Consider the following 57,671-nt stretch of genomic DNA (forward strand, 5'->3'; position numbering starts at 1 on the left):
AAACGATCGTTCCACGAATCACTTCAGGATGCGTCGCTAAGTATTTGGCAAACCCTAGCATCGTTGCCATATGGCCATCATGACCGCAGGCGTGCATTTTTCCTTCATGTTTGGAAGCAAAAGAAACACCGGTCTCTTCTTTGATCGGTAGTGCATCGATATCCGTTCGAAAGGCCAGTGTCTTTCCTGGACGCTCACTGCGAAAGACAGCAATCAAGCCGGTTTCAATCACTGGATAGATTTCTTTGATCCCAAAGGATTGCAACTGACGCAGCAAGTATTCCTTTGTTTTGAACTCAGTTAACCCTAATTCAGGGATTGTATGTAATTCACGACGAAAACGAACCACGTCTTCGGTTAATTCTGTGACTGTTTGCGATACTTGCATGTTAAAACACCTTTCTATACATTCCTTTTAAAAATATCCATAAAAACCAGCGAATATTCAGTTTTTCATTGATATTGTTTAATATTATAGTATATAATTCGAATAATCTATAGTATAAATTGTCGAAATGTTTCGATTTTTATTGAAAATTTTACCCCTCGTTTTGGTACACTTATACGTAGAGTAACGAAAAATAAATTGGTTGAAAGGATGTGTCGTAGTTTGACAATATTCAAAGGTTCTGGCGTTGCGTTGATTACCCCTATGCTTCAAGATGGTTCGGTGGATTTCGATAAGCTGAAGGAGTTAGCGGAGTGGCATGTGCAGCAAGGAACGAATGCAATCATTGCATGCGGTACGACCGGTGAAGCATCCACGTTAGACGATGAAGAACATATCGCGGTGATCGAAGCGGTGGTAAAACAAGTTGCTGGTCGAATCCCCGTCATCGGAGGAACAGGCTCCAACAATACCCAACATGGGATCCATCTTTCAAAAGAAGCACAGCGCGTTGGTGCTGACGCATTATTGGTTGTAACACCTTACTACAACAAAGCGACCAAGAAAAGTTTAGTCGCTCACTATGAAGCAATCTGTCAAAGCGTTGAGCTGCCAGTGATCTTATACTCCGTCAGCTCAAGAACCGGCTTAAATTTAACACCTGAAGCCGTGGCAGAACTGAAGAAAATCCCTAATATCAAAGGCATCAAAGAAGCCAGCGGCGACATTTCGCAAATCGCAGAAATCGCTCGTCTTGCGGATGATGACTTTGCGATCTACTCAGGAAATGACGATCAAGTAACCCCAATTCTAGCTTTAGGTGGCTCTGGCGTGATTTCAACGATCGGCAATATTGCACCGAAACAAACGGCACAACTCGTTGCTGATTTCTTAAATGGTGATGTAAAAGCAGCTATCAAAGAGCAGTTGCGACAAAAACCGTTGATCGATGCGATTTTCAGTGAAGTAAATCCTGTGCCGATCAAAGCAGCGGTCTCCTTGCTAGGCAAATGCGAATTGCATTATCGTTTGCCGTTGGGTGTCCCAGAAGATGCGACTCTCGTTCATTTAGAAGAAGAAATGACCAATTACGGATTGCTGTAAGGAGGAGTTTTTGGTGAAACAAATTTTATTAAGCGGTGCAAACGGTCGCATGGGCAAAGTGTTGCAAAGCCTGATCGCAAAGCACCCTCAGTTAGAAGTGGCCGCCGGCTTGGATCGTACCGAGCAGTTAGATGGTCCGTTTCCAATCTATGATCGTCCAGAAAAAATCACGCAGCCGATCGATTTGGTGATTGATTTTTCTCATTATAGCAATGTCCCTGCCTTGTTGAACTATTGTGTCGAACAGCAGCTGCCAATCGTGGTTGCTACAACTGGTTTGACGGAAGACACGCAGATGATGCTGCCGTTGGCTGCTAAAGTGATTCCGGTTTTCTATTCTGCCAATATGTCGTTGGGGATCAATGTACTGATCAAAGCACTACAAAGTATCACCCCCGCATTAGAAGCTGACTTTGACATTGAGCTCATCGAAAAGCATCATAATCAAAAACTTGATGCACCAAGCGGTACAGCTTTGCTGTTGGCAGATAGTATCAATGACAGTTGCGAAACGAAAAAAGAGTATCTCTACGGGCGTGAAGGCAGTGATCTAGTAAATGACCGCAAGCAGATGGGCATCCATGCCGTTCGCGGCGGAACGATCCCTGGAGAACACATTGTCATCTACGCTGGGCAGGATGAAATCATTGAATTAAAACACACAGCGCTCTCCCGCGAAATCTTCGCCAATGGCGCGCTAAAAGCAGCGGAATTTTTAGCCGATCAACCAGCTGGTTTTTATTCCATGCAAAATCTAATCGACAAGTAAAGGTGGTCTCTCATGACAGAATTACAATTTTCCGATCCTTATCAATTAGCAAAATACATCAAAGAAGCAAATAAACAAACACCTGTAAAAGTCTATATCAATGGAGATCTTGGCGACGCCCAAGCAGATGGCATCCAATTGTTTGGTAACGGCACCTTCTATTTCGTGGTTGGTGACAGTCAAAAAGTAGCTGAGTTTTTAACCGCGCACCAAGACAAAATCACCGATCACTATCTGGAAAATGATCGCCGCAACTCAGCGATTCCTTTGTTGGACTTGACGAAAGTCGATGCCCGTATCGAACCAGGTGCCTTTATCCGTGACCAAGCCATCATTGAAAAAAATGCCGTTATCATGATGGGGGCAGTGATCAACATTGGTGCTGTGGTTGGTGAAGAAACCATGATCGATATGGGTGCGATTTTAGGTGCCCGGGCAACCGTTGGGAAAAAAGCCCATATTGGCGCTGGTGCTGTCTTGGCTGGCGTTCTTGAGCCACCTTCAGCAAGCCCAGTCATCATTGAAGACAATGTTTTGATCGGCGCAAATGCCGTCGTCCTTGAAGGCGTCCGTGTCGGCGAAGGTGCAGTCGTTGCTGCCGGTTCTGTGGTGACGGAAGATGTCCCTGCTGGAGCAGTCGTTGCTGGCTCACCAGCTAAAGTCATCAAAATGAAAGACGAGAAAACGAAAAGCAAAACCGAATTTTTAGACGATCTACGGGGGTAAACTTCTTATTTTCTCGTAAATACGCAACAAAAAAACGCAGTACCGGTTCAGTGATGAGCCTGCGCTGCGTTTTGTCTAAAAAAGGGCGTGCCGAAAGCTTTTGGCACGCCCTTTTTCTATTGGCAAATGTGCTTGTAAAAGTGTTTATTCTGCTTGAAATTCTTTGATCGCTGCTTGGATCTCTTGATAGATCACTGCAACTTCTTCAAGGTCTTTTGCATTTGCTCCACTGGCAAGCGGATGTCCACCACCATGATGGCGTTTGGCGATCTCATTGATCACTGGACCTTTCGAACGCATCCGCACCCGGTAATAGCCTTCTGGTTGTTCGACAAAGATCGCCCAAGCCATCACTTCGTCGATTTTCCCTGGTAAGGAAACGACTGCTGAGGTTTCCGAATCTACTACGCCAAAACGCTGCTGCAATTCTTGTGATAGGATCACTTTGCCAGCACCAATCTCATCAATCTCGATGTTTTCGTAGACATACCCTGAAAGGCGAGCAACACTGCGAGAGACTTGATCCAATTGACGATTGATCTTCGGAGCATCGAAGCCGTAATCCAATAGTTCAGCCGCTAAGCGCAGGGTTGTCGCTGTCGTTGCCGGATATAAAAACCGTCCAGTATCACCAACAATGCCCGCATATAACAGACGAGCCGCTTCTTGCGTCATCGTCAGCTCGTTTTGAAACATTTGCCAAAACGAAACGATCATCTCACTACAGCTGCTGGCTTTCGTATTGACCCAAACCAGCTCTCCGTATGGTTCATCATTAGGGTGATGATCGATTTTGATCAATTTCGCCCCTTGATCATAGCGTTGGTCACTGATCCGTGGTGCATTGGCCGTATCTGTAACGATCACCAGCGCCCCTTTATACAAATCATCAGGGATCGTCTGCATCAGCGCCAAGTAATCCAATCCTTCAACGGGTCCACCAACTTGATAGATTTCTTTTTTGGGAAAACTAGCTCGTAAAATTTCTGCCAACCCCACTTGTGATCCTAATGCATCTGGATCAGGGCGCTGGTGCCGATGGATAATGATCCGGTCGAATGCTTTGATTGTTGCAAGTATTTCTTCTTGTACCTTCATGAATGGTCTCAACTTTCTCTCTAAAATTTTTCCATAAGTGCCGTTTTCGATGATTTATGGGCGTTCCATTACTTGGCATACCACGATCGCTTTTGCCACTAAGGAATTTTCGATCGATACTTCGATATCGATTTTCGCCGAACGTCGCCCCAGTTCTAGAATCTTCGGTTGAATGATGATCTCGCTTTCTAATTGGATCAAACGGAAGTAATGCAGATTGACTTGCTCGATCCAGCTATTGCGTCGTTGATTCAACTGCATCGTACGTTTCGCCGTATTAGCGATCACTTCACTCAAGACACCAAAAGAGATCGTTCCGACTTCATTAACCATTTGGGGCGTCACCGCAAAGCTGAAATACGGCTGCGGCAATTTGTTCCCTTCAAAATCTTGTTCGATAACTTGCATCTGTCCCGAGATTTGGTCAGAAATCGTATCTGAAATTTGCGTTTGTCGTTGGACCATCTGCATCGCTTTCATAATGTCTTGGCGTGTGACAATCCCAATCAAAGAAAGGTCATCAGCTACGACGGGCATCACTTCTAAGCCATCCCAAATCATCTGATGACTGGCAGAGGCCACACTCATCTCTTTTTTTACGACCCGTGGTTCCCGGGTCATGATTCGTTCGATGATCTGCGTATCAGGCTTTTCTAAGACATCTTTGGCTGTGATGATCCCAACGACCCGCATATTCTTGTTGACGACTGGATAGCGGGAGTGATTGGTAGACTCCGAGAGCAGTTTGTAATCCTTGACCGTATCAAAGGTGTGCAGATACTTGGTTTTTTCCAATGGCATATAAATGTCACTCACCAGCATAATGTCCTTTTTGATCAGCTGGTCGCTTAAGGCACGGTTGATCATCGTTGCCACGGTAAAGGTGTCATAGGTCGTTTGTAAAATCGGCAACTCCAATTCGTCTGCTAAACGACAGATTTCCTCTGTTGTTTCAAAGCCTCCCGTGATCAAGACGGCTGCGCCATCCTCCAGTGCCAACTTGTGGACTTCGTTGCGGTTTCCGACGATCACTAAGGAGCCAGGCGTGATGTAGCGTTCCATTGCTGATTCTTTCATGGCGCCGATAACAAATTTGTTCAAGTCTTTGTCCAAACCGGCAGCGCCGCCCAAAACATCACCTTCAATGATTTGGACGACTTCGCCGAAAGTTAGTTTTTCAATGTGTTTTTTTAGTTTTCGTTCGATACGGATGGTTCCGACACGCTGGATCGTTGAAACCAAGCCGATATTTTCCGCATCTTTGATCGCCCGATAGGCTGTTCCTTCACTGACATTCAAGTCTTTTGCGATTCCCCGCACCGAGATGCGATCGCCTACAGGCAGATTCTCGATATGCGCTAAAATCAAGTCGTGTTTTGTCGCCATAATTATCCCCTATTCCTACTACGAATCTTCCTGTTGCTTAAACTTCTAATGTCTCACCGACTGCAAGGATCTGGCCCACACCTGCCGGCAATAAATTCACGAAGGTTTGCGGATCTTGCTTGATCATTGGAAACGTATTGTAATGGATCGGTACTACTTTGCTCGCGTTTAAAAGGGCCGCTGCTGTTGCGGCATCTTGAACGCCCATCGTAAAATTATCCCCGATCGGTAAAAATGCCACATCGATGTCGAAACGTTCACCGATCATCGCCATATCGCTAAAGAGTGCAGTATCTCCAGCGTGGTAAATGGTTTTGCCTTCTGCTTCTAAAATGATTCCAACAGGATTCCCCATATAGATCATCGTTCCGTCTTCTTCAAGGCCAGAGCTGTGTTTCGCTTCCACCATTGAGATTTTGCCAAACGGAAACTCAAAAGAACCTCCCATATTCATGCCATGCGTCTCAGCAACGCCTTTGCGGGCTGCATAGCGGCAAATTTCAACGACACTGATCACTGGCGCTTCATTTCTTTTGGCGATCGGCACCATATCCCCAATATGATCACTATGACCATGCGTGATCAAAAGCCAATCGGTTTCCACTGTCTCTGCATCTAAATCAGTCAGAGCATTTCCAGTAATAAAAGGGTCAAACAACAATTTTTGGCCATCCGCTAATTGGATAGCAAGCACCGAGTGTCCGTGATACGTAAGTTTCATACAACATTCCCCTTTCCATCTAAGTAATACAGTCTAATATTTTTCATTATAACAGATAACGCCAGAAATCCAAAAGCACAAATTCTGGCAGCTTTATTACATCCGTCCTTTTTTTGGTTCTTGTCAAGAAAAATAAAAAAACTGTTCTACCCTTTCTGAATAAGGAATAGAACAGTTCGACCTGATGACTTCAAGCGATCATAGCGTTTTCTTACGTCCGCCTTGTTTATAGATGCGCCAGACTGTTAAGAATAACGCCGTGATACAAAGAAGGAACGCCCCAAAGAAGGTGATTTTCATGCCATAGGCAAAAATATCTGCCCGACCTGCGATATAGGTCGTCACATGCTTTCCATACGCTTGACTCATTGCTGCATAGAGAATCGTCGTTGCTAAGGATATCCCTAACACCATGCCCAAATTGCGGGCAAAGGAATTTAGACTACCTGCCACCCCAAGATTTTCTTTAGTGACACTGCTCATTACCATCGTATTGTTTGGGGATTGGAACAACGAATTGCCAAGTCCCATGATGGCAGTGGCAACGATATAATACCAAATCGGCGTATCCTGATTCATAAACATATACATCAGCTGAGTGATCGACAGCAATGCTAAGCCAGCTAAGACCAAAATCTCCGGTCCTACACGGTCCGTCAAATACCCGCTAAGTGGTGAACCAATGACCATCATCAAAGGAAAGACCATCATCAGCATTCCTGCCACGCTCGGCGTTAAGCCTCGGGCACTTTGCAAGTAAAAGGGAATCACGACATTGACAAAAAAGTTTGCAGAAAAGATCAGCAACGCCGTGATCAGGCTCATGGTGAAAATTTTATTACGAAAGATCCCAAAGGTAATCAGCGGTTTGCTCACACGCGCTTCTACTCGCAAAAAGACGATGAATGCCACTAAAGCGATCCCACCCAACAGCAGCGGCAGCCACGTTAGAAAGCCACGCTCTTGTCCAAGAAAAATGCCGCCGAAGAAGCTGATAATTGCAATTGAAAACAGCACAAATCCGGTTTTATCGATGGAATCATGACTCATGGTAATATCTTTTGGTAACACCTTTTCTCCAGCAATCATCGTCAGAATACCGACAGGAACATTGATCCAAAAAATAAACGGCCAAGAAAAATGCGCCAAAATCACTCCGCCTAATCCAGGACCGGCGATGGAGCCTAACGAAACAAAGGCACCAATCATCCCTAAGGCGCGTCCTCGTTCACTCATAGGAAAAACTTCAGTAATGATTCCGGTATTCGTCGCCATCGTCATGCTAGCACCGATCGCTTGCACCACTCGGGCAAATAAAAGAAATGCTAAGGAGTGATTAAACCCGCATAACAGCGAACCGATAATAAAAATTAGCATTCCCAAGCGGAAAACTTTGATTTTGCCCCAACTGTCCCCTACCTTACCGAATAATAAAAGGCAGGCACAAACGATCATCAAGTAAACGGACACGACCCATTCCGCTTGATTCATAGGTACACCCATATCTGCCGAGATCGTCGGCAATGCGATATTTACGATACTCCCATCCAGCGTTGACATAAAGGTAAACATCGAAACAGCAATGAGAATCCACCACTTTCTCTGTTGTACTACGGGGTTTTCTTGATAACTATTCACAAATCGACCATCCTCTCTTTGCTTATTTTGTTCCTCTAGTCTTAGGGGGACAACTTTGTATTATTGATCGAAATCCATTCGCCGTCAATCCTTATCTGCCATTCACGATCAAAATAAGGGGCATTTATTGAAAAAAACGCCGCTTGTTTTCTTCACAAAAAAAGACAAAAGCTTCGGTGAAAAGAAATCGGCCGTCAAACGGCTATTCTTTCACCTGCTTTTGTCAGTAGGTCAAAACAAATTATTTACGGTTGCGATTTCTTTGGCTTGATTCCATGATGACCGGCAAGATGACTGGACGGCGTTTGGTTTGTTCAAACAAGAAACGACTCAAACGATCACGGATATCTTGTTTCAATTTGCTCCATTCAAACTCTTCATCATGAAGGTGTTTTTCTACGATTTCTTCTACGATCTCGCCACTTTCACGAATCAGGTCACGGCTGGCTTTCACGTAGACAAACCCGCGAGAAGTGATTTGAGGGGCAGAAATAATTTTCTTTTCGCGACGATTGATCGTCACTACTGCAACGAAAATTCCATCTTCAGATAAGACTTTGCGGTCTCGCAGGACGATATTCCCAATATCACCGACACCGATCCCATCGATCATGACGTTTTCAGCTGGGACCGCACCTGCGGCGATCATTTCGCCTTTTTTGTATTCTAAAACATCCCCACGCGCAGTAATGAAGATATTTTTCATCGGAATCCCGACTTCTTGCGCCAAGTCCACATGGGCGGCTAATTGGCGGTACTCGCCTTGAATAGGGATAAAGTACTTCGGTTTCATCATATTCAACATCAGCTGCAGATCATTCGGGTTGGCATGACCAGAAACACGGAAATTATCCGAGATCTGTTTCACGGTACCGCCAGCGCGATAGATGATATCTTCCGTTTTCGCAACCACCGTTTCCATTGCCGTTGTCGGCGTCGTTGTGATGTAAACAAGATCTCCTTCTTTGATGCGCAGCGTCCGGTGAGAGCCGTTGGCCATTTTTTGCAACGCTTTGATTGGTTCGCCCATACGACCTGTTTCTAAAATCAACAACTGTTCGTCTGAGTATTTTTTCATTTCTTTTTGGGTGATCAGCAAGTCTTCAGCTGGTAATTTTAATTTCCCTAACTTCATAGCCGTTTTAATGATCCGACCAAAATCTTGCCCGGTCAAAACGACTTTGCGATCAGAACGAAACGCCGCATCTAGTACTTGTTGCACCCGTTGCAAATTGCTAGCAACACTAGCGACGATGATCCGACCTTCCCAGTAACGGATATTGTCATAAACTTCATCTTGGATCGTCAATTCAGAAGCAATCGGCGTTGGATTTTCGGCATTTGAGGACGTACTTAGCAATGCTAAGACTCCTTCTTTTCCAATTTCCGCTAAGCGGCCAAAATCGGTTTGATACATAGGGATCGCTGTTTGGTCAAACTTGAAATCTCCTGTATAAACGATATTGCCAGCTTCTGTTTTTACGCTGATTCCAACAGAATCAGGGATAGAGTGGGTCGTACGGAAAAAGCTGATGGTCGCATGGCCAAAGTCGATCTCCGAATGTTCATCGATCACATGAAAATCTTTGAAGCGCTTGGTAGCTTCATTTTTATTCACGGTCAATTTTGCTAGTTCGATCGTTAACTCGGTCCCAAAGACCGGTACTTGGATATTCTCCAAGAAATAAGGCAATGCACCAATCGCATCTGCATGCCCGTGGGTCAAGAAGACACCAGCCACACGGTCGGCATTTTCTTCTAAATATGTGAAGTCTGGAATCACTGTATCGATCCCTAATAATTCATTTTCTGGATAACGGACACCGCAATCCAGCACAAATATATCCTCGCCAACTTCAGCAATGTACATGTTCTTTCCGTTTTCGCGTACACCGCCAAGAGGAATGATTTTTATCGTTTCCACTTTTATTCACCTCTTAATTTTTTTCTACTGTATTATTTCCCAAGCATAAGCCGTCCCTATTATTATACAACAAAAAAAAGAAAAGCGTGGCATTCACCACACTTTTCTGAAAAACTTATGGTTTACACATGAACTAATCCTTGCTGATGCAGGCTTTCGGCGATTTGAACAGAGTTCCATGCCGCACCTTTCAGCAAATTATCAGAAACGACCCATAAATGCAAGCCGTTTTCGACATCCAAATCTTTTCGAATCCGACCAACAAAGGTTTCCGTTTTGTCCACACTGGTCAAAGCTTGCGGGTACACTTGTTGACTCGGATCATCTTGCAAGACAGCTCCTGGGGCTTCGCTGATCCACTGCCTAACTTCCTCAACACTGGCATGGTCTTTGGTCTCGATATAAATCGACTCCGAATGACCGCTAAACACAGGGATTCGCACACACGTAGCTGTTACTTTGATCTGCGCATCTTCCATGATCTTCTTCGTTTCATTGATCATTTTCCACTCTTCGTAAGTATAATCGTCTTCAGCAAAGACATCGATTTGTGGCAAGGCGTTAAACGCGATTGGGTAGTGCTTTTTATCGCTGCCTGCTGGTAAAATCTCAGGGTTTAGTTCATCAGCGGCTTTTCCGGCTAATAGTTCTTGAGATTCACGAGTCAATTCAGCCAAGGCTTGTGCGCCAGCACCTGAAACTGCTTGATACGTTGAAACCAAGACCCTCGATAAACCGACTTTTTGACGAATCGGTTCTAATGCCACCATCATTTGAATCGTTGAACAATTCGGATTGGCAATGATTCCTTTATGTTGCGCTAATGCATGAGGATTCACCTCAGGAACGACTAGAGGAACATTCGGATCCATCCGAAAATGACTGGTATTGTCGATTACGACTGCACCGTGTTTGACTGCTTCTGGAGCAAATTGTTTTGAAATGCCACCACCGGCACTGAACAATGCAATATCGACTCCCGCAAAGGAATCTGCGGTCAGCTCTTGAATAACGAGCGGTTCATTTTTGAACACAAGGGTCTTCCCAGCAGAACGTTTGGATGCCAACAACGTTATTTTTTTGATCGGCAACGTGGTCTTCTCCAACATCTCAATCATTTTTGTTCCTACTGCGCCGGTAGCTCCGACAACTGCTATGTGATACCCTGTACTCATCAAATCACTCCTCGAATAAAAATACATTTTTACTAGTTTATCATATCTTGTAAAAAAGAAAAGGCCTTTCGTGGAAAGAAGCGCAAAAAGAAGGCAGAACTATCTAAATTTTCAATCGTTTTCCCCGTTTCAGGAAAAAACTACCTATATTTAAGGGTTATCATTTGTCACATTTAGGTGTTATAGGATATAATACCGACAGAAGGAATTTTGGGGAAGATTCTTTCCAACGTGCATGGGGAAATTAAAAATACCCAAAACATTGAATGAGGCAAGAATTGCATATGCAATTCTTGCCTCATTTTTATGCTTCATTCGATTCTTCGTTATTTACTTTCACGATAGCAAAGCCTTTGTTATCGATGATCATCGTCTCATCTTCCAGTTGGACAAACTGTTCCATCAAAATTGAATCAGGACGAGAGAGTGTAAGTTGGTCCTCGCCAGTGTTGAAAATACCGATGATCCGCTGTGCCCCCAACTCTCGTTCGAAAATGATCAGGCCATCTTCTTCCGAAACCCAGTTCCAACTCAAGGAACCTTCAGATAAGACTTTTTGGTTGTCTTTGCGTAGTTTGATCAATGACTGGGTGAAATGCAGCAAATCACGATCTTGCTTTTCCTCATCCCAAATCATACATTTACGACAATCCGGATCCATATCACCGGTCAAACCAATCTCATCGCCGTAATACAGGCAAGGAACGCCTTGTTGCAGATACGTAAAGGCCATCACTTGGCGCATCAAGTCTTTGTCTCCCCGAGCCAAAGTTAACAAACGCGGGGTATCATGAGAATCCAAAATATTGAACTGCACTTGGTTGGTTTGCTCCCGATACAACATCAGCTGGTTATTTAATTCCGAGACCATTTTCGTCATGGAGATCTCGTCTTTGACAAAATATTCAATAATTGCATCTGTAAAGGCGTAGTTCATCACTGCATGAAACTCGTCGCCTTGTAACCAGCGTTGAGAAGAATGCCAAATTTCCCCAAGGATATAAAAATCATCTTTGGCCTCATCACACACTTGGCGGAATTTTTTCCAGAAGAAGTGACTAACTTCATTAGCCACGTCCAAGCGCCAAGCATCGATATCAAATTCTTCGATCCAATAACGAGCGATCTTCAACAAATAATCTTGCACATCGGGATTTTCCGTATTGAGTTTCGGCATATGCGGCGTAAAGGCAAAAACATCATAGGTAATGTCATAAGCATCTTCAAAGTTTTCCCCTTCTTTGTAGTTGACAGGAAACTCATTGATATGGAACCAATCAGCAAACGGCGAATCTTTGCCGTTTTTGATGACATCTAGCCATTGATGCGAAGTATCCCCCATATGGTTGAAAACAGCATCTAGCATGACTTTGATGCCGCGTTTGTGGCATTCCTCCACTAATCGTTTAAAGGTATCGTTATCACCAAAAGCAGGATCGATGGCCAAATAATCGATGGTATCATACTTGTGATTCGAATATGCCTCAAAAATCGGACAGAAATAGATCCCATTGATTCCTAGATCGACAAGGTAATCCAAATGATCGATGACTCCTTGTAGATCCCCACCGAAAAAGTCTTGGCGATCGGGATTTTTTGAGCCCCATGGCAACACACCTTCAGGATCATTTGATGGGTCCCCATTTGCAAAGCGCTCAGGGAAAATTTGATACCAAACCGTTTCTTTCGCCCACTCGGGAATTTTGAAACGATCGGCTTCTTGGAAGTAAGGCATCCGAAAATAATTGTTGTTCATTTCTAAATATTGCTGTTCAAAGGGGTAGACCCCGTGATCCCCATAGAAGACATGCAACCCATCGTAACTTTCGATGGAAAAGCCGTAAGACAAACGGCGGAATTCTGCTCCGACCGATACTTGCCAATAATCATGCAAGTCCGTGGAAAGAATTTTTTGCATTTCAATTCTTTGTTGGTACCACGCTTCTTTATACAGTGTGTAAGGATCACCGCAAAGCAGCTGGACATGGCGGACGTCTTGACGGGCGGTACGCAAACGGATATGCATTTTATCCTTCTCGTACAAATACGCAAATTCACTTTCGGGACGATGATAGATGGCAGTAGTATTCATAGCAGACTCCTTTGACTTGTTTGATATACCCATTGTCGCACAAATCAGAAGTCAAAACAAGAGAAAAACGCAATCGGTTGCTTTATCTGATAAATCGATAATACAGGTCAATATGAAATTAATTCAGCAATTAAAAAGCAAACGATTGCTTCACCCTTTTTTAATCAAACGGTGTCTTCTTCTCACATTGATTGCCAGTCCGTAAAATGTCATATTTCCGCAAGATCCCCACTGCCTCCGTCAACGACTGACTCAACTGCTGGATATCTTCCACAGCCATTTGAGCGGTTTTGGCATTCAAGCGGTCTTCCACTTGTTTTTTCTTTTGGACAAACAACTGCTTCCCAGCTTCTTCCAAATAAACATTGACGTTGCGACGATTGACGCCGTTGGTTTTGCGTACCACAAAGCCAGCCTTTTCCAACCCCGAGATCGAACGACTGATTTGGACTTTTGATGTACCGATTTGCTGGGCCAACTCGGACATCATAATTCCTTCATTACTAGAGATCACCACGAGTTCCAAGATTTCCATTTTGGTCAATTTTAAATCTTCCAGACCGATTTCTTCAAACAATATGTTTCCCATCAGCGAAAATATCTCCGCAAACACTGCCATATTGAATGTTCCTAACGCTTTTTCCATACTCTCCCTCTTTTCTGTCTTTAGTTTAGTATAAATTATTTGTTTAAACAATGATAATCGTTGATTTTTGTTAACCATTATGATAGCGTGGTTACATAATGAAAATAATCGTGAAAACGGCAAGAAAAGAGTGACCCCATGTTAGAATTAAAAGATATCAAGAAGTATTATACAGTTGGCTCCAGTACTACGAAAGCCCTCGACGGCGTCACCGTCGCCTTTCGTAAACAAGAGTTTGTTGCCATTTTAGGGCCAAGCGGCTCTGGGAAAACAACCATGTTGAACGTGATCGGCGGCTTAGATAATTACGACTCTGGTGATATGATCATCAATGGAAAATCAACCAAATCCTTTAAAGACCGCGACTGGGATGCCTATCGGAACAATTCGATTGGCTTTGTCTTCCAAAGCTACAATTTGATCAGTCATTTAGGCATCATCGACAACGTCGAGCTTGGGATGACCTTGAGCGGTGTGTCAAAAGAAGAAAAACGAGCCAAAGCAACCGATGCTTTGACGCGTGTGGGCTTGGCTGAACATATGCACAAAAAACCAAATCAGCTTTCTGGTGGTCAAATGCAGCGGGTAGCGATCGCCCGTGCCTTAGCAAATGATCCTGATATCCTCCTTTGTGATGAACCTACAGGTGCCTTAGATTCAGAGACAAGTGTCCAAATCATGGAACTGATCCAAGAACTATCAAAAGAAAAATTGGTCATCATGGTTACTCATAATCCTGAATTGGCCCACAAATACGCTGGACGGATCATTGAATTCAAAGACGGACGAATTATTAAAGATTCGAACCCCCATGTTGAAGGACAAAAGAAAGACCAATTCGAATTAAAGCACACAAAAATGAGTTTTATGACGGCCTTACGTTTGTCGTTTAACAATATCCGAACCAAAAAAGGGCGCACCTTCTTGACAGCCTTTGCTTCTAGTATCGGAATCATCGGAATCGCCATTGTTTTGTCACTATCAACGGGATTCCAAAAACAAATCGACAATACCCAGTCAGAAACATTAGCTCGTTTTCCGATTACGATCTCACAAGTGGCCACTGAACAAGATCCATCAGCGATGGGTACGCGGGATAAATCTGAAGATTTCCCTTCAGATAAAGAGGTCACTGCCAAATTAAGTGATACGGATCGTGCAACTCATATTAACAAAATCGATCAAGAGTTTCTCGATTACATCAACGACATTGATCCTGAGTTAAGTAACAATATCGGCTACACTCGTTCAACTTCATTGAATCTTTTCCGCAAGATCGATGACAATGTGGAACAAGTCAGCTTCTCCAACGCGTCGCCTGACAATGAACAGACCAATGCCATGATGTCTGCCATGAGTGCCTCAACCGGTATTGGGGTTTCGACTTTCCCTGAGCAGTTATCAGAAGATAACGGCAATTTCTTAAAAGACAACTATGACCTTTTAGAAGGCAGCTACCCAAGTGCCAGCACAGATGTCGTTTTGATCGTCGATGAAAATAACGTAACGAATGTCAATGCATTGATCAATCTCGGTTTTGATATTGAAGATGGTGACACGGTTTCCTTCGACGATATCGTGGGAACAAAAATCACATTGGCGTCTAATGATGCCTTTTACACCGAATTGCCGACTGGAAACTTCATTCCAAACCAAGATTTAAATGAAGTTTTCGATAACAGCAACAACAAAGAATTAACGATCAGCGGAATCTTACGTATCAAGCAAAACTCTACGATGAACTTGCTGTCAACCGGCATTGCCTACAGTGATGCCCTCGCGCAAGAAGTGATCAAAGAAAACCAAGACTCAGCGATCGTCCAAGCACAAAAAGATAGCGACACCAACGTGATGACGAATGAACCCGTTGACGAAAGTGCCAAAGATTCATTGATCGCTTATCTCGGCGACAGTGATTTACCAAACAGCATTATGATCTATCCAAATGATTTCAGTGCCAAAGAAAAAATCCTTGATTACTTGGATGACTTCAACAAAGGCAAAGACAAAGAAGACCAAATCGTTTATTCCGATTTAGCCGGTACGATGACTCAATTGACTGGTGGCTTGATGGATGCGATCACCTATGTCTTGATCGCTTTTGCAGGAATCTCTTTGGTAACCAGCATGATCATGATCGGTATCATCACTTATACCTCTGTACTAGAACGCACGAAAGAAATTGGGGTCTTAAAAGCATTAGGTGCTCGTAAAAAAGACATCACCCGCGTCTTCGATGCCGAAACCTGTATTTTAGGGATCGCTTCAGGGGCTTTAGGTGTCCTAATTGCTTGGTTAGCTACATTCCCGATCAACGCGATCTTATATAGTATGACTGATCTCGAAAATGTTGCTCAATTAAATCCGGTCCACGGCCTGATCTTGATTGCCGTCAGCACCGTTCTAACCATGATTGGCGGCCACATTCCAGCTCGAATGGCAGCGAAAAAAGATGCAGCGATCGCTTTACGCGCCGACTAATTTTTTAAGAAAACCTAACAGGCAGCAGCCATCCCCTTGGCTGCTGTTTTTTTGTCCTTCCTTCTGACTTCCAAAAGGTTTCTCTTGAAAAATCCATAAATGAGGAATACAATAGATTTGTTTTTAGGTATACCTAAAAAGATAGGGTGTGAAACGATGAATGAAGAAAAAAAATTGATCCAAGCGGCCAACGGTCCTAGCTTGGAAGAAATAAATAATACAGTTGCCATCCCAAAAAACGGCAGCTTTTGGCGCAATCTCTTAGCGTTCTCTGGTCCTGGGGCATTGGTAGCCGTGGGCTATATGGACCCAGGAAACTGGATCACCTCGATCGGAGGCGGTGCTGAATATGGCTATCTCTTACTTTCTGTGATCTTGATTTCCAGTTTGATCGCTATGCTACTGCAATACATGGCAGCCAAGCTAGGGATCGTGACCCAGATGGACCTTGCGCAAGCAACTCGTAAACACACCAGCAAAGGTTTAGGCTTTGTCTTGTGGATCGTCACCGAATTGGCTATCATGGCAACGGATATCGCGGAAGTGATCGGAGGAGCGATCGCTCTCAATCTACTATTCGGCTTACCGTTATTAGTTGGGGTCATCTTAACGATTTTCGATGTATTGCTTCTGCTCTTTTTAATGAAACTAGGTTTCCGTAAAATCGAAGCGATCGTCATGACACTGATTTTGGTCATTATGCTGGTCTTTTGTTACGAAGTCATTATTGCTCAACCGGATCTACCGGCTGTCTTGCAAGGCTTTATTCCGCAAAAACAAGTCTTGAACCATGGGCAGCTGACAATGGCATTGGGGATCGTTGGTGCGACTGTGATGCCCCATAATCTCTATCTGCATTCTTCGATCTCCCAGTCACGAAAAATCGATCGCAGCGATACTCAAGAAGTGGCAACGGCCGTGCGGTTCGCTACTTGGGATTCCAATATCCAATTATCCGCTGCGTTTTTGGTCAATTGCCTGCTTTTGATCTTAGGAAGCGCCTTGTTCTTTGGTCATAGCGAAGAAGTCGGCACCTTCTCCGCGCTGTTCAATGCATTGCAAGATTCCTCCATTGCTGGTGCTGTCGCCAGTCCAGTCTTGAGCGTTCTGTTTGCCGTAGCGCTCTTGGCATCCGGTCAAAATTCAACGATCACTGGGACACTGACAGGCCAAGTCGTGATGGAAGGATTTATCCATATGAAGATCCCTACTTGGGCGCGACGTCTGATCACCCGTGGCTTATCGGTGATCCCCGTCTTGCTTTGTACAATTTACTTTGGCGGCAACGAACAAGCTCTGGACGATCTGCTGATCTATTCGCAAGTCTTTTTAAGCATCGCCTTACCCGTTTCGATGATTCCGCTGGTTCTTTTTACCAGCTCAAAAAAAATCATGGGGGAACGCTTCAAGAATCCGCTATGGGTCTCTACCTTAGGCTGGATTTGTGCCATTGCACTGACGGTCTTAAATGTCCGCTTGATCATCGAAACACTCGGCAACTTCTAATATCGAAAAAAGCTTACGAGGTAGCCTCGTAAGCTTTTTTGGTTAATTCGTTTCTAAATCATGTAAAAACAGACCGCTTAACAGTTTTGGTTCAAACCAAGTTGATTTTGGCGGCATGATTTCTCCCGCATCGGCGACTGCCAAAAGATCGGCCATTTGCGTTGGATACATGGAAAAAGCCAATGTCCATTCTCCGCTATCCACCAAACGTTCCAATTCTTCTGGACCACGAATCCCGCCGACAAAATCAATGCGTTTGTCTGTCCGCACATCTTGGATCGCGAAAATATCAGCCAGCACGTATTGTTGTAAAAGCGACACATCCAGCTGTCCTACCGCATCTTGCGGCACAGATTCCGGTTTGATGGTCAACTCCCACCACGCATGGTTTAGGTACAGATGAATCGAACCACGTTGCGCTGGTTTCTTCGTTGTAGTTTCTTGAATCGTAAAATGCTGGGCTGCCTGCTCAAAAAAGGTTTCTGGCACCGGTACCCGCAAGACCCGATTGTATTCCCAAATCGCTAATTCATTTTCTGGGAATAAGATTGCTAAAAAGCGGTCGCTTTCTTGGCTGCTTTGGCCATCGGCTCGCTTTTGCAAGCCAACTTTAACTGCTGACTCTGTACGGTGATGTCCATCCGCAATATAGAGGGCATTTACAGCCTGAAACTGCTGGGCAAAAGAGGCGACTAGCGCTGGATCATCGATCAGCCAAACACGATGCTGCACCTCATGATAGCTGACAAAATCATAGATCGGCGCATGCTCTGCTTGCCACGCATCGATCGCTTCTTTGACTGCTGCTGGTTGGCGATAGCTCAAGAAAATCGGACTTGTATTGGCATCACATGCCAGAATATGATTGATCCGATCGATTTCTTTTTCTGGACGGGTAAACTCGTGTTTCTTGATTTTCCCAGCGACATAATCATCGATCGAGGTACAGGCGACAAGCCCAGTTTGACTTCTGCCAGCCATCGTCAATTCATACAAATAATATGCGGGCGCCGTTTCTTGAATCAACCAGCCTTCTTCTTGAAAAGATGCAAGATTTTCAGCCGCTTTTTGATACACCTGTGTATCATAAGGATCGATTCCTGGCAAGTCGATCTCCGAACGGTCGATGTGGAAATAGCTGTAAGGATTGCCTTGCGCAAACGCTGCGGCTTCTTGTGAATTGACCACGTCATAAGGCAGCTCGGCCACTTTTTCTGCCAATGAGGCTTCTGGACGAATGGCTTTAAACGGAAATACTTGAACCATTAATACCCAACCTCCTGATTTTTGATGACCCGTACACGAACGATATTTTCGTTCTCCCGCAGTTTATCGGCTAATTGATTCAACAATGCCTCATCTTCAGAAGCGACATCTGCTAGGGTGTAAGCAAAGTCTTCCCGTCCACGATTCAGCATATTGTCGATATTAATCCCAGATTCCGCAATGATCGACGAAATCTGACCTAACATATTCGGTACATTGCGATTGATGATCGTCAGACGATAAGGCGAATGAAAAGCCATCTCAACGGTTGGAAAATTCACCGAGCGCTTGATGGTCCCGAATTCCAAGAATTTTTTCAATGTTCGGGCTGCCATCTTGGCACAGTTGACTTCAGCTTCTTCTGTTGAGGCACCTAAATGCGGCAAGACGAGTACTTTTTCATTGTGCAGCAATTGTTCATCCGCAAAATCAGTCGTATAGCCCGCTAAACGGTCGGCTTTTAACGCACGTAAAACGGCATCTGTATCGACGATTTCTTTACGAGAAAAGTTGAATAGCTTCGTTGTTGGTTTCATTTTCGCAAGTTCGGCTTCCCCGACGAGATGATGCGTGTTTTCCATTAGCGGCACATGAACCGTAATAAAATCACAGGTTGAAAAGACTTCCGCAATATCATTGGCACGCTTGACCCGACGAGAGATCGTCCAAGCAGTATCCACTGACACGTAAGGATCATAACCGACTACTTCCATCCCTAGACGATAAGCATCGTTGGCAACCATCGCTCCAATAGAACCAAGGCCGATGATTCCTAACTTTTTACCTTCTAACTCTGTTCCAGCAAATTGACTTTTTTGTGCTTCTGCTTGTTCTTCCACATTATCACCGTTCAAGGTTTGGACCCATTGGGCACCTCGTAAAATCGGGCGGACACTTAAGAGCAGACTAGCAATCACTAATTCTTTGACCGCATTGGCATTGGCACCGGGTGTATTAAAGACGACGATCCCTTTTTCAGTACATGCTTTGACGGGAATGTTGTTGGTCCCAGCCCCTGCACGAGCAATACCTAAGACACTTTCAGGAAAAGCGTAATCGTGCAATTTCTGGCTGCGCAGCAAAATCCCTTGCGGTTGGTCGCTCTCGTTGATGGCATACTTTTCTTTTTCTAAACGCTGTAATCCTTCTGGTGCGATCGCATTGAATGTTTTGATTTGGAACATTTATTTGACCTCCGCTTCAAATGATTTCATAAAGTCGACTAACGCTTGAACGCCAGCTAATGGAAAGGCATTGTACAAGCTTGCTCGCATTCCTCCAACGGAACGATGCCCTTTCAAGTTCTCAAAACCAGCTTTGACAGCTTCTTCATTGAAGCGCTGATCTAATGCTTTATCCCCTGTTACAAAAGGAATATTCGTTAGTGAACGGCTATCAACAGCCACAGGACTACTGTAAAGAGCAGAGGCTTCGATCGTTTCGTATAAAAGCGCCGCTTTTTGGCGGTCTTGTTCTAAAATTGCAGGAATGCCGCCTAATTCTTCCAACCATTCAAACACCAATTTAGCAATATAGATAGCATACGTTGGTGGTGTATTGTACAATGAGTCATTTTTAGCCTGTAGACGATAATCCAGCATTGGAGCGAAAACAGCATCATCATTGAGTAAATCTTCTCGGATGATCACTACCGTCAACCCTGCAGGACCAATATTCTTTTGGGCCCCAGCATAAATCACACCGAAGTCTTCTACGCGATAGTCATTGGCTAAAATATTTGAGGACATGTCTGCTACGATCGGCACATTGCCAGCCTGCGGAATCGTTTGAAAGGCCGTCCCTTCAATGGTATTGTTCGTGGTGATATGCAAATAAGCCGCTTCTTGATCGATCGCATCTTCTGAAATTTCTGGAATATAAGTAAAGTTTTGATCCTCACTAGAGGCAATGACTTCCACCGTCACGTTTCCAAGCGCTTTTGCTGCTTCAATAGCTTTCTTCGACCAAGAACCGGTATTTACGTATAAGGCTTTTTTGTTTTGTGCAAGATTCAAAGGGATCATACTGAATTGGAGACTCGCGCCGCCTTGTAAAAACAGTACCTGATAGTTTTCAGGAATCCCCATTAATTTTCGTAAAAGTGCTTCTGCATCTTTAATGATTGCTTCAAACAAGGAGGACCGATGACTCAGCTCCATAACGGACATCCCACTTCCGCGGTAATTCAAAAGTTCGGATTGTGCTTTCTCCAATACGGGACGGGGCAATACGGCAGGACCAGCTGAAAAGTTATAAACTGTCATACAAAAAATCTCTCCTTTATGTTAGATGTGAAAATCATTATAACAGATAGCCGAAAATGAAAAAAGCCTTAAAAGAGAAAATAATTTTGAATTTTCAGAAAAGACTACCAATTTCTTAACGTTCGTCATTTCGGCATTTTTTCAAATAGCCAGCGAGAAATTTCATTGTAAACGATCTCGCGGTTGCGCTCATTCAAAATCTCATGACGGCCATGTTCGAGCAAATACATCGTCACGTCAGCATTTTGCTTCAGTTGCTGAGCCAATTGGCGGACGCTTTTGCCATAGTGCCCAACAGGATCGTCTCCACCTGAAATCAGCAGCAGCGGCAATTCTGAATCAATCTTGCGCAGTTGATCCGGATCACTGGCAGCTTGTGTCAATGTAAAGAGATCCTTGTAAGCTGCTAAAGAAAAATGAAATTGGGTGTAAGGGTCCTTCAAATAGCGATCCACTTGCTGCGGATCACTGGTCAACCAATCTTTGGCGGTCCGATTGGGACGAAAACGCCGGTTGTGCTGGCCAAAAACTAGCTGTTCCATTACGTGATAAGGCCATTGCTGAGCGGCAAACGGCCGCAACAAGTTCGTGACGAGTTTGCCTCCTTGCATCAGCACGGCTTTTTCCATCGTGGTGCCCATGATGATCGCTCCTGTCAATGGATGTGGCTGACTAAACAAATAATTCCGCAAAACCAGCGATCCCATACTGTGACCTAAGATAAAGTATGGCCTGTCTGGATAGCAAGCAGCGGCGTACTGATGGACTATTGCCACATCTGCCACTAAATGTTTGGCGCCCTCTTTTTCACCAAAATGCCCATAAGCCTGTGTGTCCTTCACGGATTGCCCATGCCCTAAGTGATCATGACCGACCACCGCATAGCCTTGTGCAGTTAAACATTCCGCAAACTCATGGTAACGTTCAATGTGCTCAATCATTCCGTGGACGATTTGCACGACTGCTTTTGGCTGTTCTTCTGGCAGCCACGTTTTGACAAAAAGCTGATCCTTCCCATTTGATGAAGTCAGCTTTTCTTGATTCATCCTCATAGTTTGCACCTCTTTTGCTTTTTCTTTTCCCTCCGCCAAATAAAACGGTCGTTTTCTTTATTATACATGGAATTTTAGGCTATGGCGGTAGGAGTTGGGAATTTGCGAGGATAAAAAAACTCCTGCCACATTGTCTAGAGACAAAGTAGCAGGAGTCAAACGATCATTACCCATCGCTTGGATTGGAAAACTTCCTCACTATTTTTTATTTGAATTTGACGATTTCTAAACGATCAATACTTAGCGTATCCACCCCAATCTCAGACGAAAGGGTGATTTCCTGCGCCCCTTTCGGTAACTTCATGCGGACTTGTAGCGGTTGATAATATTCGGAAGGATAGACATCCACCACGTGGTTTGCTTGTTTCGTTTCAATCCTGACCTGAATTGGGTCATTCAAGGAGAGATAATCAGTGGTTTTGACATAGGCAATCACCAGAAATTCGTCTGCTTCTTCAATCTGCGGGGCAAAGATAATTTTGTCAGTCGTTGATTCAAAGCCTTGGACGACTTTCTTAGAGAGTGCTGCCTCATCTTCGACAAGCACTAAATCGCCCTCCAGCAAAGCACGGCTAGCAGTTAATCGCAGTCGATTGGGCTCAGCTTTTGGCAACGCTTGAACATGCCATTCATCCAAAGGAGCTTCCATTAGAATTTTATCCTCTTGATCCCAACCAAACTTTTGTAAGCGGATCGAACGGTTCCAGCCCGAATGATCCCACCGAGCAGCATGATAAATCAGCCAGTCTTCAGAACCATCTTTTGATTTGGCAAATCCATTATGACCAGGTCCATAGACAGTGTTTGTCTGTTGGAAAATCGGCGCTGGTTCCTTTTGCCAGTTCGCTCTTTCTAGCGGATCATCAGCCACATCTAGGGTCATAAGACCAAGAGCGTAATCATTGTCCCAGCTTCCACTGGCAGAGTATACCAAATTGACTGTTTCGTCTTTGATCATCACTTGAGGGGCTTCATTGATCAATGGTGTTTGCCGCATTTCCCATTCATATTCTGGTTCTGAGATAAGTCGTTTCTCCCCAATCACTTCCGTAGGGGAGGCCATTTCCGCTAAATAAAGATTTTGCGCGACATTTTCATACCCTTCCCAGCCCGACCAAAGGAAATAGCGTTTGTCATTGATCTCTAAGACTGTTCCATCAATCGCAAATTTATCATCCATCCCTTTGATCTCTTCCAATTGCCACTCACCCATGTAAGGATCTTTTTGATGATTGACTAATGCGTACATACGATGCGTTTCTGAAGGACGATTAGCCGCGAAATACATCACCCAGCGATCATCTAAGTAATGAAGCTCAGGTGCCCAGATACTTTCAAATTCTGCTGGCATTTCCCAGATGATCTTTTTTTCACCAGCAGCAACGTGAGAGAGGTTATCAGCACGCCAAAGCGTTAAATTATTCCCAGTCGTTTTGGTATAATAAAAGAACGCTTCCGTTTGCAAGATCCAAGGATCTGCCCCATCATTATCGATAATTGATGTAAAATCGGACACTTCTTCCCCTGGATCAGTTCCAGCGCTACAACCGGTTATCATAAGCGCAGCAATCAAGATACTTACTCCACTGAGCCAAGCTGCTGATTTCCCCATCGGACATCGCTCCTTTCCTTACCAATCATTTTATTCTATCTGTGGTGGATGAAACTGCTCATTGATCTCTTTAATCGCTGCCAAATCAACTTTTGGTTGGCGGTCATAGGTCAGTAATCCATTGATTTCTTGTTCAACATCTGTCAACTGAGTGTAGCAATAGCCCCAGAGTCCGACAGAATCATAAACAGCTGTCATGATTCGCTGATAATCCTTCAAGAAATCTTGTTGATTTTCCACTGAGGTATAGCCCCAACCGGGTTGCCCCGAAACATCGAAGCCAATACCGCCAAACTCAGTCAATAAAATAGGCTGATCCTGATAAGAAAATCCTCCAGCGAAAATCGGCCAGGGGGTCGATACTCGATTCACCAATTTTTCTCTCGTGCTGAGACTGTCTTTGAAGTATAGATATTTTTGCCGCTCAGATTCTTGCCCATGCGCATAATTATGAATCGCACAAATATCTGTCTCCGTCATCGCCCAACCATCATTTGAAATAACCAACCGTTGCTGGTCTAGCGAATGGATAAAGTGATACATTGCTTGAGAAAAATGCTGTTGCTGACGATCAAATGATATTTTTGGTACACCCCAGCTCTCATTGATTGGTACCCAAGTAACGATCGAAGGGTGACTATAGTCCCGAGTGATGATCTCTGCCCACTCTTGCATCAAACGCATCACAGAACGATCGGTATAGATTGCCGGCGCCGCACACTCTCCCCAAACAAGAAATCCTAATTTATCTGCCCAGTATAAAAAGCGTGGGTCTTCTGTTTTTTGATGTTTTCGGCAACCATTAAATCCCATTTCTTTGGCCAATAAGATGTCTTGTTTAAAGTCCTCATCTGTTGGTGCAGTTAACAAACCGCTCGGCCAATATCCTTGATCGAGCACCAGCTTCTGGTAGTAAGGCTTGTTATTTAAGTAAATCATACCGTTTTCTGTATGTATTTTACGCATACCAAAATAACTTTTTAGCTGATCGATGGCATTCCCTGCTTCTCTAAGCGTCAATTCAACATCAAATAATTGCGGCTTTTCAGGTGTCCAAGACCAGCCTTCGTGGTGAAAATTCGTCCGAAAAATTTCTTGCTGGAAAATATCAACTGCAAAACTCAACTTAGAAGTGATAAAGTCTGCCTTTCCGCTGGTAACTAAAGCATCTTTAAAATAGATTTGATATTCTAAGACTACTTGCGGCTGTAACTGGTTCAGTTCTACATCGATCTTCACGGCGCCAGCATCAAAATCACTCGTAAATTTCACCTGTTGCAGATGGGTTTCAGCAACTACTTCAAGCCAGACTGGCTGCCAGATCCCTGTTGAGTTTGTGTACCAGATTCCTGCTGATTCTTCTTCCCAAAATTGTTTCCCCCGTGGAATGCTTTCATCAAAATGCGGGTCAAATGCTCGCACACTTAGTATTTGCTCTTGTCCAGATACTAGAGCATCCGTGATGTCTATAGCAAACGAGGTATGCCCTCCGCAATGATTTTTCACATGATTGCCATTGACAAACACATCTGCTTCATAGTCCACCGCCCCAAAATGCAAAAGGACACGACTTTTTTCAGGGACTTGCACATTGAAGGTCCGATAATACCATACAACGTCGTGCACTTCTCGATGATCAATGCCGCTCAATGCACTTTGATAGACAAAGGGAACATTGATCTTGTACGGATAGTTTGCTTCATTTGTGTACCACTTTTCTTTTAAACCAAGATTTTGGTCATCAAAGGTAAATTGCCATTCACCATTTAAGCTTAACCAATTCTCTCTCTCAAATTGCGGTCTCGGGTATTCTTCTCTACTCATATTTCCTCCAAAAACAAATTATTTTATGCCACTTTGCAACGACATTGACGCCATAAAGCTTTTTTGCGCCACCAAATACAATAAAAAGGTAGGGATCAAAGCCAAGATTGCTCCGGCAGTTCCAATTCCCGGATAGGTCATGTATTGCCCTTGTAGCAACTGCAGCCCCGGTGTAATCGGTAATTTATCAATATCGTTTATCACGATCGATGGCCACAAGAAGTCATTCCATGAGCCAGTAAAACTAAATAACGCAACCACCGTCAATACAGGTTTGATCAGTGGTAAGATAATATGATAAAAGATTTGAAACTCGTTGGCCCCATCGATCACAGCCGATTCATCCAATTCTTTAGGAATCCCTAAAATGAACTGCCGAACGAGGAAAATGTTATAAACACCTGCAGCCCCAGGAACGATGACTGCCAGAAATGTATTGGTCCAACCTAACGTATCAACGATTTTAAAATTCGGGATCAAATTGACCACCCCGGGAAACATCATCGTTCCTAACAATAGGGCAAAAATCAAATCTCTCCCCTTAAAGGTGAGTCGTGTATAGCCATAGGCTGCAAACGAGACGATCACCATAACCAACAGCGTATGTGAAGTTGAAATAATCATTGAATTCACAAACCAGCGGAACACAGGAGAAGAATTATTGCCTTGTAACAAGCCCAAAAAGTTAGTCAGCGTCCAATCTTGTGGAATCAAACTGAACCCAACCTTTTGAATCTCTGCCTCCGATTTAAACGAGGTAAAAATTGCCCATATCAAAGGAAAGAGCCAAATCACACAGACGATCGCTAGCAAAATAAAGGCAATTCTTTTCCCTAGTTTGTTTTCTCGCATCTTCTTCCCTCCTATCTTTCCATTTTTTTGATGACCATAAATTGCACAATCGAAACTGCCATGATTACAAAACCTAGTAAAATAGCCATCGCTGAAGAAATTCCTGCAACCGAGGTACTACTACCAAAAGCATTTTCTTGGATGTACATCATCAACACGCGAGTAGAATTGTTGGGTCCGCCACCCGTCAACATTAGTGGCTGACCATAAATATTAAACTGAGCGATGGTCGTCATGACCGTGGTAAAAACAAGCTGGTTGCGAATACTCGGCAAAGAAATACGGAAAAATTTCGTTATACTATTTGCACCATCTAATTCTGCTGCTTCTAACTGCTCTTTAGAGACGCCATTTAATGCAGCAACATAAATAATTAGATTCCCACCTAATGTCCACCAAATCGTCACGATCAAAATAGCGATCCATGCCCATGGTTGCGTGCCTACAAAATTGATGTCGATACCGAATACTTCTTTGATTGGCCCAAAAGATTTGCTCAAAAGGAACCCCCAAATAATCATGACGGCAGAGATTGCAAACAGTGTTGGCAGGTAGAGAATCGATTGAAAAAAACGCATCATTTTTGGTTTAGCAGATAATGCAACCGCTAGTAACAAGGGAATTACAATACATAACGGAACGGAGATTGCCGCAAAAAACAGCGTATTTTTCATTCCATTAAAAAATTGCGTATGATACAACGAGTCTTGATCAAACAAAATCGTTTGAAAATTATCAAACCCGACAAAAATCGGTGTACTGAACAGATCCCATTCAGTAAAAGAAACATAGATCCCAATCACTGCAGGAACTAAAAAGAATAAAAGAAAAAGGAGCATATGCGGACCAATAAAAACGATTGGCCAGCCATTTAACCTTTTTTTCATCAATACCCATCCTTCCTTGTATTTCTAGTGCAGCTCTCAACAAGAAACAACTGTGACAGCCCTTTAAGCCTATCAGAATTCCTCCCCTATCAAAAAATGGACTGAATTCTTTTTATGGTCGCTCTTCCTTCTGCCACAGCCTCTATGTGAGAAGATTATTTCATCTTTTCTTCTACAACTTTTTGGATCTCACCAAAAGTCGTTTGAATATCTGCTTTTCCTGTGATCATGTCCCATGAGCGATTATCATATTCACCAAAGATATACGATAAGCCATCAACTGCGTTAACAGAAATTGCCGCTTGTCCTTTTTCTGTCTTCAATAAGAAGGATTGTGGCATCTCAACATATTCTTCATTGTCTAGCATAGCTAAGGAAGTAGGATTTGCACCTGATTTGACCCACTCTAATTGGTTTGCTTGTAACCAAGTCAGAAAGTCGACCATGCCACTTTTCTTTTCATCGGAACGTTCCTCGTTCGTTTTGAACATTGCAAACTGATCGACGCCTGAACCTTGAATGATATGTTCCGCATCCCATTGAGGAGTAAATGTTTGGCCCCAAGTGAAGTCACTGATTTCTTCCATATTACTTAGCATCCATGTTCCTTCTGGAAGAAAAATCAGTTGCTGGTTTGCAAAAAGTTTATTTGCATCTTCACCATCTGGGACCATGTAGCCGGCATCGTACAGATCCTTAAACTCTTGAACGGCATTGTAAGAATACTCATTATCGATATTGATGTTTCCTTGTGCATCTTGCCATTCCCCACCCATTTGTTGGTAGAGATTCGAATAATTCTGCATGCCCCATGTATAGCCAAAACTATAGATACCATCTGCTTTTGCTTTTTCCCCAGCTTGTCTGATTTCTTCATACGTCACTACGCCATCATCCAACGCTCCTGGAACATATTTATCCACCAAATCTTGGTTGTAATACATCACCCACGAACCCATGGTTGCCGGAATCCCATATTGACTATCATCCACTACACCAGTGTCCCAAGCAGCTTCAACGTAGTTTTCCCGTGCCAATTCTGTCCCATCGATCATGTCATCCCAAGTTTCAAGCATGTCTTGGTGTTTGTACGTAGGCAAAGCTTCTGAGGCAATCAAAGCCAAATCAGGAACACCTTTCCCCGATTTCCCCGCAGTCGTCAACTTTGAAGTAAAGGTGTCACCTTGCATGCTTACTAACTTCACTTTAAAGTCTGGGTCTGTTTCATTGTATTGATCAATCGTTTTTTTGATTTTTTCACCGTCTGGTCCTGTCGTCGAAGACCAAAGCAAAATTTCTGAATTATTACTTGAGCTACCACTCCCGCCACAAGCAGCTAACAACACTGTACATAATAAGCTTGTCCCTACTAAAACAATAGATTTACTTACTTTCATTTTTTACACTCCTTTTAATTTAACTAAAAAGTAAAATGACATCCAATTATCAATAAACATAATCGTTAGACTATCGTCAAATAATGTTTACACCGTAAAGTTACTATAAATATAAAGCGCTGTCAACATTATTTTAACAAGGTATAACCGAAAATTATATCATTTTACTATTTTGTAAATCCACAAGGTTGTGTTATAATTAAACCATCTTTTCATTAAACATTTTAGTATAACGAGGTGATCGCTATGGAATTGGATTTAACGAACGCATCTTTACCGATCTACGAAGCACTGGCAAATGAAACTCGCTTAGCGATTTTAAGAGAATTAGGCGATAAGAAGAAAAGCATCAGTGAAATTGGACAAAAATTAGCAATCAGCAATGCTTTAATGACCAAACATATCCGTAAACTCGAAGAAGCTCAGTTGATCAAAACCGAAAAAGGATCGGGGCAAGACTGGAAGAAAAAATATTTGTCTCTAAAAACTGATTTCATCAATATCAATTTCCCAGCAAAAGTGTTTCCAGAAATGAATCTAACCTCCCAATCTGTGAAAATCGGCCACTTCACCGATTTTAAAGCTGAGCCTTCTTGTGGAATGGCGACCAAAGACCGCTTGATTGGCGCCTTAGATGATCCAAAATCTTTTCTGGATCAAGAACGTGTTGATGCAAGTATCATCTGGCTAAATAACGGTTTTTTAGAATACAAAATCCCAAATCCTTTGAAAAATGGTGAAAAAATCGAATTACTCGAAATCAGTATGGAGATCGCTTCAGAGTTCCCAATTTCGAATAACTATTGGCCCAGTGATCTTTCCTTTTACTTAAACAATCACTGCATCGGTAGTTACACCGTACCAGGAAACTTTTCGGATGTCAGAGGTTCTCTGACTCCGCAATGGTGGATCGATGAGTTCAGTCAATATGGATTGCTTAAGCATTTACGCATCAATCGCTATGATACTTCCCTCGATGGAGAAAAATTAACAGATCACAACCTGAATGAAATCGACTTAGACCACAGTGACTTTTTCACCTTTAAAATTGCTGCACCTGCAACTGCCGAAAACGCTGGTGGTTTGACCATTTTCGGCGATCGATGGGGAAATTATCCTCAAGATTTATTGTTCAATTTTTACGTATCGGAATGACTGTTGTCGTTCCATTACACAAAAAAAGCACGTAGCGAAGAGAGATCACTCCCTCAGCTAGTGCTTTTTTCTATTCTCTTACGCTGTGGCAAAAATGCGTTCAATCAACTGCATCACTGCTCGGACTTCTTCGTTTTTAACGATAGGTTCGGCACCGTTGCGTACAACGTTGTAAAAATTCTTGTAGAAAGGTTCAAAATCCGCTTCGGCTTTCGGGAAAGGAATCTCTTTGGCTGCCAATTCCGATGGCGGTGCCATCGTTTTCGTCAAGCCAACGCCTGCTTGAACTGGTTTTGGTGCGGCCACGTCTTCGCGACCTGTTGCCTGAACCATTTCACCATTTAGATCCCAATCGGTGATGGTGGCTGTTCCTTCCGTTCCTTTGATGTACCAGCGAGGCAATTGCGTGTAATTGGAGGTTCCAACTTCCACGATTGCTTTGACCCCATTTTCAAAGGTAATCAAAGCGAAGAACCCATCATCGACTTCTTCCCCCAACACAAAGCTAAGATCCGCTTTGACGTCTTTCACTGGGCTGTCGATCAGCCATAGCATTTGATCTAGCAAGTGAACGCCCCAGTCTAAGAGCATTCCCCCGCCTTGTTTTTTCACATGACGCCAGTCTCCTGGGATGCCGTTTGCCCCTTGGACCCGTGATTCTAATTGGAACAAATCGCCGATCTGTCCATTACGGTACAGTTCGCGTACAAGTAAAAAATCAGGATCCCAACGGCGGTTTTGGTGAACCATAAAGGTATTGCCGGTTTCTTGGGCAACCGCCACGATCTCATCTAGTTCCGCAGTATTCAGCGCAACAGGCTTCTCGCAAACAACATGTTTGCCTGCTCTCAATGCAGCGATCGATAACTCTTTATGCAAGTCATTAGGTGTGGCGATCAATACTGCTTCGATCGTCTCATCGGCTAAGACTTCATCATAGCTTTTAAAGATCTTATGGCCTTTTTCTTGTGAGATCGCTTGACGTTCTTCATTGATATCGTAAGTTCCTACGATGTGGATTCGTTCGTTTTCATTTGGTAAGATATTGTGGACATGGTACGCACCCATGCCGCCATATCCGATTACTGCAAAATTGATTGCACTCATGTCTGACACTCCTCGGTTTTCTTCTTATGCCCACCACATGGATGAAGCTTCTTCACGGATCATAATCGTCTTCAAGTTGCTGATGGCACGAGTCAGTCCTTCATCAATGGACATGATTGGATCTTCATGCTCAATACTCAAGACATAATCATACCCATAAATTCTAAGTGCAGAAATAATATCTGACCAGACTTGTAAGCTGTGGCCGCAACCGACTGAACGGAAGGTCCAAGCTCGGGTTTTGACATTGCTATATGGCTGCATGTCCGTCAAGCCATGCATGTTGATATTGTCTTGGTCCAAATACGTATCTTTAGCATGGAAGTGATGGATCGCATCGGCTTCCCCTAAGATTTTGACCGCTGCCACTGGGTCGATCCCTTGCCACCATAAATGACTTGGATCCAAGTTACAGCCGATGGCTTTACCCGCAGCATCCCGCAGTTTCAACATCGTATAAGGGGTATGTGCCAAAAAGCCGCCATGAAGTTCGATCCCAATTTTAACACCAGCCGCTTCCGCTTCCGTGTTGATGCCTTTCCAATAAGGAATCAGTTTTTGTTCCCATTGATAATTATAATTGTCATCGTATTCCGTCGGCCATGGCAATACTGGCCAGTTGACTTGTGTATCTGTTGCATTTCCGCCTGAAACGCCTGAAAATCCGTTCACAACAGGTACATTCATTAAGCTGGCTAATTTGATGGTTTTGCGCAAAAGTTCATCGGCTTCTTGCGCTTCTGCTTTTAATGGAGAGATTGGGTTGTTGTGACAGCTCAAAGCTGAGATTTCCAATCCTTTATCAGCTAATTTCGCTAAGTATTCTTTTCGCTCTGCTTCACTTGCTAGTAAACGGTCAATGTCTAAGTGGGCATTGCCTGGAGAACCACCGGTACCGATCTCGACGGTTTGGAGCCCTTTTTTCGCTACTTCATCGATCATTTCTTCAAAGCTAAGTTGATTGAATAACGGGGTAAAAACACCTAATTTCATTTTCTTTCCTCCTCAATTGCTTGAAAATGCCCATATGTTGGGTAACGATTTTCTGTTGGTGCACACCAGCGAGCCGCATTTTGGATCACTTTTTGCACTTTGAGATTGTAATAGCTGGGGAATGTCTCATGACCAGGCTGGAAATAGAAGATTTTGCCATTCCCACGGCGGAATGTACAGCCGCTACGGAAAACTTCACCACCAGGGAACCAGCTGACAAAGATCAATTCATCCGGCGCTGGAATATCAAAGTGCTCGCCATACATTTCCTCTTGCTCTATTTCGATCCATTCGCCGACTCCTTCAGCGATTGGGTGGCTTGGATTAACATTCCAGATCCGCGCATGCTGATCGTCTACCCGCCATTTCAAATCGCACGACGTTCCCATCAACGTTTTAAAGATTTTCGAAAAGTGGCCAGAATGCAAGACGATCAGTCCCATTCCTTCCCATACACGCTGCTGCACACGAGCAACGATAGCATCATCGACTTCTTCATGCGCCATATGGCCCCACCAAACCAACACATCCGTGTCAGCCAATACTTGCTCCGTCAACCCATGTTCTGGTTCATCAAGGGTCGCCGTTCGTACTTGAAAATCATCCTCTGCTAAAAACTTGGCAATTTGACCATGGATTCCTTCTGGATACATTTTTTGGACGGTCTCATTCGTTTTTTCATGACGAAACTCGTTCCATACCGTAACATGGATCATTGGTAGACCTCCTCTACGATGTCTTTTAATTGCAGATAATCAATCCCGCTGGCTTCTAAAGGAGCGAATTTTTGAAACGCTTCCTGCTCGACGATCAGCCATGGTAGTTCTAATGCTTTAGCTGCTTCTACATACGACTTAATTGGTAAAATCCCATTGCCGATCTCGGTGCTTTCCTGCGGCTGCTCTTGCATATCTTTGATATGAACCAAGCCGACCTTCGTTTCGCGTTCCTTTAGCCAAGGTAAAATAGCCACGTTTGCAAAGGCTAACCAGTAAAGGTCGGCTTCCAAACGCAGTTGCGGATTGTCTTTGATCAGTTCATCGATCATGGATTTTCCAGCAACTTCAGTAAATTCATGGGCATGGTTGTGGTAGTAGCAAATCAGCCCTTCTGCCTGCAATTTTTGGGTGATCTGGGTCAGCTCCGCAGCAAAGGCTTGCCATTTTTCCAAAGAATCAAAGCTGGCATACGGAATCACGATCCGTTGATTGCCAATCGTTTTTTCAAAAGCGACGGTTTCTTCAAAACGATCTTGCAATGCTTCAAACGGGATATGGGAAGCCGCGACCGCCAAATCCAACTGCTCCAGCATTTCTTTGATCTGAACAGCGCTGTGTCCATGATAACCGGCAAATTCAACACCGTCATAGCCGTTTTGTTTTACTGTTTTCAACGCATCAAAAAGATTTGTCTTGCAGTCCTCTTGAATACTCCAAAGCTGTAAAGCAATTTTCGGTTTTGTCATTTGTGCTCGCTCCTTTTCTTCCAGCAGTTCTTATAGGTAGACTGGCTCACCGGTTTGCGATGATTTGTAGATCGCTTCTAGAATCTCCGTCACGACCATTGCTTCTTCAGGTTTGACCACTGGTTCGGTATCGTTGATGATCGCATGGATCCACGATTGTGCTTCTAAAATTTCTGGCGTCTCCCCGTTTCCTTCATAAAAATCAACGCCGCCTGTTTCAAGTTCGATATTTTTTTCATACAGCAAGCTGTGGTCTTCCCCATTGATGGTCAAACCGTTGTTCATATCCGCACCGGCTTTGCTACCCATCAGTGTCGTTTTGGCCTCTTTCACATCCAAGCTGTTGAGCGCCCAGCTGGCTTCTAAGAAAATCGTTGCGCCATCTTCCATGACCACAAAACCAAAGGCCGAATCTTCTACTGAGAATTTCTCTGGGTCCCAAGGGCCCCAAGCATTTGCGGCATTTTTGGTTTGCGACAACTCATGATACGCTTTTCCGACAACAAATTTTGGTTTGTAATTGTTCATCATCCATAAGGTCAGATCCAATGCGTGGGTACCGATATCGATCAACGGACCGCCGCCTTGCGCTTCTTCATCAAGGAAAACACCCCAAGTTGGCACAGCCCGACGACGGATCGCATGAGCTTTCCCAAAATAAATGTTTCCTAATTGTCCTTCGGCGCACACTTCATGAAGATAACGAGAATCTTTTCTAAAACGGTTTTGGTAGCCGATCGTGAGTTTTTTCCCTGTTCGGTTGGCTGCTTCGATCATTGCTTTGGCTTCTGCCGCTGTTTTTGCCATTGGTTTTTCACACATGACATGACAATCTGCTTCTAGTGCAGCAATCGTCAACTCAGCATGTGAGGCGTTTGGTGTACACACATGGATCACATCTAGATCAGCTTGTGTCAACATTTCTTGATAATCGCTGAATACTTGAGCATCTTCGGTCCCAAATGCTGATTTCGCTTCAACTGCACGTTCAACCAGCAGATCACAAAAGGCAACCATTTCTACTTCTTCTACTTGAGACAAGGCAGGCATGTGCTTGCCGTTTGCGATCCCACCGCACCCAATGATTCCAACTTTAACTGTCATATCTTTCCTCCTGAAAACGCTTATTATTTTCTACCCCCTCATTATAGCGAAACATCGAAAGCAGTTCTTCCCAGTTTCCATTGAAAAAATTCCCGAAAATTATCTTATGAAACTTTAACAAAAAGAACCACTCCACAATTTATGCAAAGCGCTTAAAAAAACACTATCGAGAAAAAAATAGTGCCAGATCAACAAAAAAACAGTCGACAAGCACAGGCTCATCGGCTGTTTCTATCAATTTTGATTCAATTGTTTCTGGTACTGCAACGGTGATTGACCAACGGCTTCCTTAAAGACATGATGAAATGTTTTGACACTGGCAAAGCCAGCTTTTTCAGCGACTTCTGCCATCGGGATCTTTTCATTTGCCAAGATAAATTTGGCTTGATTGATACGGTATTCCGTCAAAAACTGCATGAAGGTCTTGCCAGTATTGGTTTTAAAGAAACGCGTGAAATAATGAGGACTAAACCCTACATGTCTTGCGGTGTCCTCCATCGTCAAGACTTCTTGGTAATGGGATTCGATGTACTCAAAGACATCATTCAGACGCTGCAAGGTTTCTTTGTATTGTGCGGCCGTTCGTTTTAGTGGATTGACGGCTCGTTTTCGCTTTGGCAAGCTTTGATAGCACTCCCCGATCAACTGGTAAAGCAGCCCGAGAGTCAAATAACGCTTCCCAACAACATTTTCCTCTTCCAACTGATACAACTCGATCAAGAGACCTGTTATTTTTTCCGTAAAACTCGCTGGCCAATTTTTGCTGTGGGGCTCCCCTTCTTCAAAGAGTGTCATCAAGGATACTTCATTTTCTCGCAGCAACGGCTCTTCAAAAAGCTGCATATCAAATTGATAGACATAGCGTTCACTCTCAGGCGATGCTAGAAAATAGTGGGGTTGCCCGCTGGAAAAAAGATACAGATCCCCTTCCTCCAACTCAATGATCGTATCGTCAACACCAATATTCACCGTGCCACGCTTAGCGTAAATGATCTCGATTTCTTTATGGACATGGGGATAAACGATGGTCAAACCATCATTTAGAAACGTTCGAAAACGAAATTCACTTTCAAATTCAGGAATTTCAAGATACATACTCATGGCTGACCGACTCCTTCGCTCTATTCTTATTTATTATAAGCGAAAAATTGCCTAAGAGAAAACCTTTTCTCAGCCAATCATAGTTTCTTCTGCTTTTTTGTGGTATCGTATTCAAGAAAAGGAGTCTTGTTTATGAATTATTATGATCAACATCTGCATACATTTTTGTCTTTTGATTCAGATGAACAGTTTGAGAATTATCTAGCTTACCAGCCTGCCTACTTCGTTGCGACAGATCATTTCGATTTGAAGAACCCCTATTCGGGATTCCGTGATGATATTCCTGACTATGAATTACTAGTAAAAACCCACCAGAAGCTGCAAGAGACCACAGCGACGAAACTCTTAAAAGGCATCGAGATTGGTGTCGTGCCTGGTCAAGAACAAGAAATCTTGCGCTATCTTGAAAGCCATCCTTATGACTTGAAATTGATCAGTATCCATCAAAACGGTACCTTTGATTATATGGACGATGCCGTGTTGACGAAGGACAAATTTGCAGTCGCCAAACAATACTTTGACCAAATGGCCCACGTGTTGGACTCGTTTCCAGACGGGCATATCGTGACCCACTTTGATTATGGCTTGCGTCGTTTCCAATTTACAGCTGAGGAATTGGCCGCCCATTTTGAAACAGAGTTAACGACGATCTTCAAAAAAATCGTTGCCCGTGACTTAGCGATGGAAATCAACGCTAAGAGCTTTGGCCCTTATCAAAATGCCCACCTTTACCAATATGCTATCCCGCTGTATCAAAGTGTTGGGGGTAACTTGTTCACCCTCGGCTCTGATGCCCATAAAGCCAGTGATTATCGGTTAGATTTTGCAGCGATGAGCGATCTGCTGCGTTCCTTTGGTGTCAATCAATTAGCGGTCTTTCAAGGTAGTGAACGGTTTATGGCGGATCTGCCTGCTAAATAGCGTCACCTTTGAATGCACTCTACAACACATTTTCAATAAATGAACCAAAAACGGCGAACCCTAAAAGGATACGCCGTTTTTTCATTTTAAGACCATATTTACTTAGGTTATTCTGCTGCTAAAATATCTTCCTTGGCATGGATCATTTGAGTCAAAAAGTCACAATAAGGCGTTGGGACTTGGTACTTACGGCCTTTTCGTGAGATTGCGCCATTGATATAATCGATCTCGGTTTTGCGATGATTATTGATCAAATCTTGATACATGGATGGATAGTGCATTCCGATGCCTTCTGGATCATAGGTTTCCTCAATATGGTGGACTACTTCGGATACATCCAGTTCAACAGATTCATGGGTAGCAACTGCCGCAAATTCTTCCACAATCGTTTGGACCATCGCACGCGCCGTTGAGGTTTGTCCGAATTGGGCAATATTCACATTTAAAATCGAACACAAACCATTTAGTGTGCCGTTGACACAGGCTTTGCGATAGATGGAGTAGCGAATGTTCTCAGAATAAGACGCATTTAACCCAGCATCAGCCAAGACTGCCGCTAATTGACGGGCATCTTCTTCTTTGCCCGGTTCGATATTTTGCAGTTCTACAGAACCATCCCCAAACAAGCGAACATTACCAGGACCAATCAAGTCCGCCGTCCAAATGGTATTTCCTAAAAAGATTTTATCCGTGCTGACATATTTTTCAATCGTGTCCTCATGACCGATCCCGTTTAATAAGCATAAGACTTTCGTTTGCTCTCCGATCATCGGTTTGATCGTTTGCATCATTTGATCCAGTTGCATCGCTTTAGTAAAGACCAGGATCAAGTCTGCTTGTACAGTCGTTGGGATCTCATTTTGCGAATAGATCGAAAAAGGGACTGCGATCTCTTCACCGTTTAAGTTCGCTCGTAATCCGTGTTCACGGATCGCTTCGATATGCGCCGGCCAGCCGTCGATCAACGTGACGTCATTTCCGCCTCTTTTTAGCATAATAGCAAAACGGCTCCCCATAGCACCTGCACCAGCAATAACAATTTTCATCTGAATTCCTCTTTCCTCTTCCACAATTAGGTATAGTTTACTCTAAAATCGTGAAATATGCGAGAGCCTTGCGTTTTTTCTCGATAGGAAAGAAAAAAGAACAATTGGAATAGTTAGATTTTTCAGATAATTAAAAAACGGTCGTTTCCAATTTTGTCCATTCAAAAAGTCGCACGGAAGATTGAAAACTTGACTGAGCGAAACCAGTTTTCGGACTCACGTGCGACCCTTCTATTCAATTATTTCCTGTGAAACAGTTGTCGTTTTAGGCAGTGACTGTTTCATTGTTTGTTGCAAAGTTTTTTAGCCGTTCAGCTTTTTCCGCTTCTGTGATCCCATGTTGTTCCACGTAACGGTTGTGTTCGTGGATGGCACAATCATAGCTACAGGCACCTAAATGGGCAGCTTGATTTTCTTCAGAAGTCAAAAATTGGCGATTGCATTCTGGGTTGGCACAGTTTACATAGCGCTCGCAAGGTGTGCCATCAAACCAGTCGCGACCGATAACTTTTTTATCCACATGATTGATTTCCACACTAATGCGTTCATCAAAGACGTACATTTTGCCATCCCAAAGCTCGCCTTGAACTTCTGGGTCATTCCCATAAGCAAAGATACCACCATGAAGTTGGGCCACATCATCAAAGCCTTCTCGCAGCAACCAGCCTGAGAATTTTTCACAACGGATACCACCAGTACAATAAGTAACGACTTTTTTATCCATAAATTTTTCTTTATTATCGATGATCCATTGCGGCAACTCACGGAAGCTGCGGATATCGGGACGAACGGCTCCCCGGAAATGGCCTAAGTCATATTCATAATCGTTACGGGCATCGATCACCACGGTATCTTCATCTAACAAAGCTTCTTTGAACGCTTTAGGATCTAAATATTTTCCAGTCATTTCTAATGGATCGATGTCATCTTCCAGGTTCAATGAAACCAATTCTTTGCGCGGACGAACGAATAGCTTTTTAAACGCATGTTCTTCTACTTCATCGATTTTATAAAAAATCCCTTTAAAACGGGGATCAGCTTCCATTTTTTCCATATAGCGATTTGTTGCTTCAACCGTTCCAGAAAGCGTGCCATTGATCCCTTCATTGGCTACTAAAATACGGCCCTTGATGCCAATTTCTTTTCCAAATGCTAAATGCTCCTTGGCGAAGCTTTCCGGATCTTCAATTGTTGTATATTTATAAAATAATAAAACGCGGTATGTCAAACCAATTCCTCCTTTTTTTGCACCCTACAGTATAGGTTATCGCGTGACAAAAAACGAGTTTTATGCTTGTACCTTTTCACACAATCTTTTTCTTTGAGCAAACAGTGTCATGGATTGGTTTGATTGAGCTCTGCCACGAAAAAAGCTGTGACTTGATCCATCGTTTCTCCACGAACCAGATGGCGTTCTTCTCGCGAGATAAACTGCAAATTTGCTTCTGGATTTTCTGCCACAAAGGCTTCCACATCACCATAAGGAATTTTCTCGTCTTGGGTACCATGCCAAAACAAAAGAGGACGCTGTCCTAATTTCTCTGGTTGAGAAGACAGATCGTAAGCATCCATCCAGCTTAAAAGCTGACCATAATCCTCGGGTACAAAGAACCCAGCAGCGCCAGCGTGCATTTGGATGCGGTCACGGTATTTCAACATGGAAGGAGAACCCATGATACAAGCTGCCGCTGTGATTTCTGGATGCTGGCACAATAAACCGCACGTGGTCATCCCTCCCATAGAGACTCCGCCAACTGCGATCTGCCCGTTGACCAAACCAAGGTTTTCAAAAAAATCGACTACGTAAGAAAACTCAAATAGATTGGTTTGGATACTTTGCCAAAAAGTTAAAGAAGGAATCTCCGATAGCTGGGTCTTGCGCTCCCCATGATTGGCTGCATCGGGCAAGACCACCCGAAAACCTTCTCTAGCCAACTTTCTGCCTTGTGTCAAAACTAATTCTTTACTCGTCTGCCAGCCATGATAGTAAATAATCAATGGCAGCGGCTCATAAATCATTTCTTCAGGTACGACTTCTAAGACCGGAATATTTCCGATTTTTCTTTTTCGAACAGCTAATTTCATTCTTTTCCACCTCAGCTTAAGTATACAAAAAGTCGCCAAAAGCGCCACTGATACGCTGTAAAAAAAGATCATACCCGAAGAGTATGATCCGTTTTTTCGTTTATGAATGTAAGACCGCTTCTCGAGCCAATGCCAAACAACCGAGGGTTCCAGCGTTGTCTTCCAATGCTGGGGTCACGATATATTTGCTTAACTCAGGTGTTTCGACATACCCATTGACCAATTTTGCAAATGCGTCATGGACGTTTTGCAGCATATGGCGTTGTTTCATCACACCACCGCCAAAAATGATCACATCTGGAGAAAACATCAAAGTTGTATTGTAGGCACATTGAGCAATATAGGAGGCTTCGATTTCCCAATAAGGATCATCTTCTGCAACCTCTTGTCCTTTTTTCCCTAAGCGTTTTTCGATGGCGGGTCCAGCGGCCATCCCTTCTAAACAGTTGCCATGAAATGGACAGCTGCCAGCAAAGTCATCTTTTGGATGAGGGACGACCAGCATATGCCCCATTTCTGGATGACTAAATCCTTCGATAAAGCGCCCTTCTTGTAAGGCACCGCCGCCAACACCTGTACCGATCGTGTAGTAAACGACACTACTCAATCCTTTGCCACTGCCGAAGACATACTCACCATAGGCAGCCGCATTGACATCTGTTGTCCAAGAAATAGGGATCGGAAATTCTTTTTTCATGGTACCGATGAAATCAAAATTTTGCCATGCCAATTTCGGGGTTGAGGTAATGTACCCATAAGTGGCAGAATCGCGATGGATATCGATGGGCCCAAATGAGCCAATCCCAATCCCTGCTAAATCTGCTTGGTATTGTTTGAAGAAATCAATGACTAAAGGCATTGTTTCCTCAGGTGTCGTTGTCGGAAAGCTCACTCTTTCCTTGATCGTCATTTCTTCATCGCCAATGGCACACACAAATTTTGTGCCGCCTGCTTCAATCGAACCGTATAACATGCACATCGCTCCTTTTTTTCTAACTACTTGCTGAACTTGATGCTGCGGCATCATCTGCTTTGACGCGATCGATGGCTACCACTAATGCAATGATCAGGTCATCTAGATCTTCTTCATAGATCACGACTTCATAGGTATCGCCCCAAGAGATCCATTTTTTGTGGATCTCTGCGATCCGCTTGCCGTTGCGGTTGACCACAAAATCCATATCCCACCAATTTCCGTCCACATCGATGCCTTCTGCACTGATGGAATAGCGGGCTTTAAAAAATGTGAAATGTTTTTCTAAAACGATCGCTTCTTGGCCGTGGACTTCCACAAAAAATTTTGGTAATAAACTGAACACTTTTTTGGTGATCTCCGCGATCGGTCGCTGCTGCTCATTGAAGATCGTAAAACTTTTCGGGATCTTAAAAAAACTGCCTTCGACATAATAGCGAGGGTTTTGTAAGTCATCGGTCACGGTAAATTTTTCGCCGATGCTGAAAACCTTCTGTTTGATGTAAAGTTTCTTCAAATACTACACTCCTTTCTCTTTGACATCGCCCGTATTGATCACCGGCTGCGTGCCTTTATCGGTAATGATCGACACCAATAAATTATTGATCAGTTGGACTTTGCGGTCATCTGTGAAATTGATGTCCTGTCCGTCTTCGATTTGTTCTAACGCCATTTGTGTCATGGAGACGGCTCCTTCAACAATGATTTGCCGTGCTGATAAAATTGCTTTAGCTTGTTGGCGCTGCAGCATCGCACTAGCGATCTCAGTCGCATACGCGAGGTGATTTAAGCGGGTCTCTATGACTTCGACCCCAGCAACAGCTAATCGTTCCTGCAATTCTTTTGCCAGCTCCTCCGAGACTTCACTTGTATTGCCTCGCAACGTCAGATCATCGTCATTGAACGTGTCATAAGGGTATTGCGTCGCAATATGACGAATCGCTGTTTCACTTTGGATCTCAATGAAGTCTTGGTAATAATCGACATCAAACAATGCTTTAGCGGTATCTACAACTTTAAATACCACCACTGCCGAGATCTCGATCGGGTTTCCGTCTGAATCATTGACCTTCAACAGCGAACTGTTAAAGTTGCGAACTTTCAATGAAACATTGATTTTTTGGGTTAATGGGGTTGTCACAAACAAGCCGTTGTCTTTAATGGTTCCTAAATATTGCCCAAAAAAGAGGATCGCTTTGGCTTGGTTGGGTTGTACGATCGTTAACGAACTAAGGAAAAGAAACGAAACGATCCATAAAAGAATACTGAGAACGATTTCGAGAACGCTCTCATTTACGAACCCATGATAAAACAAATAACCGCCGCCAACTAATAACCCGATTAGCACAACCAGTGCTAAATACCCATTCACATGAAATGTCTGTTTTTCTGTCATTTTTATTCCTTCCCTTCTTGCTCTTATCTTACCTTGGTTAAAGCCGCTGTGCAAATGTTCTTGCGCATATCAGCGACGATTCCCAATCAAGCTATTTTGTTTTCTGCAACTTTCCCGTTACAATTAAGGTAGGACAAAATTTTTCACAAAAAGGAGTAATTCTTATGGCACAAAAAATTGACTTAGAAACGAGTAAATGGTCGTTGGAATCGATCATTAAAACGGTCGGCACCGATCTTTCCTCTGTTGTGGAGATACAAAACAAAGACGGCATTGACGTTGTAGTGATCTCGAAAGACGAGTGGCAACATCTTTTGGAATTACTCGATGCGCGTCATGCAGAAGGCTATCGGTTAGAACAAGAGCTTCCTGAAGAAATTTTAATTGACGTTGCCGATACCGACAATCAGTATACAGAAGACGGCGAGTTAGAAATGGAACTGCCTGAGCGTGTGCATCCAGCACCTGATTTTGAACTGGATTCAGAAGAAATCGTCGAAAGTGATGACGTACTAGATTAAACAAAAAAGCAAAACGGCCCCGGGCTCGTTTTGCTTTTTTATATCTTTTTTTCTTGCCTTTTGGTAATGACTGCTTGCAATCGTTCGATGGCAGGCTGCAATTCTTGTAGCGCCTCTTCTTCGGGTTCTAACTCTGCACACCGTTGCAGTCGCTCTAACCACATTTCTGGTTCTTTGACGCCCAACTGGCCAATGGCCCAATAAGCCGTTCCTCGAATCACTGGGCGCACGTCTTCTGTCGCACAGCGCCAAATCGCTGGCAAGGCACTGCGATCCCCTACATTGGCTAAGGCGATGATGGCATTACGCTGCAACGGTTTTTTCCCCCGCCAAGAGCCAGATAGATGGCCAAATTGTGCCTTGAAGGCTTTGTTTGATAAAGACAGCATCGGTTGCAGTTTTGGATAAACGGTATCGACTTCAGGCTCCATCTCTTGATGAAAATGGAAGTCTTTCCCCCGATTATAAGGGCAGACCAGCTGACAAATATCGCAGCCGTAAATCACGTTATGCATCTTTTTGCGGTACTCTTCTGGCATCATACCCTTCGTCTGGGTTTGATAGGACAAACAGCGCTGGGCATTCATTCGACCATCGCCCAATAACGCTTTGGTGGGGCAAGCCGTCACACAACGCATGCAATCACCACAACCAAACGGGACTTCTTCATCTGGTTCAAGAGAGATATTAGTGACGATCTCCCCTAGATAAACAAACGAACCAAATTCTTCCGTAATCAGCAAGCCATTACGACCGATAAAGCCAAGACCCGCCCGCTGCGCTGCCGCCACATCCACCAATTCCCCTGTATCGACTTGTGGTGCGAAACGCCATTCGACTTGTTCTTCCATCGTTTGCGCTTGTTCTTTGATAAAGGCGATCAAGCGATCCAACCGTTCTCGCAAAATATCATGGTAATCGATGCCCCACGAGGCACGGGCAAACATGCCGCGTTTTTCATCCCGCGGGACTTTCTCTTTGATTTTTGTCGGATAAGCTAAAGCGATCGCAATGATCGTTTGCGGATTTTCAAATGTCCGTTCAGGATAGATACGCTCTTCGATCACAGGATGCTCAAAACCAGACGTATGGCCTTTGGCTTTTTGTTCCCGCAAGGAAGGCTCCAATGCCAAAAACGGCTCCGCTGAAGCAAACCCTATCTTGTCGATGCCAAGCCGCTTGCTTTCTGCAATAATTTTTTCTTTTAAAGACATGCACGCTACCCTCTTTTGTCCGCTAAGCATCTGCTTCTCGGCTTTTTCTCTTCCCCTATTATACGTAAGCACCTGAAAAAAGTCGATGGTGCGGTTTGTTCCCCCCGTTTTTTTCTTTCTTTAAAAGAACACGTGTTGATTGTTTAAGATTTTAATTAATTTTATCGTTATTTTCCTCGCAACGATTGCATTGCCTTTTTCGAATGCTAGACTAGATAAAGGAATTAGAAAGAAATGAACAAATGAAATGGAGATGCTTATGACTCAATTACCCACCGGCTTGACTGCAGCAGAAGTCGCCAAGAAAACCCAAGAGGGGTTGCACAATGATTATGAAACAAAAACCAGTAAATCAACTGCTGCGATCATCAAAGACAATTTACTGACATTATTCAATTTTCTCAATCTATTGATTGGCGTTTTTTTATTTGCCGTAGGCGCCTATTCCAACATGTTCTACTTAGCGATTATTTTTGTGAATATCACCATTGGGATCAGCCAAGAATTGCACGCGCGTAATTTAGTAAAAAAACTCTCACTTGTTTCACCGCAAACGGTACGAGTGATTCGAGATGCCCAAATCCATGAGATTTCAGCCAAAGAATTGGTCTTAGAGGACGTAGTTATTCTTGGTGCTGGGGACCAAATCCCCGCTGATATGACGGTGCTTTCTGGACTAGTCGAAGTCAATGAAGCGATGCTGACTGGTGAAGCCGATCTGGTTGTCAAAGAAGCAGGTGCTTCCTTACTCTCAGGAAGTTTCATCGTCAGCGGTGAAGTGACAGGAAAAGTCCTTCATGTCGGTGCAGAAAACTATGCAGCAAAACTAAGCAATGAGGCGAAGGTCCACAAACCGATCCGCTCTGAGCTGCTTGCTTCGATCCGTAGTGTATCCAAATTCACCAGCTATGTAATCGTTCCTTTAGGGGTGATTTTGTTCTTCCAAGCCTTTATGATGCGAGATGCTGGGATCAAGGAATCCGTCGTCGTTTCTGCCGCTGCCTTATTAGGAATGTTACCAAAAGGACTTGTCCTGCTGATCAGTATCGCCTTGACGACAGGTGTCATTAAATTGGCAAAAAAACGGATTTTGGTCCAAGACATGTATGCCGTTGAAACCTTAGCGCATGTCGATACCCTTTGTCTGGATAAGACGGGGACGTTGACGGAAGGCCATATGGTTCTCGAATCGATCGTTCCTCTCCAAGCCGACAGCGACCCTAACATGCTCTTAGGGAATTATTTGGCAGCCAGTACGGATAACAATTTGACGATGCAAGCATTGCGTCAAGGCTGTCCTGAGCTAACGGATCATCAGCCGATCGACGTCGCTGCCTTTTCTTCACAGCGCAAATGGGGTGCTGTGGCTTTTGAACATCTAGGAAATGTCTATCTTGGTGCACCTGAAAAAGTCGCCGGCTCTGCTGCCTTGCCGCAAGTCATAGAAGCGCAAGAAGCTGGTCTACGGGTGTTGATTTTAGCCGTAGAAACTGATCCAAAAACGCCGACATCCTTTGACCCAACCAACGCACAAGCGGTGGCTGTCTTGATTTTATCCGATATCATCCGCCAAAACGCAGAAGAAACCTTGGCTTACTTAGCGGATCAAGGCATCGATCTAAAAGTGATCTCTGGCGATAATCCAATAGCTGTCGCAGCGATCGCCCATCGTGCAGGCCTAGCGAATGCCGATCAAGCCATCGATCTTTCTACCTTAACGACCGAAGCAGAAGTCCGAGAAGCTGCGACACGCTATACGGTCTTTGGTCGTGTGACTCCTGAACAAAAGAAACTACTCGTTCAAGAATTAAAAGCCAATCAACGGACCGTTGCCATGACGGGTGATGGCGTCAACGATGTGTTGGCACTACGGGAAGCCGACGTCAGCATTGCAATGGCTGCTGGCGACAGTGCGGCTCGTCAAATCGCTAACTTTGTCTTATTGGATTCTGACTTTACTACGTTGCCAGATGTTTTATTTGAAGGACGCCGCGTCGTCAATAACGTGACCAAAGCGTCGGGAATCTTCTTTATCAAGACGATTTACAGCTTCTTGCTCTCTTTGGTTTGTATCCTGACATCCAGCGCCTTTCCGTTCTTGCCGATCCAAATCACATTGATCGACTTAGCAATTGAAGGTTATCCATCTTTCTTCCTTTCCTTTGAAGAAAACAAAGCACCGATCAAAGGTCGTTACTTGCCGACAGTCTTGCTCAATGCGTTGCCAAATGCCTTGTTGGTGTTAGTCAATTACTTTGCGATCCGCTTTTTACAAACCGACTACGGTTGGTCGCAATTTGATACGACGACCTTGTTGTACTATTTGTTGATCGGGATCAGCTGTATCGCTGTGATTCGCGCTTGCTTGCCATTAAATCCATTGCGATTGTTCTTAGCGATTACCACTACCGTGGGGATCTATGTCTCAGCAATGCTTTTCCACGGATTGCTGGAAGTCGGTTTCTTGACCGCTGTGACCTTGCCTTACTTCCTTGGCATGATGGCATTGAACATCTGCCTGTACGTGGGGCTTTCTTTCCTAACGAAGCGCTTTTCAGCCAAAATGCTTGTTAAACAATCCTAACCAATTCTGCCGCATCGTCTTTCTTTATCCAGAAAGACGATGCGGTTTTTTTGTCCTCTCCATAGGTGCAACCATACAAGAAGAAAGAAATTTGGTATACTGAACCTGTAGGCGGTTTCAACAGGAAAGCTATCATTTTACCAAAAGCCATCTTGTCAAACAGCCAAATTTAATCAGAAAGTGTTGGTGAAATTGGATGAAAAAAAGTATTTTACTCGTTTCTCACAGTCAGCAACTCACCGAAGGATTAAAACAGATGATCGAAGAAATGGCTGATGGCGAGTCAGTCACGATCTATTCTTTAGGCGGGACAGCAGAAGGAGAGCTGGGTTCTGACGCCACGAAAATCGTGGATGCCGTCAACGAATCCGCAGATGCTGAACTGATCTTAGTCTTTGCCGATCTAGGCAGTGCCGTTTTGAATGCCGAACTTGCTTACGACATGCTGGAACCTCAGCAACAAGAACGCTATCACCTGATCGACGCGCCGCTGGTGGAAGGTGCCTTTGCTGCAGCAATCACCGCTGGTTTTAGTGATGATTTGGCGCAAATCGTTGCAGAAGCAAAAAAAGCAGCCGAGAAAGGATGGCATGAAGCATGAAAAAAATCATTAATGATCCCTCAATGATCGTAGAAGAAATGTTGGCTGGTATCGTAGGCAGTTATCCTGAACTGGTCCATCAAGTCGCCGACTCACGGGTGATCGCTAAGAATAATCAAAAAGAACAAGTCGGTCTTGTTTCTGGCGGTGGGAGCGGACATGAGCCGGCCCATGCTGGCTTTGTCGGTGATGGGATGCTTAGCGCCGCCGTTTTAGGCGATGTCTTCACCTCCCCGACCCCCGACCAGATTTTGACGGCTATCCAAGATTCTGATCAAGGACAAGGCGTCTTGTTGATCGTCAAAAACTATACTGGCGATATCTTGAACTTTGAGATGGCCAAAGATATGGCAGAAATGGAAGAGATCACAACGGAGATCGTGGTCGTTGATGATGATATCGCTGTTGAAAATAGCACCTATACTGCTGGGAAACGAGGAGTTGCCGGTACGGTTTTAGTCCACAAGATTTTAGGCGCAGCTGCACGTAGTGGTGCCAGCTTAAGTGAATTAAAAACACTGGGCGATGCCTTGGTTGCATCGATCAAAACCATTGGGGTCGCATTAAAAGCGGCAACAGTTCCTGAAGTTGGGAAACCAGGTTTTGACTTAGCCGATGATGAGATCGAGTATGGCGTGGGTATCCACGGCGAACCTGGTTACCGTCGAGAAAAACTGAAACCCTCACGTGAACTAGCAAAAGAGTTGGTGGAAAAAATCTTGGCGGATTATGAAAAGACCCCAGAAAAAGTCGGTGTCTTGATCAACGGTATGGGTGGTACGCCGCAAATGGAGTTATTCGTTTTTGCCAATGATGTCGCGAAATTACTCGCAGAAAAAGACATCCCTGTCTCCTTCCATAAAGTCGGCAATTTCATGACTTCCATCGATATGCAGGGACTTTCACTGACCTTGATCGACTTCAGCGAAACGGATCACACCGATGCGTTAAATGAAACCGTCACAACAATAGCCTGGTAAAGGAGCGAATAGAGATGCAATTGACAACAGAAACGGTGCAAGCATGGTTAGATACCTTCACGAAAGAAATCGAAGCAAACAAGGCCTATTTAAGCGATTTAGATACACCGATCGGCGACGGTGACCATGGCAACAATATGGCACGCGGCGTAGCCGCTTATCAAGAAGCTTATGCCAAACAACAGCCAACGACGATCAGCGATACCTTTAAAGTCTTCTCGATGGCAATGATCTCAAAAGTCGGCGGCGCTTCGGGTCCCCTTTATGGTTCGGCGTTTATGAATATGACCAAAGCAACGAAGGAACTAGAAACAATCGACTCCTTTGAACAATTAGGTACGATCGTTGAAGAAGGCTTGACCGGTATCAAAATGCGGGGAAAAGCTGAGTTTGAAGACAAAACGATGGTCGATGTGTGGCAACCTGTCGCAGAAGCCTTGAAAAAAGGTGAATTGACCAAAGACACGATCGAAGCAGCGAAAGAGCATACCAAAGAACTAGTGGCTAAAAAAGGCCGTGCCTCTTATGTTGGTGAACGTGCCATCGGTCATATCGATCCCGGATCGGCTTCTAGTGCGATTTTATTTGAGTCTTTGTTAACGGTGATAGAAAAGGATTAAAAAAACGATGCTCTTACAAAATACCGTTTAAGACAAAAGACAAACCTTATGATTGCATAAGGTTTGTCTTTTTCTTGTTTATTCCTCTTGTAAAATCGTTTGGGCAACTAGCTTCACGTATTGATCCATGCCATCTGGATTTGGATGGACCCGATCTTCATAGAACCAGGACTCTTGATCATTACTCAAATCATACCAATCGATCAAGGTCATATTGTCGTATTTTTCCGCCATGCGCTCCAACATCCGATTGACTTCATTTTGCCAACGCTGTGTCGGTACCCGTACATTGATCCAGTAGACTTTGCGATCACCGATCTCGTTCATAAAACTGTCAAATTGGGCTTCTGTAAAGGAACCATTCGTCCCTAGCCCCACAAGGACGGTATCCCGCAAAAGATTTTTTTCTTTCAAGTCTTTGATCAATTCAGGGCTCGCATACAGCTGGCGCCCAACATCCCCATCAACTACCGCTTGGGTAAAGACTTCTTTCAAGTCAGCCGTTGCATCCAGCATCACAGAATCACCAAAAGCCGTGATTTCAAGAGATTCCGCTTTTTTCACTTGGGCTGCTGTTAAATCATACTTTTCCATGATATTTTTTTCATCTTCACTCGTGTTTGCCTCATCATCCGCTTCATTTCCTTCAGCATTCGCATTCTTTTGCGATTGCTCTGCCGCTTTTTTATTGGCAGCAATGTTGTCTTTCAACTGCTGCTGCTGGGCATCGACATAATTCGTCGGTGCAGTCACGACGCCAAACAAAGCAACGAGGGTAATGAGTAAGCTGGGCACTAACCACGGTTTTTTCCAACTAAAAATTGGTTTACTGAACCAACCGCGGACCGTTCTGAATGTATCTTTGTACTGGAATTTACGCATTGGGTTTTCGATAAACCGATAGGACAATTCACTGATAAACAAGATCAAGAATAGTTCCACTAACGTGTGCATCAGCACGTTCTCACCGATATTTCCCACTTTTGCTTCGTAAAAAATCATCACTGGAAATTGATACAAATAGATCCCATAACTGCGCTTGCCGATATAACTGAAAATCGGATTACTCAATACACGATTCAAACTGGCTCCGGGATGAGCGGTGACTGCCACAAGAATCGTACATAGGATACTGATCAAGAACATGCCGCCATAATAGACAAAGGTCAAATGATCATCTAAGAAAAAGAACGCTGCGATCAGACCAGCCAAGGAAGCAAAACCAGAGATATTTAAGACCCGTTTGGCTTTTTGCGGTATCTCTTTCTTCAAGTGGGTACTTGGCCAAATGAATGCTAAGGCACTCCCCATCCAGATCGAAAAGAGCCGCGTATCTGTTCCATAATAGACCCGTGTCGGATCAGCGCCTGGTGTGTAAAGGACCGCTAACAGAATTGCCGATAAAATCGTGACTGCGGCAGTAAATTTAAAGGCGCGATGCCTCTGCTTGCCGATTTTCATCAACAAAATAAACACTAAAGGCCAAATCAGATAGTTCTGTCCCTCCACAGCCAGTGACCACAGATGGGTAAAGGGGGATTCATTGCCGAACCGATCAAAATAGGATAACCCATGATTGATCTGCCACCAGTTGTTGTAATACAGCAGCGAGCTAACAAAAACCCCGCGCAAATTATTCAGCAGGTTTCGCTGGAACAAAGTGATATACGCTGCTGAGATAAGCAGCATCACCACCATTCCTGGATAGAGCCGTTTCATCCGCCGAATATAAAAATCTTTGACTTTGATTTTGCCGTTTTGATCCCATTCTTGCCTCAGCAAGTCAGTGATTAAATAACCTGATACGACAAAGAATACTGGAACTCCTAAATACCCGCCTCGCATATGAGTAGGTAGTAAATGATATAAAATAACGCCGATGACTGCCAAGGTTCGAATGCCGTCAAACCCGGTAATATAGCGGCTTGTGCTTAAACGTTTATTCATTTTTCAACCACTTTTCTCTAATTGATCCAATTGTTTCATAAAAAAACAATTTCAGCATGAACGCTATTGATTCCATACTCTCATAATTTACCAGAAATCCCCCATATAAAGCTAGCAACATCTGCTATATTTCAAAAAAATTAATTTTTGGCGAAAAAAAAGTACTTCTATAAAGAAATACTTTTTTCAACTCCTTTTTTACAGTTCTTCTTCATAAAACCGACCCAAAATCTGGACATTTTCCGCAATACTAACAAAGGCTTTTGGATCGGCTTCTTTCATAGCACTGCGCAGCATCGGCAGTTCAAAGCGTGTGACTACCGTCAGCAAAACCGTTTGTTTGTCATGCTTGTAGGCTCCTTCGGCTTCATTGATGATGGTAATGCCTCGCCGCATATGTTTTTGGATCGTTTGAATGACTTCTTCTGGGTTGCGAGTGATGATCGTCACCTGCATTTTCTTTTGCTTCGTAAAGACCGCATCCGTCACTTTTCCACTGACAAAAATCGCGATTGCACTATACAACGCATATTGCCAGCCAAACAAGATTCCGGCGGCGAACAAAATAACAATGTTAAAGAAAATCGATATCGAGCCGATCGTCTTCCCTGTCCGTTTGCGGATGGCAATGCTGACAAAATCCAGCCCTCCGGAAGAAAGACCATTCTTCAAGGCATAGCCGATCCCCACTCCATTGATGGCACCACCGAAAATCGCACAGATCATCGGGTCCGTCGTGACGGTTTCTTCTGGCAAAATTTGCACGAATAAGGATGTCAATAAAACAGTGATTCCAGTAAAGATCGTAAATTTGTGGCCGATCTTAAACCAGCCAAGAAAAAATAATGGCACATTCAACAATAATAGCGCAAGGGATAAGGGGATATAAAACCCGATCCATTCTCTTGAGATCGTAGTAATGATCTGAGCGACACCGGTAATGCCGCTGGAATAAATATTGCCCGGCTGATAGAAAAAATTGACCGCAATCGATGCCAGCAGTGCGTACACGATCGAGAATGAAAGTTTGTTGGCATATTCCGGATGAGGGAGCCATTTAAACAGAGGAGTCATTGCATTTCATAGCCTCACTTTTTTGATTTGCCTTTATTATACTTCAGCACATAAAAAAAGAAACGAGCAATGAAAGAAATGGGTGAATTCTCATGAACTTTTTTCATTCATTCACCAATTTCTATTTCATCACTCATTTCATCATGGGTTTAACGCTTATTCGTTTTCTTCAACCGTTGTTACATCAATGCTCAAGTCAAACAGTTGCATTGGCGAAACGGTACTTGGCGCTTGTGACATTGGATCAGCCGCTTTCCCATTTTTAGGGAAGGCAATGACTTCGCGAATGTTTTCTTCACCAGCCAAGAGCATGACTAATCGGTCTAACCCAAGGGCGATGCCGCCATGTGGTGGGAAACCATAATCCAAAGCATCCAATAAGAAGCCAAATTGATTTTGCATCTCGCGACGTGAGAAGCCTAGCGCTTCAAACATTTGCTCTTGCACTTCCCGTGTATGGATACGCAATGATCCGCCACCTAGCTCGTAACCGTTTAGCACGATATCGTAAGCTTGCGCATAGACTTTTGAAGGGTCTGTCGTTAACAACGGCAGATCGCTTTCTTTTGGCAATGTGAACGGATGGTGAGCAGAAACATAGCGACCTGCTTCTTCATCGTATTCAAATTGCGGCCAGTCAGTAACCCATAGGAAGTTGAATTTGCTCTCGTCGATCAAGCCTAATTCTTTTCCTAATTTATTACGGATCGCACCTAACGTCGCTGAAACGATCTCAAAGGAATCGGCACCAAACATCAGAATATCGCCAACTTCCGCATTGGCTGCTGCAATAATCGCGTCGGTTGCTTCCGTCAAGAATTTAGCGATAGGTCCTTTCAATCCATCTTCTTCAACTTTGACCCATGCCAATCCTTTGGCACCAAATTGGCCAGCGTAATGGCCTAGATTGTCCATGTCTTTTCTTGAGTATTTGTCTGCAGCCCCTTTGGCATTCAAGACTTTCACAACGCCGCCTTTTTCAAGAGCCATTTGGAAGACTTTAAAATCAACGTCTTTCACAACTTCTGATAAGTCGATAAGCTCCATGTCAAACCGTGTATCTGGTTTGTCACTGCCGTAGCGTCCCATTGCCTCATCATAGGTCATCCGTGGGAATGGCAAGGTAACTTCGATGCCTTTGACTTCTCGCATCACTTTTGCCAATAGCTCTTCCGTATAGGTTTGGATTTCTTCTGCCGTCAAGAAAGAGGTTTCGATATCGACTTGGGTAAATTCTGGTTGACGGTCGCCCCGCAAATCTTCGTCACGGAAGCAACGTACGATTTGATAGTAGCGATCGAAGCCGGCGCCCATCAATAACTGTTTAAAAATTTGTGGTGATTGCGGCAACGCATAGAAATGACCTGGATAGATCCGTGAAGGAACCAAATAATCCCGCGCGCCCTCTGGTGTTGATTTTCCTAGATAAGGTGTTTCGATATCCAAGAACTCGTTCGTGTCTAAGAAATTGCGGATCACTTGCGTCGTTTTCGCCCGCATCACGATGTTGTTCGTCATTTTTGGACGACGCAAGTCTAAATAACGGTATTTCATGCGAATCTCGTCGCCAACGGTTTGATCATCTTCAATCAAAAAGGCTGGTGTTTTTGCAGTGTTTAAAATCGTGATTTCGCTGATCATCACTTCATAGGCACCTGTCACCATTTTCGGATTGATGGCTTCTGGTGCACGATTGATGACTTGACCCGTTACTTCTAATACATATTCGCTGCGGCATTTGTCCGCGATTTCCCAGGCTTCTTTCGAAACCTCAGGATTGAAGACGATTTGCACGATCCCTTCCCGGTCGCGCAAGTCAATAAAAATCACGCCACCTAAGTCACGGCGCTTTTGCACCCAGCCTTTTAGTGTCACTGTCTGGTTTAAATGGGTCTCATTTACTAACCCGCAATATACTGTACGTTTTGTCATTCTTTTTCTCCTCACTCAAACATTTTGGTTGTCATTTCATCGTAGATCTCATCGAAGCGGGCATAAAGATCCGCTAACGGAAATTGTTTTTCTTCACGGCTTGCCATGGATTTGATATTGATCACTTGTTCTGCTAATTCTGTTTCGCCTAGAGTCAGAACCAACCGTGCCCCTTGTTTATCAGCAGATTTGAACTGGGCTTTGGCTTTACGATCCATGAAATCACGATCGGCAGAAAAGCCGAAATTACGAATCGCTTGCACGACTTTCAGCGCTTCTAAATTGGTTTCTTGTCCTAGACCAACCACATACGCATCTAACTCATTCAAAGCAGGAATCACAACTTCTTCGGCTTCCATAGTGATCAATAAACGTTCGATCCCCAAAGCAAAACCAAAACCAGGTGTTTCTGGTCCACCTAGCTCTTCCACTAAATGATTGTAACGACCGCCGGCACAGATGGTGGCTTGCGCCCCCATTTTTGGTGCATCACTCATGATCTCAAAAATCGTGTGGGTATAATAATCCAGACCACGCACCATATTCGAATCGACCTCATAAGGGATCTCCAACGCATCCAGCATACTCGTTACGGTTTCAAAATGTGCCTTGGCATCTGGCGTTAAGTAGTCTAAGATCGATGGCGCATCTGCCACAAATTTTTGGTCTCGCTTGTCTTTGCTGTCAAGAACCCGCAAAGGATTCTCATGCAAGCGGCGTTTTGAATCCTCACTAAGCTCCGCTTCATGGGGCGCTAGATAATCGATCAACGCTTGACGATAGTTTTGGCGTGTCTCTTTGTCACCTAATGAATTGATGACCAAGCGCAATTGACTCAGTCCTAATTGACGATAAAAATCCATTGCCATCGCCATTGTCTCAACATCGGTCGCTGGATTTGCTGAACCGAAAACTTCGACACCGATTTGGTGGAATTGACGCAAACGGCCTTTTTGCGGACGTTCATAACGGAACATTGGTCCCATGTAAAACACTTTATAAGGCTTCGTATGTTCTGGTCCGAATAGTTTGTTTTCGACATAAGAACGAGCGATCGGTGCGGTGCCTTCTGGACGCAACGTCACATGCCGCTCTCCTTTATCGTAAAAATCATACATTTCTTTTGAAACGATATCCGTTGTGTCACCGACACTGCGGGCAATCACTTCAAAGTGCTCAAAAATCGGTGTCCGAATCTCGTTGAATTGGTAATCGCGAAACACTAAACGTGCTGTTTCTTCCACAAATTGCCATTTTTCGGATTCTCCTGGCAAAATATCGTTGGTTCCTTTTGGACGTTGGTAACTCATCGTATGCATCCTCCTATTTGTTTCATGGTTGCCCATGTTCTTTGCTTTCATTGCTTGTTTGCTTATTCACCTATTGCTTGTTGCTCATTGATGTGGGTGGGTTGTTCTCGTGTTTGGCTTTTGGGTTATTGCGCTTTTAGTGGTTGGTTGCTGCTGGTCATCATCTATTCTGTCTTGCTCCAAAAGACAATCCCAGTGATTCCTAGTACGGTTATTACGCTCCCTAGGGTCGCCTAGTACTGTTCATCATCTATTCTGTCTTGCTCCGCAAGCCAACCCCAGTGATTCCTAGTATGGTTACTACGCTCCCTGTGGTCGCCTAGTACTGTTCATCATCTATTCTGTCTTGCTCCGCAAGCCAACCCCAGTGATTCCTAGTATGGTTACTACGCTCCCTGTGGTCGCCTAGTACTGTTCATCATCTATTCTGTCTTGCTCCGCAAGCCAACCCCAGTGATTCCTAGTATGGTTACTACGCTCCCGGCGGTCGCCTAGTACTGTTCATCATCTGCTCTGTTCCGCTTTGCGGACCAGTCGCAGTGATTCACAGCAAAAAACTCGCCCTTGTTTTTTTATACAAGGGCGAGTTTTGATTACACGCGGTACCACCTAAATTCGAGAAATGTTCTTCTCCTTCGCTCGATTAACGCTCGGTCACGGAACAGCTTTTCTTCTGTTCATCTCCAGATTGTCTTTCCTTTACACGTCCTAAACTGCTTTCAGCCGGGGCAGTTTTCTCTTTTAAGGAATAGAATAAAGTACTCGATCCTTCACTGATTTTTGATATTATCTATAAACTACAAGAAAGCTATGAAAAAGTCAAGGTGTTTCACTGTCTTTTTCACTCCGCTGCTTTCAAGTAGCGTTTTCTCTAGTAGTCAACGCAAAGAAGTTACCCTTCTGTTTGCTTTTCTTTCTTTTTGCGTTATGCTGAATAACGAAGGTTTTGTTTCTATGAAAGGAGCTGTTTTTATGTCTTTATATTCAGGCTATATCCGTCAACCACACTACTATGAGACCGATCAAATGGCGATCATCCATCACGCCAATTATATCCGCTGGTTTGAAGAGGCCCGCGTGGAATTACTGGCGTTTTTGGATTTACCGTATCATACGATCGAAGAAGCTGGCTTGATCGTTCCCGTGCTGGAAGTCAGTGCGCAATACAAAACGATGATTCGTTACGAAGATGAGGTGCGAATCGATGTTTTGGTCGACAAATATACGGGCACGCGTTTGGATTTTCGCTATGAGATCTACAAAACTAGCGATGGTCAGTTGGCTACGACGGGGACTTCAAAGCATTGTTTTTTAGCAAAAGAGACCAATCGCATCGTGCAGTTGAAGCGTAGTTTTCCTGAAATCCATCAACGATTTGCTGATTATGCTGCCCTGTCAGGGGAATAATCAATTCTGATCACTGATTTAAGTCAAAATCCTTGCTTTTTGAAACGGCTTTCGTATAATCAAAAGTAATTTCAGGGAAGGATGATGGCGATGTACGTGATTAAAGTTTTGCATGGTTACATTGGCAAAGATGGTCGTCGCACTCGTGAAAAAATTCCAGACAAGTTATGGGTCTTTGAAGATCGGAAGCAGTCCGAAGCATTTGCAGATAAAATTGGTGGTCGCGTCAAACCGTTAACTGAAGTCAAACAGCATACGTAAAGAAATAAGCCGTTATCGTCTTTTGCGCATAGACGATAGCGGCTTATCTTTTTTACTGCGTAAAAGGATTAGTCATCCAATTCTGTTTCAAGTACTTCACCTGTTTGGGCATTGATTTTCACATCTGTTTGTTTGTTGCCATCTTCTACTTTGACTTCCCAATAGGTTACATTCATTTCTTTGTCTAATGACCAATCTGTTGCTTGACCACCGCCAGCTTCTTTCACGGCGATATCAGAAATTTCTTCCAATGAAAGCAAGTTGGTTAGGTCCAATTGATCGGCATCTTTTTTGACACCGTTTTGTTCATCGGCATCCAATTTTTCCGTTCTTTCTTCAGAAGTTTCTTTGGTTTCTGCATCGATCTTTAATTCAAACTCATTCGTGTCATCCACGCCTTCTACTTGGTAGAAGTAATTGCCAAAAGAAGTATCCAAATCAATCGAAGTGATCGCTGCATCTGGGTATTTGTCTTGGAATATTTGGATCGCTTCTTCTACGGTCACCGTAGGTAAGCCGCCGTTGGCGATCGCTGCACTGCTTGAAGAGCTGTCTGTTGCTTGTGACGACGTTGTTTCACTTGATGAGGCAACTGCTGTGCTTGAGCTGCTGTTTTGCGCAGGTTCTGAATTTCCAGTGTTGTTTTGTGTACATCCTGCCAGTAATCCTAATGCGGCAATTCCGAATAAAATAGTTGTTTTTTTCATGTTTCATTCCTCCAATTGTTTGTGTATTCCTTTTTTCTATATATTTAGAATAACAAGTTCCTCATGAAAAAGAATCAAAAATGCTTGAAGAAAATCTAAAAAAATCTTCATCTTTCTCTTTCATTTGGAAAGGCAAGTTTAAAGATACTGCCTTGCGGTTGATTGTCTGTCACGGTAATTTTGGCATGATACTTGTCTGCCAGCTGTTTTACCAATGAAAGCCCGATGCCTGAACCAGCAATCTGGCTGGAACGAGAATCTTCTACTCGATAGAACCGTTCGAAAATCAAGGCTTTCTTGTCATCGGGAATCCCAATGCCAAAATCGGCGACGGTCAAAGACATCTGTCTCTGCTCTTG

The 57,671-nt window shown here is 43.8% G+C and carries 51 protein-coding genes and 1 other annotated feature (2 of these 52 cut by a window edge); of the genes, 14 read left to right on the top strand and 37 right to left on the bottom strand.

Annotated elements, in window-relative coordinates; all coding sequences use genetic code 11:
• Positions 1-388 carry the beginning of a M20 metallopeptidase family protein gene (locus IGJ74_RS14980; protein ID WP_008380505.1) on the bottom strand. The gene continues 782 nt to the left of window position 1, outside the view, so only the first 388 of its 1,170 coding nucleotides appear in the window; its start codon is at positions 386-388; the stop codon falls past the left edge of the window.
• 222 nt (positions 389-610) lie between these two features.
• On the opposite strand from IGJ74_RS14980, the gene dapA reads away from it, so the two are divergent.
• From dapA to dapD, 3 genes are read left to right on the top strand one after another with little or no spacing between them, the layout of a single operon-like run.
• Positions 611-1,492: a 4-hydroxy-tetrahydrodipicolinate synthase gene (gene dapA, locus IGJ74_RS14985; protein ID WP_008380503.1), complete on the top strand. Its 882-nt coding sequence runs from the start codon at positions 611-613 to the stop codon at positions 1,490-1,492.
• Between the two features lie 13 nt (positions 1,493-1,505).
• Positions 1,506-2,261 carry a 4-hydroxy-tetrahydrodipicolinate reductase gene (dapB, locus tag IGJ74_RS14990; RefSeq protein WP_087664613.1) on the top strand — a complete coding sequence of 252 codons (756 nt, stop codon included), beginning with the start codon at positions 1,506-1,508 and terminating at the stop codon, positions 2,259-2,261.
• A gap of 12 nt (positions 2,262-2,273) precedes the next feature.
• Positions 2,274-2,987: a 2,3,4,5-tetrahydropyridine-2,6-dicarboxylate N-acetyltransferase gene (gene dapD, locus IGJ74_RS14995; RefSeq protein WP_087664612.1), complete on the top strand. Its 714-nt coding sequence runs from the start codon at positions 2,274-2,276 to the stop codon at positions 2,985-2,987.
• Between the two features lie 144 nt (positions 2,988-3,131).
• On the opposite strand, the gene IGJ74_RS15000 is transcribed toward dapD, so the two are convergent.
• The 8 genes from IGJ74_RS15000 to IGJ74_RS15035 form a co-directional block, all read right to left on the bottom strand.
• Positions 3,132-4,085: a DHH family phosphoesterase gene (locus IGJ74_RS15000; protein ID WP_008380500.1), complete on the bottom strand. Its 954-nt coding sequence runs from the start codon at positions 4,083-4,085 to the stop codon at positions 3,132-3,134.
• A gap of 54 nt (positions 4,086-4,139) precedes the next feature.
• Positions 4,140-5,471 (bottom strand): DRTGG domain-containing protein, encoded by a 1,332-nt coding sequence (locus IGJ74_RS15005; RefSeq protein ID WP_005233948.1) that lies wholly within the window; start codon positions 5,469-5,471, stop codon positions 4,140-4,142.
• Between the two features lie 37 nt (positions 5,472-5,508).
• A complete protein-coding gene (locus tag IGJ74_RS15010) occupies positions 5,509-6,192 on the bottom strand; it encodes a metal-dependent hydrolase (RefSeq protein ID WP_005233945.1) in 684 nt (227 codons plus the stop codon).
• 198 nt (positions 6,193-6,390) lie between these two features.
• Positions 6,391-7,830, bottom strand: coding sequence for an MFS transporter (locus IGJ74_RS15015; RefSeq protein ID WP_016612801.1), 1,440 nt, complete (start codon positions 7,828-7,830; stop codon positions 6,391-6,393).
• A 241-nt stretch (positions 7,831-8,071) separates the two neighbouring features.
• On the bottom strand, positions 8,072-9,754 hold the full coding sequence (locus IGJ74_RS15020) for a ribonuclease J (protein ID WP_005228243.1): 1,683 nt from the start codon (positions 9,752-9,754) through the stop codon (positions 8,072-8,074).
• A gap of 122 nt (positions 9,755-9,876) precedes the next feature.
• The gene (locus tag IGJ74_RS15025) at positions 9,877-10,929 is read right to left on the bottom strand and encodes an aspartate-semialdehyde dehydrogenase (RefSeq protein ID WP_087664610.1); all 1,053 of its coding nucleotides are present in this window, start codon (positions 10,927-10,929) and stop codon (positions 9,877-9,879) included.
• A 304-nt stretch (positions 10,930-11,233) separates the two neighbouring features.
• On the bottom strand, positions 11,234-13,021 hold the full coding sequence (locus IGJ74_RS15030; protein ID WP_034872136.1) for a glycoside hydrolase family 13 protein: 1,788 nt from the start codon (positions 13,019-13,021) through the stop codon (positions 11,234-11,236).
• Positions 13,022-13,181: 160 nt separating this feature from the next.
• Positions 13,182-13,667, bottom strand: a complete 486-nt coding sequence (locus IGJ74_RS15035) for a MarR family winged helix-turn-helix transcriptional regulator (RefSeq protein WP_087664609.1) — start codon at positions 13,665-13,667, stop codon at positions 13,182-13,184.
• Between the two features lie 138 nt (positions 13,668-13,805).
• Between IGJ74_RS15035 and IGJ74_RS15040 the strand changes: the two genes are divergently transcribed.
• The gene (locus IGJ74_RS15040; RefSeq protein WP_218192935.1) at positions 13,806-16,148 is read left to right on the top strand and encodes an ABC transporter ATP-binding protein/permease; all 2,343 of its coding nucleotides are present in this window, start codon (positions 13,806-13,808) and stop codon (positions 16,146-16,148) included.
• A gap of 156 nt (positions 16,149-16,304) precedes the next feature.
• A complete protein-coding gene (locus tag IGJ74_RS15045) occupies positions 16,305-17,654 on the top strand; it encodes an Nramp family divalent metal transporter (RefSeq protein ID WP_008380385.1) in 1,350 nt (449 codons plus the stop codon).
• A gap of 42 nt (positions 17,655-17,696) precedes the next feature.
• Here IGJ74_RS15045 and IGJ74_RS15050 read toward each other — a convergent pair whose 3' ends face one another.
• The 9 genes from IGJ74_RS15050 to IGJ74_RS15090 all read right to left on the bottom strand — a co-directional run bounded on the left by IGJ74_RS15050 (position 17,697) and on the right by IGJ74_RS15090 (position 28,808).
• Positions 17,697-18,920, bottom strand: coding sequence for a DUF1015 domain-containing protein (locus IGJ74_RS15050; protein ID WP_087664608.1), 1,224 nt, complete (start codon positions 18,918-18,920; stop codon positions 17,697-17,699).
• Positions 18,920-20,104, bottom strand: a complete 1,185-nt coding sequence (locus IGJ74_RS15055) for a phosphoglycerate dehydrogenase (protein ID WP_005233935.1) — start codon at positions 20,102-20,104, stop codon at positions 18,920-18,922. The genes IGJ74_RS15050 and IGJ74_RS15055 overlap by 1 nt, the downstream gene beginning before the upstream one ends.
• Entirely contained in the window at positions 20,105-21,184 is a 1,080-nt protein-coding gene (gene serC / locus IGJ74_RS15060) for a 3-phosphoserine/phosphohydroxythreonine transaminase (RefSeq protein WP_005233933.1), read from the bottom strand.
• 125 nt (positions 21,185-21,309) lie between these two features.
• Positions 21,310-22,236 (bottom strand): alpha/beta fold hydrolase, encoded by a 927-nt coding sequence (locus tag IGJ74_RS15065; RefSeq protein WP_034872138.1) that lies wholly within the window; start codon positions 22,234-22,236, stop codon positions 21,310-21,312.
• 205 nt (positions 22,237-22,441) lie between these two features.
• Positions 22,442-23,848 carry a glycoside hydrolase family 43 protein gene (locus IGJ74_RS15070; RefSeq protein ID WP_218192936.1) on the bottom strand — a complete coding sequence of 469 codons (1,407 nt, stop codon included), beginning with the start codon at positions 23,846-23,848 and terminating at the stop codon, positions 22,442-22,444.
• Positions 23,849-23,878: 30 nt separating this feature from the next.
• Positions 23,879-25,672 (bottom strand): glycoside hydrolase family 2 protein, encoded by a 1,794-nt coding sequence (locus tag IGJ74_RS15075; RefSeq protein WP_087664606.1) that lies wholly within the window; start codon positions 25,670-25,672, stop codon positions 23,879-23,881.
• A gap of 18 nt (positions 25,673-25,690) precedes the next feature.
• Complete coding sequence (locus IGJ74_RS15080; RefSeq protein ID WP_218192937.1) at positions 25,691-26,524, bottom strand: carbohydrate ABC transporter permease; 834 nt, start codon at positions 26,522-26,524, stop codon at positions 25,691-25,693.
• 11 nt (positions 26,525-26,535) lie between these two features.
• Positions 26,536-27,411: a carbohydrate ABC transporter permease gene (locus tag IGJ74_RS15085; protein ID WP_016612866.1), complete on the bottom strand. Its 876-nt coding sequence runs from the start codon at positions 27,409-27,411 to the stop codon at positions 26,536-26,538.
• A 155-nt stretch (positions 27,412-27,566) separates the two neighbouring features.
• Positions 27,567-28,808 (bottom strand): extracellular solute-binding protein, encoded by a 1,242-nt coding sequence (locus tag IGJ74_RS15090; RefSeq protein WP_061053285.1) that lies wholly within the window; start codon positions 28,806-28,808, stop codon positions 27,567-27,569.
• A gap of 246 nt (positions 28,809-29,054) precedes the next feature.
• Between IGJ74_RS15090 and IGJ74_RS15095 the strand changes: the two genes are divergently transcribed.
• On the top strand, positions 29,055-29,963 hold the full coding sequence (locus IGJ74_RS15095; RefSeq protein WP_008380365.1) for an ArsR/SmtB family transcription factor: 909 nt from the start codon (positions 29,055-29,057) through the stop codon (positions 29,961-29,963).
• A 78-nt stretch (positions 29,964-30,041) separates the two neighbouring features.
• Here IGJ74_RS15095 and IGJ74_RS15100 read toward each other — a convergent pair whose 3' ends face one another.
• From IGJ74_RS15100 to IGJ74_RS15125, 6 genes are all read right to left on the bottom strand, one after another.
• Positions 30,042-31,070: a Gfo/Idh/MocA family protein gene (locus IGJ74_RS15100; protein ID WP_060791480.1), complete on the bottom strand. Its 1,029-nt coding sequence runs from the start codon at positions 31,068-31,070 to the stop codon at positions 30,042-30,044.
• A gap of 24 nt (positions 31,071-31,094) precedes the next feature.
• Positions 31,095-32,063, bottom strand: a complete 969-nt coding sequence (locus IGJ74_RS15105) for a sugar phosphate isomerase/epimerase family protein (protein WP_005228209.1) — start codon at positions 32,061-32,063, stop codon at positions 31,095-31,097.
• Positions 32,060-32,779 (bottom strand): ThuA domain-containing protein, encoded by a 720-nt coding sequence (locus tag IGJ74_RS15110; RefSeq protein ID WP_087664605.1) that lies wholly within the window; start codon positions 32,777-32,779, stop codon positions 32,060-32,062. The genes IGJ74_RS15105 and IGJ74_RS15110 overlap by 4 nt, the downstream gene beginning before the upstream one ends.
• Entirely contained in the window at positions 32,776-33,528 is a 753-nt protein-coding gene (locus tag IGJ74_RS15115; protein WP_008380356.1) for a sugar phosphate isomerase/epimerase family protein, read from the bottom strand. The genes IGJ74_RS15110 and IGJ74_RS15115 overlap by 4 nt, the downstream gene beginning before the upstream one ends.
• 30 nt (positions 33,529-33,558) lie before the next feature.
• Positions 33,559-34,632 carry a Gfo/Idh/MocA family protein gene (locus tag IGJ74_RS15120; RefSeq protein ID WP_008380354.1) on the bottom strand — a complete coding sequence of 358 codons (1,074 nt, stop codon included), beginning with the start codon at positions 34,630-34,632 and terminating at the stop codon, positions 33,559-33,561.
• 234 nt (positions 34,633-34,866) lie between these two features.
• Positions 34,867-35,733 (bottom strand): AraC family transcriptional regulator, encoded by an 867-nt coding sequence (locus tag IGJ74_RS15125; RefSeq protein WP_005233920.1) that lies wholly within the window; start codon positions 35,731-35,733, stop codon positions 34,867-34,869.
• A gap of 132 nt (positions 35,734-35,865) precedes the next feature.
• Here IGJ74_RS15125 and IGJ74_RS15130 point away from each other — a divergent pair, with 132 nt between their 5' ends.
• Positions 35,866-36,654, top strand: coding sequence for a PHP domain-containing protein (locus IGJ74_RS15130; RefSeq protein ID WP_005233917.1), 789 nt, complete (start codon positions 35,866-35,868; stop codon positions 36,652-36,654).
• Between the two features lie 107 nt (positions 36,655-36,761).
• On the opposite strand, the gene IGJ74_RS15135 is transcribed toward IGJ74_RS15130, so the two are convergent.
• The 6 genes from IGJ74_RS15135 to IGJ74_RS15160 all read right to left on the bottom strand — a co-directional run bounded on the left by IGJ74_RS15135 (position 36,762) and on the right by IGJ74_RS15160 (position 42,154).
• Positions 36,762-37,700, bottom strand: a complete 939-nt coding sequence (locus tag IGJ74_RS15135; RefSeq protein ID WP_008379573.1) for a 2-dehydropantoate 2-reductase — start codon at positions 37,698-37,700, stop codon at positions 36,762-36,764.
• Positions 37,701-37,965: 265 nt separating this feature from the next.
• Positions 37,966-38,928 (bottom strand): rhodanese-related sulfurtransferase, encoded by a 963-nt coding sequence (locus IGJ74_RS15140; RefSeq protein ID WP_087664604.1) that lies wholly within the window; start codon positions 38,926-38,928, stop codon positions 37,966-37,968.
• Between the two features lie 107 nt (positions 38,929-39,035).
• Positions 39,036-39,785: an alpha/beta fold hydrolase gene (locus tag IGJ74_RS15145; RefSeq protein WP_176374302.1), complete on the bottom strand. Its 750-nt coding sequence runs from the start codon at positions 39,783-39,785 to the stop codon at positions 39,036-39,038.
• Between the two features lie 100 nt (positions 39,786-39,885).
• Complete coding sequence (gene scrK, locus IGJ74_RS15150; RefSeq protein ID WP_002347415.1) at positions 39,886-40,758, bottom strand: fructokinase ScrK; 873 nt, start codon at positions 40,756-40,758, stop codon at positions 39,886-39,888.
• Between the two features lie 19 nt (positions 40,759-40,777).
• A complete protein-coding gene (locus IGJ74_RS15155; RefSeq protein ID WP_005233908.1) occupies positions 40,778-41,275 on the bottom strand; it encodes an LURP-one-related/scramblase family protein in 498 nt (165 codons plus the stop codon).
• A gap of 3 nt (positions 41,276-41,278) precedes the next feature.
• The gene (locus IGJ74_RS15160; protein ID WP_008379560.1) at positions 41,279-42,154 is read right to left on the bottom strand and encodes an SPFH domain-containing protein; all 876 of its coding nucleotides are present in this window, start codon (positions 42,152-42,154) and stop codon (positions 41,279-41,281) included.
• 164 nt (positions 42,155-42,318) lie between these two features.
• On the opposite strand from IGJ74_RS15160, the gene IGJ74_RS15165 reads away from it, so the two are divergent.
• Complete coding sequence (locus IGJ74_RS15165; protein WP_087664602.1) at positions 42,319-42,675, top strand: hypothetical protein; 357 nt, start codon at positions 42,319-42,321, stop codon at positions 42,673-42,675.
• A gap of 38 nt (positions 42,676-42,713) precedes the next feature.
• On the opposite strand, the gene queG is transcribed toward IGJ74_RS15165, so the two are convergent.
• Positions 42,714-43,889 carry a tRNA epoxyqueuosine(34) reductase QueG gene (queG, locus tag IGJ74_RS15170; RefSeq protein WP_087664601.1) on the bottom strand — a complete coding sequence of 392 codons (1,176 nt, stop codon included), beginning with the start codon at positions 43,887-43,889 and terminating at the stop codon, positions 42,714-42,716.
• Between the two features lie 259 nt (positions 43,890-44,148).
• Between queG and IGJ74_RS15175 the strand changes: the two genes are divergently transcribed.
• The 4 genes from IGJ74_RS15175 to dhaL all read left to right on the top strand — a co-directional run bounded on the left by IGJ74_RS15175 (position 44,149) and on the right by dhaL (position 48,674).
• The gene (locus IGJ74_RS15175; protein WP_087664600.1) at positions 44,149-46,473 is read left to right on the top strand and encodes an HAD-IC family P-type ATPase; all 2,325 of its coding nucleotides are present in this window, start codon (positions 44,149-44,151) and stop codon (positions 46,471-46,473) included.
• Positions 46,474-46,669: 196 nt separating this feature from the next.
• Positions 46,670-47,074 carry a dihydroxyacetone kinase phosphoryl donor subunit DhaM gene (gene dhaM, locus IGJ74_RS15180; RefSeq protein WP_005228160.1) on the top strand — a complete coding sequence of 135 codons (405 nt, stop codon included), beginning with the start codon at positions 46,670-46,672 and terminating at the stop codon, positions 47,072-47,074.
• Complete coding sequence (gene dhaK / locus IGJ74_RS15185; RefSeq protein ID WP_087664599.1) at positions 47,071-48,054, top strand: dihydroxyacetone kinase subunit DhaK; 984 nt, start codon at positions 47,071-47,073, stop codon at positions 48,052-48,054. Before dhaM ends, dhaK begins: the two co-directional genes overlap by 4 nt.
• A 14-nt stretch (positions 48,055-48,068) precedes the next feature.
• The gene (gene dhaL / locus IGJ74_RS15190; protein WP_005233893.1) at positions 48,069-48,674 is read left to right on the top strand and encodes a dihydroxyacetone kinase subunit DhaL; all 606 of its coding nucleotides are present in this window, start codon (positions 48,069-48,071) and stop codon (positions 48,672-48,674) included.
• 78 nt (positions 48,675-48,752) lie between these two features.
• On the opposite strand, the gene IGJ74_RS15195 is transcribed toward dhaL, so the two are convergent.
• The 4 genes from IGJ74_RS15195 to hisS form a co-directional block, all read right to left on the bottom strand.
• Positions 48,753-50,621: an acyltransferase family protein gene (locus tag IGJ74_RS15195; RefSeq protein WP_005233891.1), complete on the bottom strand. Its 1,869-nt coding sequence runs from the start codon at positions 50,619-50,621 to the stop codon at positions 48,753-48,755.
• A 198-nt stretch (positions 50,622-50,819) separates the two neighbouring features.
• A complete protein-coding gene (locus IGJ74_RS15200) occupies positions 50,820-51,695 on the bottom strand; it encodes a YitT family protein (RefSeq protein ID WP_005233887.1) in 876 nt (291 codons plus the stop codon).
• Positions 51,696-51,851: 156 nt separating this feature from the next.
• Positions 51,852-53,627, bottom strand: coding sequence for an aspartate--tRNA ligase (gene aspS / locus IGJ74_RS15205; protein WP_008379543.1), 1,776 nt, complete (start codon positions 53,625-53,627; stop codon positions 51,852-51,854).
• An 11-nt stretch (positions 53,628-53,638) separates the two neighbouring features.
• Positions 53,639-54,937, bottom strand: a complete 1,299-nt coding sequence (gene hisS, locus IGJ74_RS15210) for a histidine--tRNA ligase (RefSeq protein WP_034872142.1) — start codon at positions 54,935-54,937, stop codon at positions 53,639-53,641.
• A gap of 575 nt (positions 54,938-55,512) precedes the next feature.
• Positions 55,513-55,720: a binding site (T-box leader), on the bottom strand.
• Between the two features lie 189 nt (positions 55,721-55,909).
• Here hisS and IGJ74_RS15215 point away from each other — a divergent pair.
• Positions 55,910-56,344 carry an acyl-CoA thioesterase gene (locus IGJ74_RS15215; RefSeq protein WP_008379539.1) on the top strand — a complete coding sequence of 145 codons (435 nt, stop codon included), beginning with the start codon at positions 55,910-55,912 and terminating at the stop codon, positions 56,342-56,344.
• A gap of 90 nt (positions 56,345-56,434) precedes the next feature.
• Positions 56,435-56,605, top strand: a complete 171-nt coding sequence (locus IGJ74_RS15220; protein WP_008379536.1) for a hypothetical protein — start codon at positions 56,435-56,437, stop codon at positions 56,603-56,605.
• A 68-nt stretch (positions 56,606-56,673) separates the two neighbouring features.
• On the opposite strand, the gene IGJ74_RS15225 is transcribed toward IGJ74_RS15220, so the two are convergent.
• Positions 56,674-57,312, bottom strand: a complete 639-nt coding sequence (locus IGJ74_RS15225) for a PepSY domain-containing protein (RefSeq protein ID WP_010750007.1) — start codon at positions 57,310-57,312, stop codon at positions 56,674-56,676.
• A gap of 107 nt (positions 57,313-57,419) precedes the next feature.
• Positions 57,420-57,671, bottom strand: partial view of a sensor histidine kinase gene (locus IGJ74_RS15230; protein ID WP_074536794.1) — the 3' portion only. Its footprint extends 1,107 nt past the window's final position; 252 of the gene's 1,359 nt are visible here — the last part of the coding sequence; its start codon lies beyond the right edge, outside the window — the gene reads right to left on this strand; the stop codon is at positions 57,420-57,422.

Source organism: Enterococcus sp. AZ009, assembly GCF_050548785.1.
Taxonomy (GTDB): domain Bacteria; phylum Bacillota; class Bacilli; order Lactobacillales; family Enterococcaceae; genus Enterococcus_D; species Enterococcus_D entomosocium.

Excerpts from the sequence above, each read along its gene's own strand:
- dapD (WP_087664612.1), top strand. The coding sequence starts at position 2,274 with ATGACAGAATTACAATTTTCCGATCCTTATCAATTAGCAAAATACATC.
- IGJ74_RS15000 (WP_008380500.1), bottom strand. The coding sequence starts at position 4,085 with ATGAAGGTACAAGAAGAAATACTTGCAACAATCAAAGCATTCGACCGG.
- IGJ74_RS15005 (WP_005233948.1), bottom strand. The coding sequence starts at position 5,471 with ATGGCGACAAAACACGACTTGATTTTAGCGCATATCGAGAATCTGCCT.
- IGJ74_RS15010 (WP_005233945.1), bottom strand. The coding sequence starts at position 6,192 with ATGAAACTTACGTATCACGGACACTCGGTGCTTGCTATCCAATTAGCG.
- IGJ74_RS15025 (WP_087664610.1), bottom strand. The coding sequence starts at position 10,929 with ATGAGTACAGGGTATCACATAGCAGTTGTCGGAGCTACCGGCGCAGTA.
- IGJ74_RS15030 (WP_034872136.1), bottom strand. The coding sequence starts at position 13,021 with ATGAATACTACTGCCATCTATCATCGTCCCGAAAGTGAATTTGCGTAT.
- IGJ74_RS15035 (WP_087664609.1), bottom strand. The coding sequence starts at position 13,667 with ATGGAAAAAGCGTTAGGAACATTCAATATGGCAGTGTTTGCGGAGATA.
- IGJ74_RS15040 (WP_218192935.1), top strand. The coding sequence starts at position 13,806 with ATGTTAGAATTAAAAGATATCAAGAAGTATTATACAGTTGGCTCCAGT.
- IGJ74_RS15045 (WP_008380385.1), top strand. The coding sequence starts at position 16,305 with ATGAATGAAGAAAAAAAATTGATCCAAGCGGCCAACGGTCCTAGCTTG.
- IGJ74_RS15050 (WP_087664608.1), bottom strand. The coding sequence starts at position 18,920 with ATGGTTCAAGTATTTCCGTTTAAAGCCATTCGTCCAGAAGCCTCATTG.
- IGJ74_RS15055 (WP_005233935.1), bottom strand. The coding sequence starts at position 20,104 with ATGTTCCAAATCAAAACATTCAATGCGATCGCACCAGAAGGATTACAG.
- serC (WP_005233933.1), bottom strand. The coding sequence starts at position 21,184 with ATGACAGTTTATAACTTTTCAGCTGGTCCTGCCGTATTGCCCCGTCCC.
- IGJ74_RS15065 (WP_034872138.1), bottom strand. The coding sequence starts at position 22,236 with ATGAGGATGAATCAAGAAAAGCTGACTTCATCAAATGGGAAGGATCAG.
- IGJ74_RS15070 (WP_218192936.1), bottom strand. The coding sequence starts at position 23,848 with ATGGGGAAATCAGCAGCTTGGCTCAGTGGAGTAAGTATCTTGATTGCT.
- IGJ74_RS15075 (WP_087664606.1), bottom strand. The coding sequence starts at position 25,672 with ATGAGTAGAGAAGAATACCCGAGACCGCAATTTGAGAGAGAGAATTGG.
- IGJ74_RS15080 (WP_218192937.1), bottom strand. The coding sequence starts at position 26,524 with ATGCGAGAAAACAAACTAGGGAAAAGAATTGCCTTTATTTTGCTAGCG.
- IGJ74_RS15085 (WP_016612866.1), bottom strand. The coding sequence starts at position 27,411 with ATGAAAAAAAGGTTAAATGGCTGGCCAATCGTTTTTATTGGTCCGCAT.
- IGJ74_RS15090 (WP_061053285.1), bottom strand. The coding sequence starts at position 28,808 with ATGAAAGTAAGTAAATCTATTGTTTTAGTAGGGACAAGCTTATTATGT.
- IGJ74_RS15095 (WP_008380365.1), top strand. The coding sequence starts at position 29,055 with ATGGAATTGGATTTAACGAACGCATCTTTACCGATCTACGAAGCACTG.
- IGJ74_RS15100 (WP_060791480.1), bottom strand. The coding sequence starts at position 31,070 with ATGAGTGCAATCAATTTTGCAGTAATCGGATATGGCGGCATGGGTGCG.
- IGJ74_RS15105 (WP_005228209.1), bottom strand. The coding sequence starts at position 32,063 with ATGAAATTAGGTGTTTTTACCCCGTTATTCAATCAACTTAGCTTTGAA.
- IGJ74_RS15110 (WP_087664605.1), bottom strand. The coding sequence starts at position 32,779 with ATGATCCATGTTACGGTATGGAACGAGTTTCGTCATGAAAAAACGAAT.
- IGJ74_RS15115 (WP_008380356.1), bottom strand. The coding sequence starts at position 33,528 with ATGACAAAACCGAAAATTGCTTTACAGCTTTGGAGTATTCAAGAGGAC.
- IGJ74_RS15120 (WP_008380354.1), bottom strand. The coding sequence starts at position 34,632 with ATGACAGTTAAAGTTGGAATCATTGGGTGCGGTGGGATCGCAAACGGC.
- IGJ74_RS15125 (WP_005233920.1), bottom strand. The coding sequence starts at position 35,733 with ATGAGTATGTATCTTGAAATTCCTGAATTTGAAAGTGAATTTCGTTTT.
- IGJ74_RS15130 (WP_005233917.1), top strand. The coding sequence starts at position 35,866 with ATGAATTATTATGATCAACATCTGCATACATTTTTGTCTTTTGATTCA.
- IGJ74_RS15135 (WP_008379573.1), bottom strand. The coding sequence starts at position 37,700 with ATGAAAATTGTTATTGCTGGTGCAGGTGCTATGGGGAGCCGTTTTGCT.
- IGJ74_RS15145 (WP_176374302.1), bottom strand. The coding sequence starts at position 39,785 with ATGAAATTAGCTGTTCGAAAAAGAAAAATCGGAAATATTCCGGTCTTA.
- scrK (WP_002347415.1), bottom strand. The coding sequence starts at position 40,758 with ATGTTATACGGTTCGATTGAAGCAGGCGGCACAAAATTTGTGTGTGCC.
- IGJ74_RS15160 (WP_008379560.1), bottom strand. The coding sequence starts at position 42,154 with ATGACAGAAAAACAGACATTTCATGTGAATGGGTATTTAGCACTGGTT.
- IGJ74_RS15165 (WP_087664602.1), top strand. The coding sequence starts at position 42,319 with ATGGCACAAAAAATTGACTTAGAAACGAGTAAATGGTCGTTGGAATCG.
- queG (WP_087664601.1), bottom strand. The coding sequence starts at position 43,889 with ATGTCTTTAAAAGAAAAAATTATTGCAGAAAGCAAGCGGCTTGGCATC.
- IGJ74_RS15175 (WP_087664600.1), top strand. The coding sequence starts at position 44,149 with ATGACTCAATTACCCACCGGCTTGACTGCAGCAGAAGTCGCCAAGAAA.
- dhaM (WP_005228160.1), top strand. The coding sequence starts at position 46,670 with ATGAAAAAAAGTATTTTACTCGTTTCTCACAGTCAGCAACTCACCGAA.
- dhaK (WP_087664599.1), top strand. The coding sequence starts at position 47,071 with ATGAAAAAAATCATTAATGATCCCTCAATGATCGTAGAAGAAATGTTG.
- dhaL (WP_005233893.1), top strand. The coding sequence starts at position 48,069 with ATGCAATTGACAACAGAAACGGTGCAAGCATGGTTAGATACCTTCACG.
- IGJ74_RS15195 (WP_005233891.1), bottom strand. The coding sequence starts at position 50,621 with ATGAATAAACGTTTAAGCACAAGCCGCTATATTACCGGGTTTGACGGC.
- IGJ74_RS15200 (WP_005233887.1), bottom strand. The coding sequence starts at position 51,695 with ATGACTCCTCTGTTTAAATGGCTCCCTCATCCGGAATATGCCAACAAA.
- aspS (WP_008379543.1), bottom strand. The coding sequence starts at position 53,627 with ATGACAAAACGTACAGTATATTGCGGGTTAGTAAATGAGACCCATTTA.
- hisS (WP_034872142.1), bottom strand. The coding sequence starts at position 54,937 with ATGAGTTACCAACGTCCAAAAGGAACCAACGATATTTTGCCAGGAGAA.
- IGJ74_RS15215 (WP_008379539.1), top strand. The coding sequence starts at position 55,910 with ATGTCTTTATATTCAGGCTATATCCGTCAACCACACTACTATGAGACC.
- IGJ74_RS15220 (WP_008379536.1), top strand. The coding sequence starts at position 56,435 with ATGTACGTGATTAAAGTTTTGCATGGTTACATTGGCAAAGATGGTCGT.
- IGJ74_RS15225 (WP_010750007.1), bottom strand. The coding sequence starts at position 57,312 with ATGAAAAAAACAACTATTTTATTCGGAATTGCCGCATTAGGATTACTG.